The organism is Thiorhodococcus minor, assembly GCF_010820565.1.
GTDB lineage: Bacteria > Pseudomonadota > Gammaproteobacteria > Chromatiales > Chromatiaceae > Thiorhodococcus > Thiorhodococcus minor.
In genome coordinates, this window is sequence record NZ_JAAIJQ010000018.1 from 1 (window position 1) to 56,093 (window position 56,093).

The window sequence follows — 56,093 nt, forward strand, 5'->3', positions numbered from 1 at the left end:
CGATACTGGGCTCGCGGCGCACGATTACCCAGGCGGGAGTCACACCCGCTAGAACACGCGGCCTTGCCAGGCCGCACCATCCCCTATTCCGATGGGTGCCTTTCGTCATCCGTCGGATCCTGAGGGGCGAAAGCGGCAACCTCCTTGGCCTCGACCTCCGGGCCGAGCATGATCGCCAGGGGCTGGGTTTGAGGACTCGTGCTCAGGGCGATTTTTAGCGCCATGGTGAGCGGCACCGACAGGAACATGCCGACGGAGCCGAGCACATACCCCCAAAAGATCAAGGATATAAAGACGACCAGCGTGGAGAGTCCGAGCCCGCGCCCCATGACCCGAGGCTCGATCACATTCCCGATCAGGATATTCACGACCAGGTAGCCAAGGGCCGCGAGCAGCGCAGACTCAGGTCCAAGCTGCACCAGGGCAAGCAATACCGCTGGAATCGCGGCGATGATGGAACCGATCGTGGGCACGAAGTTGAGCAAGAAGGCGAGCATGGCCCACATGGCCGCGAAGTCGACACCGAGGAAGGTCAGCCAGATCCAGACCAGCACACCCGTCGCCAGGCTGGTGTTCGCCTTGATGAACATGTAGCGGTTGATAGTCTTCACGACTTCCTGCAAGTGGACGAGCGTCGCCTGCGGCGCCCGCAGGGCGACGCGCAGCTTGCTGGGCAGGCTATGCGCCTCGAGCAAGATGAAGATGACCGTCAAGAGGATCAGAAAGGCATTGGCCAGCACGCCGCTCAGTCCTTTGATCAGGTCGCTCGCAAGCCCGAGAATCCCGGACGGGTCGATGAAGGAGTTCAGCACGCTACGGGAGACGTGCAGGCCGACCTCGTCGAGCCGGGTCACAAGCTCGCCCGACATCACATTCAGTCGTTGCTGATACTCCGGGAGGCTCGCATTGAAGTCATTCAGGGCGCCCGTGAAGAGTCCGATGATGGCGCCGCCGACGCCCACCAGAAGCGCGACCACCACGAGCATCGCGGCCCAGCCGGGCAGGCCGCGGTGTCGCAAATATTGAAGCGGCGGCTCGACCAGCACCGCGATGAAAACCGCCAGAAGAAAGGGGGTCACCAGGTTGGTCGCAGCCTTCAGGCCCGCGACGACGACGACGAAGGCGCCGGCGACCAGCAGAAAGCGTGCGGCTGGCGTGAATCCGAGTTGTTGATCCATTCGTTCGTTCAGAAAAGGCAGAAAAGGGTAGAGTAGAGAGCAGGTATCCGACTGCCTTAGATTCGACCTAGCTGTTTCCGCCCCTTTCGTTTGGCGGTGCCTCAACAGCCGACCCGTAGCCATAGGATACCAGCCTTCCCTCATCAAACCGTGCGCACGATTCTCCCGTACACGGCTTTCCGATGTGCTTCACGCCGAGGCATGCGCCGACTCATGGGCACCGCTCCGGTGACCAGCACCGGATTCGAGGCAGCGCACAACAGGCAAATCAAGCGGTTGCGCGATCACACTTATCGTGACCTTCACAGCCATGATGGAAGGGGCGTCTGTCATCGCCCAGCCGGTCACATCCTGCCGGCAATATTCTCCCGGATGGACAAGCGCGGAGATCGTGCGCCTATTCCGCGTCCGCCGCGAGAACGGCGCTTAACCGCAATGCCGTTCAACGGAACAGCACGATGCTCTCCTCGAAGGGTCTGGTCGGCTGAGGAGGATGTCGGTGGTGCGCACGCTTCTTGGGCAATCTGCTCATCTCTTGTTTGATGACGCGGGGATTGATCCGGTGCAGCTATTCAGGACGCTTTGCCAAACAACCGGCCAAACCTCTAAGTTCGTGACATGTCTGAGTCACCGCCTGCAACCGACTGCCTTGAAAGCAAAAGACGCCGAGCTGGTGTGGCTGCGCGCGGAGAATGCGGCGTTGCGCGCCAAAATGGCCGGGCAGACAGCGCAGATTGCCCAGCACCTTGAGCATATCCAGGAACTTGAAGCGCGCCTAGCCAAGGATAGACACAACTCCAGCAGGCCGGCGTCCTCGGATCCTCCATTCGACGGACCGCCACCGCCTTCGCCGCGCGAGCGCAGTGGCAAGCCGCCAAGCGGACAGAAAGGCCACTCGGGCGCTGCCCGCGCCCTCCTCGATGATGCCGAACAGACCATGGTCGTGCCCTTGAGCGGGCCATGCAGCTGCGGGCCTGATCGCGCGGAATCAACGCGGAGGCTTGAGCCGAGCGGCGCCAGTGCGTCGATCTCGTGGTGTGCCGCCAGGTCAGCGAATAGCGCACCGTGACGGGCCGATGCGCCTGCGGTCAGATCCATTGCAGCGCCTTGCCCGAAGACGTTGCTGAGGTTCCGTCTCGCCGATACCACTTACAGATGCCCCATCCTCCCCAGCCCAGATCTCGCCGCTCCGGGCGATCCTTTCGGCGCCCGGTCGTTTAGAATTGCGGCATCTGCAACCATCTGAGCGCGGGGGGCGGCCAGCCGCTCCCGATCTCACAAGCCTTTCCGGACCCTGAACATGACCGAGCATACCCACAACGTCGACCGCGCCGAGATCAGCAAGTTCGAGGAGCTTGCCTCGCGTTGGTGGGACCCGAACAGCGAGTTCAAGACGCTGCATGACATCAACCCGCTGCGGCTGGATTATGTCGAGCGCGGCGCCGGCGGGCTCGACGGCAAGCGCGTGCTGGACGTCGGCTGCGGCGGGGGCATCCTCTCCGAGAGCATGGCGCAGCGCGGCGCCCAGGTCATGGGCATCGACATGGGGGACATGCCGCTACGCATCGCCGAGCTGCACACCTTGGAGAGCGGCGTCGAGGTCGAGTACCGCCGCGTCCCGGTCGAGGCCCTGGCCGCCGAGCAGCCGGAGAGCTTCGACGTCGTGACCTGCATGGAGATGCTGGAGCACGTGCCCAGCCCGGCCTCGGCGATCGACGCCTGTGCCCGTCTGGTACGGCCCGGCGGCAAGGTCTTCTTCTCGACCCTGAACCGCAACCCCAAGTCCTATCTTCTCGCCGTCGTCGGGGCCGAGTACATCATGGGCATGCTGCCCCGAGGGACGCACGACTTCTCGCGCTTCATCCGCCCCTCCGAGCTGGACGCTTGGATCCGGCCGACCTGCATTCGCACCACCGACATGAGCGGCATGACCTATAACCCGCTGACCCAGGTCTACAAGCTCGACCCGCACAACCTGGACGTGAACTACCTGGTCACCTGCGTGCGCGACACCCATGGCTGAGGCCGCGCCGGTACGGGACGGCGCCGTCCTCTTCGACCTGGACGGCACCTTCGCGGACACCGCCCCCGACATGGCGGCGGCGCTCGACGAGATGCTGCGGGCACGCGACCGCGCGCCCCTGCCCTTCGCGCAGGTCCGCCCCTTTTGCTCCTACGGCGCGCGCGGCATCCTCAAGGTCGGCTTCGGACTGGAGCCCCAGGACGCCGCCTTCGAGTCCTTGCGCACGGAATACCTGGAGATCTACGCCGCCGCGCTGGTGCGCGAGACCACGCCCTTCCCCGGCATCGCCGAGCTGGTCGATGCCCTGGAGGAGCGCGGCCTGCCCTGGGGCATCGTGACCAACAAGCCGACCTATCTCACCCTGCCGCTGATGGCGCAGATCGGCTTTCGCGAGCGCGCCGCCTGCATCGTCTGCGGCGACACCGCCGCCCGGCCCAAGCCGCATCCCGATCCCATGTTCCACGCCTGCGAGCTGATCGGCATGGATCCCGCGCGCTGCTGGTACCTCGGCGATGCGGAGCGCGACATCCGCGCGGGGCTCGCGGCCGGCATGGGCACCCTGGCGGCCTGCTTCGGCTATCTGGGCGAGGATGACGACGCCGCGACCTGGGGCGCGCATGGGCTGGTGGAGCATCCGCTGGACGTCTTGGCCTGGCTGCCCCAAGCCAACGCTTGATGAACGACACCGTCGAGGCATCCGCCTGGGGCTTCCCCAACGCGGCGACACCGCCTGGCTCGGCCACCTACTACAGCATCCGCCTCGCGCCCGCGCCGCTGCGCGACGACCTCGCCGCCCTCTTCGGCTGGCGTCACCAGGTGCGCGCGGTGCTGGACGAGGTCACGGACCCGAGCGTCGCGGCGGCCAAGCTCGCCTGGTGGCGCGCCGAGATCGAGCGCGCACGTAGCGGCGAGGCGCGACATCCCCTCTCCCAGCGGCTGACATCGCTCATGGCGCGTGCCGAGCTGCCGAGCGCGCCCTTCGACGAGGTCGTCGAGACTTGCACCAACGTCTTGGAGCGGCGCTTTCCAGAGGATGAGGCGGCCTGGATCCAGAGCGCCGAGCGGGATCTCGGCGCCATCGCGGAGCTGGGCGCCCGCTGTCTCGGGCAGTCTGCTGCAGCTGACCTGGAGATCGCGCGACGCATTGGCGCCTACTGCGCCTTGGTGGAGCGTCTGAGAGACGCCGGATGGCTGCTGCGGCATGGGCGCTTGGGCATCCTGCCGGTCGACCAGATCGCTGGAGCGGGCCTCACGCCAGAAAGGCTGCGCACACCCGAAGGGCGCGCGGCCTTGCCCGAGCTGCTGGCAGAGGCCGCCAAGAAGCTCGCACCGATCACGGTCGCCATCGACAGCTCGGGATGCAGGCCGCCGGCCATGCTCCGCATCCATCGCCGCCTGCATGCGCTCCTGCTGCACGAGCTGGAAGCGAGCCGCTTCGATGTCCTGGATCAGCGCATCTCAGTGACGCCGATCCGCAAGCTCTGGCATGCGTGGCGGGAGAGCCGCGCACGCTGAGCTTTAGAGGGCAATGACGCCAGGCTGGCGAACGCCGATCATGCGCGGCTATTAGCGCCCTGCGTCGGCAGCCTTCTCCTGTCAGGGACGTAGGGTGGACAAGCGCAGCGCAGTCCACCGGCACCAGCACCAGCACCGGCGCGGGTTTCGGTGGACTGCGCTCTCGCTTGTCCACCCTACGCGGACTTGAAGCGAGCCGCTTCGATGTCCTGGATCAGCGCATCTCAGTGACGCCGATCCGCAAGCTCTGGCATGCGTGGCGGAAGAGCCGCGCGCGCTGAGCTCTAAAGCGCAATGACGACTGGGCTAGCGCCGGTTTATAGTGCGCGGTTTTTCGCGCCCTGCGCCGGCAGCCCTCTCCTGTCATGGACGTCGGGCGGACAAGCAGGGCGCAGTCCACCAGCACCGGCGCGGGTTTCGGTGGGCTGCGCTCTCGCTTGTCCACCCTGCGCGTGCATCTCCAAGGACACAGGGCGTCTGGCGCGCCGGCAACCCCAAATACCGAATCAGAGGCAGACTCACTAATGGAGAAGACGCAAGCCGACGACAAGCCCCTGAGCGAGCGCATCGTCCTCGTCACAGGCGCGCTCGAGGGCATCGGCCGCGCGGTCTCGCTCGCCAGCGCCGCTGCTGGGGCGACCGTCGTCCTGACTTCCTTCAAGCAGAAGGATCTCGAGCCGGTCTACGACGAGATCGTCTCTCGCGGCGGCCCGGAGCCGGCCATCCTCCCGCTGAATCTCCACAAGGCGACCGAGGCCGATTACATCGCCGCCGCCAACGTCATCGGCGAGAGCTTCGCCCGGCTCGACGGCCTGGTGCATTGCGCCGCCTTCGCGCCCTACCTGAGCCGGATCGACGACTATGACGTCAAGGAGTGGGAGAAGGTCGTCCACGTCAACCTCAATGCCCCCTTCATGCTCACCCAGGCGTGCCTGCCCTTGCTGCGGGCCGCCCCGGACGCCTCCGTGATCTTCACCTCCGACCGCGTCGGGCGCACCGGCAAGGCCTACTGGGGCGCTTTCGCCGCAGCCAAGTTCGGGATCGAGGGGCTGATGCAGGTCCTCGCGGAAGAAACCAGCGAGAACGGCGCACTGCGGGTCAACAGCATCGACCCGGGTGTGGTGCGCACGACCATGCGCGTCACCCTCTATCCAGGTGAAGATCCGAACGTCAATCCGCTGCCCGAGACCATCACGCCCGCCTATATCGCCCTGCTGGGGGCGCAGACGCGCGGGCTGACGGGTCACGCCTTCAGCGTGGATCCGGAAACCGGCGGTCTTGCCGAATATCCGGGAGCGGCTGGCTCGCATTAGCGTCGGTCGTAGGAACGGCGCGCGCGCACGGACTCCTCACGCTCCAGCTCCTCCAGCGCGGCCTCGACGCTCGCGAGGCTCTCCTGGACCTCCGGCAAGAGCACGTCCTCCAGGGCTCGGGCGCGCCGGGCGGTGCGGGCGTATTCGACGCGCAGCCGCTCCAGATTCGCGCTCATGGCGGCGAGCCGCGCGGCCTTCTCCATAAGCCCCCGATAGGCGACGCGGCAGGCGTCGCCTTCCGGGCTCGCGGCGATGCTCGGACTCACCCAGCCTGGCTCCTCTCCGGTCAGACGGACCTCTTGCAGCGCCACGCCGATGACCTTGCGCTCGCTCAGCTCCAACGCCGCCCGGGAGTCGTCCAGCGCCGGGTAGAGCGCCAGATCCTGAAGGCCGTGACGGGCCACCGCCGCCTCCAGGGCCTTTCCCGCCGCCGCATAGTCGGCATCGAAATCCGCCTTTCCCCGCTCGTAGCGGGCGATCTCCGCAACGATCTCGGCGGCGAGGATGAGCCGCTTTTCGTCGAGAAAGCGATAGCCCTCCTGCAGACCGGCCCGCTCCTCTTTCAGCTCCAGCAGGGCGCTCTGGGTCGGGATGATGGTATCGACCGTCATGACAGATGCTCGCGGATCTGACGGTCATCGAGCCGATGCAGCTCGCCCGGCGGCAGGAAACGCAAGACCGACCAGCCGGCGCCCATGCTCTCCTCGAGGGTGCGGACCGCGTCGGACTGATTGATGACCTCGCGCTCGAAGGCATCCCCAAAGGCGAGCAGCTTGCGATCCTTCTCCGCAAGCCCCTCCTCGCCCACCACGCTCGCGAGGACCCGGGTCTGCTGCGCCTGGCTGTAGGAGGCATAGAGCTGCGCGGCGAGCGCGGGATGATCCGGATGCGTGCGCCCCCTCCCGGTGCCGTCCTTCATCAAGCGCGACAGGCTGGGCAGCAGACGGATGGGCGGATAGAGGTCGCGACGGTGCAGCTCGCGGTCGAGGACGATCTGCCCCTCGGTGATGTAGCCGGTCAGATCCGGGATGGGGTGGGTGATGTCGTCGTTCGGCATGGTCAGGATGGGGATCTGAGTCACCGAGCCGGGCCGGCCTTGGATGCGTCCGGCGCGCTCGTAGAGGGTCGCAAGGTCCGAGTACATGTAGCCCGGATAGCCCTTGCGGCTCGGCACCTCGCCGCGGCTCGCCGAGACCTCGCGCAGCGCCTCGCAGTAGTTGGTGAGGTCGGTGAGGATCACCAGGACGTGCTTGCCCTCGGTGAAGGCCAGATACTCGGCCGCCGTCAGCGCGAAGCGCGCCGTCAGCAGGCGCTGGGCGCTGGAGTCGCTCGCCAGGTTGAGGAAGAGCACCGTCCGCGCCAGCGCCCCGCTGCGCTCCATCTCCTCGCGGAAGAACTCGGCGCTGTCGTGGGGGATCCCGATGCCCGCGAAGACGATGGCGAAGTCATCGCCCTGCTCGTCCGGCAGCCGGGCATTGCGGGCGATGTCGACGGCGATGCGGTCATGCGGCAGACCGCCGCCCGAGAAGAGCGGCAGCTTCTGACCGCGCACCAGGCTGTTCATCAGATCGATGGCGCTGAAGCCCGTCTCCAGATACTCGTCCGGGGCTGTGCGTGCGGAGGGCTTGATCGGCAGCCCGTCGACCCGGTAGGCCCGCGCGGCGGCCAAGGGCGGCCCGCCGTCGAGCGGTTTGCCGATGCCATTGAAGACGCGCCCGAGCAGGCCAGGCCCGACGTGAAAGCGCAGCGGCTCGCCGAAGAAGCGCACACGTGTGCCGCTCAGGGTCAGACCGGCCGTCTCGTCCAGCATCTCGACCGTGACCGACTCCTGCTCTAGCGCCGCAATGCGGCCAAGTCGAACCGAGCCGTCCGGTCCCTCGACCTCGACCGCCTCGTTCAGCCCAACGTCCAGACTGCGCTTGAGAAACAGCAGCGGCCCCTCGGCCCGGTAGGCGATCTCTTCGCCGATGAGTCTCGCGTACATCGTCTTGGCTCCTTCAGCTTCTCCGGGGTGATCCAGGGATGGGCGTCTTCAGGTAAGACTGGCGCATTCCGGCGTGGATTGCTCATCGCACCAAGGCCATTCGCCCGATTCTCACGCAGAGCTGCCCAGGCGCCAAGTGAGGAGCGATGAACCTAGAAAGAGCCGTCAGCCGCCAGCGGCCAGCGGCCAGCCTCCAGCTGTTGGTTTGCCTGGGTCCTCGCCTGGCGAAGCCTTCACCCATTGGGTGAGCTCGGGCGGGCACGCCGTGTCGGCCAACTGATCGATCGGAAAAAGCTGGTCGCTGGAGGCAGGAAGCTGGCAGCTCCATTTAGGATGAACGTCGGGAACGAGCCTCCGCGCTTTGCCAAAGGCACTCTCGTCCGCATATCGTTCATGGCGATTCGACGCTGGGGGTGTCGGCCTTCAGGCCGACGGCTGTTGACCTGGATGCCAACACTCCCAGGGCCACTCCATGCCGCAACGCAAGGCAAGACTGGGGGACGTGATCTACGACCATGCCCCCCCAACTGAGCAGCATCTCCAGCACCAGCCGTTGAGACGACAGGATCACATGACAGAGCAAAGCCTTGACGCGATTTGGGCGCTTCTCTTGGCGGCACGCGACCAGCGCGGCCGGCCTGGAGACCAGGGTCGGACCTTCGGGCTGAGGCTCTCGGCGGATGGCCAGCCCGAGCTCAGGACGGCCGATGACGCCCAGGCCGCATTGATCTGGCGAGGTGACGCTTTCGAGGTCGGCCCTGGGCTTCCTCCGGACGCGGTGGATTTCGTCGAGCTCTACCTCCCGGTCCTCGCCGCACAGCCGGAGCAGCCCGTGGTGGTCGGCCACCTCGGTCAGAGCATCGACGCCCAGATCGCCACTCGCTCGGGCGATTCCTGCTATGTCACAGGCCCGGAGAACCTCACCCATCTCCATCGCATGCGGGCGCTCTGCGATGCCGTGGTCGTCGGCGCCGGCACCGTGGCAGCCGACAACCCCCGGCTGACGACCCGTCTGGTCGCGGGCACCAATCCGGTGCGCGTGGTGATGGATACCGACCGACGACTCACCGGCGATCAGCGGCTCTTCAGCGATGGGGAAGCGGAGACACTCTTGGTCTGCTGCAGGGACCGCGTCTCCCAGGAGGAGCACGCGCCCAACCTCCTAGCAGCACCGCGCAACGGCGCCGGCCTGGATCTGCAAGCGGTCTTCGCGGCACTGAGGCGACGCGGGCTGCACGCGCTGTTCATCGAGGGCGGTGGCGTGACCGTCTCGCGCTGGATGAAGGCCGGGCTCCTGGACCGGCTGCAGATCGCGACGGCGCCCGTCATGATCGGCGCGGGACGTCCAGGCCTGGCCCTGCCGGCATCCGAGACCATGCGCGCCTGCCGCCGCCCGCCCTTCAAGCTCTTCAAGATGGGCGAGGACGTCCTTTGGGATTTCGATCTGCGCGGAGAGGCCCCGGACCACAAAGAGTCTGCACCGCCTCGGCAGGCGCCGGTTCGGCTCCAATAACCCGCTCAACTAGACGCAAAAGACTTGGGCTCTGCCTCCTGCCGAGCCGCGGCCGGAAAACAGGCCAGCAAAGCGACGGGGATTGTCCCCAGTGAGAGCGGTCGTCAGGGCTCGAGCGGCAGCGACAGAAGATCGCAATGCCCAACGATCAACCGGGATGCGCCCGACGCAATGTGATCGAGACGAGACTCGAGCCAAATCTCAATCGCGTCCGTCGCAGCCGGGTCCACCTCGACCACTGCCTCGGCCCAGCCGCGGACGAGGGCATCCTGCAGGTCTCCATCCTGCGTCCCGAGCCGCCAGCCGCTGTCCGCCAGCTCAGCTGAGCGACCCACATCGGCGAAGCAAGCCGCAGCCGCCGCGCCACCCTCCGGACCCAGCGCGACACCCAAGCCCTTGTCCTGCCGCTGATGGCGATTGAGCAGGTCGCGGACGCGCTCATCCCCAGGGATGCCGGGCTCCCACTGAATTCGACCGTCATAGGTCAAGGCCAGGAGCGCGGCGGAAGCTCGGGCACTGCAGCTCCGCGCCAAGGCCTGAATCCAGTCCAACGAGACCAGATCGAGCAGGGCCGAGGCGGTCACGAGATCGCTGTCCAAGCAGTGCTCATCGCGGAACAGTCCCGCGAGATCGGCCTGACTCCAGCTAACACGCACTGCGGCCCCATGGATCTGCAGCTTGATGCAATCGGACGCTGACGAGGCTGGATAGCCGCAGCCCGCCGCCCACGCCAAGAGGACCTCTGGAAGCCTGACCAGCAGCTCGGCGTCATGGTCGAGGAGGCGCCACTCCTGATCGACGCCCAGTCTTGGGGCGAGGTAGCGCAGATTCGACCCGGTTCCGGCGCCGAGATCCAGGATGCGTAGCCGTCCTTTTTGCTTGGCCCAATCCGCCAGCTTGCGCGTCAGCTCCGGGCTGCGTGCGGCGTGATCGGCGGGCTCGCGCAAGGCGAGCCAATCGGCGGAGAAGGCGCTCATTCGCTCACCCCTGGTTGAAAGGGCGCCTGTGTCTGGCTACCGTGCATCCCCCCTTGCTGCCGAACGGCAGCGGCGAATGCCTCGCAGGCATCGTCCCAGGTCGACAGCTCGGCTCGGGCGGCGCGTGCCCCAGCGGCCAGGGCATCGCGCAATGCGTCGTCCTGGATCAGACGGCGGAGCCCGGCCGTCAGGGCCTCCGCGTCGCCAGGCGGGACCAGCAGTCCGGCCGTCTCGGGCAGGGTCTCTGGAATCGCGCCGGCCGTCGTCGAGACGACGGGCAAGCCGCGCGCGAGCGCCTCGGCGAGCACCATGCCGTAGCCCTCGTGGTAAGAGGCCAGCACGAAGGCGTCCGCCGCAGCGTACTCCGCCTCCAGCGCGCACTGCTCCAGCTCACCTGTCAGACGAATCCGCTCGTCCAAGCCGAATCTCGCGATGGCAGCTTCCAAGGCCTGGGCATGGTCGGGCGCGCGCGTCCTGCTCCCGACGCAGGTCAGGCGCCAGGGGAGATCGCGGAGCCTGGACAAGGCCTCGAAGAGGAGGGCATGGCCCTTGCGCGGGGTCAGAGAAGCCACGCTCAGCAGATGCAGCCCCGGCCCGCGAGACCCAGGCGCGAGCGGCGCCGGGTCGTTCCCTGGCTCGACCACGGCCAGCTCCTCTGAGCCGACGCCATAGGCAGCCAGGGCGCGAGCCGTCGAGGCACTGGTCACGATGACCTTCCGCACCAGCCCGAGCGCTTGCCGCTCAGAGCGGCGTAGGCGCTCGGCCTCGGCGGGCGCAAGCCCAGTCTCCAAGGCCAGTGGGTGATGGATGAGTGCAATCAGATCGAGCCGGTCCGCAAGCGCCTCGGCGACCGCGGGCATGGCGCCCAGCGCGAGACCGTCGATCACGACGGTGCGCCCAGCGCGAATCTGCCGGAGCATGCGCTCGGCCTCGGCCAGGTCGGCCGCCGCGGGTCGGGGGAAGCTTGCCGCGAGCGCGTGGACCTCGACCAGCCAGCCCTTGGCGGAAAGCCCGGCAATGATGCGGCGCGCATAGGCATAACCCCCGGTCGGGGTGTCGAGATCCCCGGGAATGACGACATCGAGCCTTGGGCGGGTCACGGACGCGGATCGCCCTCGAAGCTGGCCGAGGCGACGTGGGATTCGTGCAGGGTCGCGCGCATCTGGGTCAGGCCATGGGCGCCCTGCCCTAGCTCGCCCCGACGGATGCGCTCGGCGACGCGGTCGAAGACGACGCGGGCGAGGAGCTCAGTGGTGGTGTTCCGTCCGGCGAAGTCGGGGGACTCGTCCAGGTTGCGGTAGTTGAGCTCGCCGAGCACGGCGGCAAGGGCCTGGCTGGCGAGACCGATGTCCACCACCAGTCCGTCCTCGTCCAGCTCGGGCCGGCGCACCTCCAGGTCGACCACATAGGTGGCGCCGTGGAGCCGCTGGGCCGGGCCGAAGACCTCGCCGCGAAAGCTGTGGGCGATCATGAAGTGGTCGCGGACGCTCAGGCTGTACATTGGGAAATCACCCTCGGCTGTAGTGGATGCGATGGCAGATGGTGCCCTGCGGGGCCTCGACCAGTCGAGCCATAACGGCGGGCAGCTCGGTGAAGGCGCTGGAGCCGGTGATGAGGACGTCGAGCCTGGGATCGGCCAGCAGAGGGAGCGCGGTCTGGAGCCGCCGCCGCAGCGTCCAGCGCGGCGCCTGGCTCGGCGGAAGGCCGCCCACCTGCGAGGAGCGCAGCGTCAGCCGGCGCTGATGGAAGGCCTCTCCCAAGGGCAGGGTCGCGGGCCGCGCGCCGTACCAGCTCATCTCGACGACGGTGGATTCGCGACCCGCCAAGCCGAGCGCGGTCACCAGGCCGGCGGGGCTGCCGCTGGTGTGGATCACCAGGTCCGCCTCTCCCCTCGCCTGCTCCGGCAGCGCGAACCCCAGGCCCAAGGCCTCTGCAACTCCGGCCTTGCCGGGATCGACGTCGATCAGCTCGACCTCACAGCCGGGAATCCTGCCCGCCAGCCAGGCGACGAGGCAGCCAACCGTGCCCGCGCCGATGACCGCGATGCGGTCGCCGATCCTCGGCGTCGCGTCCCAGAGACCGTTGACGGCCGTCTCCATGTTGGCGGCAAGAATGGCGCGCTCGGGCGGTACCTCATGCGGCAGGGGCACCACGGCCTCGGCGGGCACGACATATTGGGCTTGATGGGGATAGAGGCAGAAGACAGACCTGCCGAGCAGGTCCGCCGGTCCCTCTTCGACCTCCCCGACACTGCAATAGCCGTATTTCACCGGGAAGCTGAAGTCGCCCTCCTGAAAGGGCGCGCGCATGCGCTGATGCTCGCTCGCGGGGACCTCACCGCGAAAGACCAGGGCCTCGGTTCCGCGACTGATGGCGCCATAGGAGGCGCGCACCCGCACCTGGCCGGGCGCGACCTTCGGCAGGGGCTCTTCCCTCAGCTCGCCCTGGCCGGGGGCCGTCACCCAGAACGCGAGGGTCTGCGTTGGCTCATTCATTGAACAGGGCTCTAGATAGGCTGGATCAACGAGATGATGATGGCTCGACACGGATGCAACACCAAAGCCTCCATGCTGGGAGAGTCGGCCTCTAGGCCGACCGGCAGCGGGCGCGGCCCGCGTCGCTAAGGACGCAGCTCCTCGCCTTGCCGAATCTGTCCGCCTGTGTCGCCCTGGAGGGCGACACGCCCAGGTGGCCTGATCAAGCATGCCACCCCGTCACGGCCAACTGGCCGATCCCAATCAGCTTCCCGCCGAAAGCTGGCTGCCCTCTCCAGGTTGATGAGCTAGCCGACTCGTCCCAGATAACTGGAAAGCAGCGACCGTCGTCGAGCCGCCCAAGAGGGAGATCCGCAACCGTCATGCACCGCCGTTCGCAAGAGAGCCCGCCGCTAAGGACCCTGCTGGTGCGGAGCGGAATCCTCAACGCGACGACCGGTCTGGCGATCCTGGGCTTGTTGGGCCATGCGATCAATGCCCACCTCGGCCTGAGCGGCTGGGCGACGCTGCGGACACTCTGCCTCTTCGCCGCCGCCCTGACCTGGCTGTATCGGTACCTGGACCAGCACCTGCCGCACCAGCGCATCCACGCCGCCAATCAAGTCACCTTGGTCCGTCTGGGACTGACGGCCCTCATCGCCGGCTGGATCGGAGAGCCGATCGACCCTGCCCCCTGGCTGCCGATGGCGGTTGCCGGACTCGTCCTCCTGCTGGATGGCGTCGACGGCTGGCTGGCGCGCCGCGGCGGCTGGGCGAGCGCCTTCGGTGCCAAATTCGACATGGAGACCGACGCCCTCTTGGTCCTGATCCTCGCCGCCTTGCTCTGGAGCCAGGACAAGACCGGCGCCTGGGTCCTCTTCGCCGGCCTGGCGCGCTATGTCTTCGTGCTCTCGGCCCGGTTCTGGAGCTGGCTGGCTCAGCCGCTGCCGCACAGCCGCAGGCGTCAGACCTTCTGCGTCCTCATCGTCCTCACACTCCTGCTGACCCTGGCGCCGCCGATTCAGCCGCCCCTGAGCCTGGCTTCGGCTGTCTTGGCCATCGCCTTCACGGCCTATTCCTTCGGCATCGATGTCTGGTGGCTGTGGCGACGCAGGCCAGCGGCAAGCCCGGGCCGGCGCGATCGTCTGGGCGTCGAGCCTCCCAAGGCATGACGACCGGCGATGACGACTGAATCCGCACAGCCAAGCTGGCGCCTCTGGGTTGCCCTCGGCCTCTCGCTCTATGGTCTGAGCTCCCTGCTGAGCTTCTACAACGTCTGGCCGACGCCCTGGGTGACGACGCGCCATCACCTCTCCATCGAGGTCCTGGCGCTGGTGCTCGCCATGGCGGTGCTCAGCGCCCTCGGCCGTCCGCCCGCCAAGCGGACGCTGACGCTCCTCGCGGCGCTGCTACTGGTCTTGACGCTCGGCCGCTATGCGGAGGTAACGGCCCCGGCGCTCTACGGGCGGCGCATCAATCTCTACTGGGACGCACCGCACATCCCAGGCGTCGCCGCCATGCTCATCCAGGCCGCGAGCGGATGGCAGCTGCTGCTCGCGGGGGCTGGGCTCCTCGGCGGGCTGGTCGCCCTCTTCCTGGCGATCCGCTGGATGCTCGCCAGCACGGCCCATGCACTCACGCACACACTGCCGCGCCGACTGATCATGGGCGCAAGCCTGATCCTGGTGCTCCTCTTCGTCGCCGGGCGCATCGACCGAGACCTCGGCCCGCGCAAGTGGTTCTCGCTGCCGGTGACCCAGACCTATGTCGAGCAAGTCCGCTTCATCGGCGAGGCCATGAGCGCCGACGCGCAGCCGGACCTCAGCGCGCCGCCGCTGCCCGAATCCAGCTTCGATCGGATCGCGGGCGCCGACGTCCTCCTCGTCTTCATGGAGTCTTACGGCGTCACCACGCTGGACCGGCCGGAGTACGCAGAAGCATTGGAGGCCAGCCGCCGCCGTCTGGCCGAGACCGTCGCGCGGACGGGCCGCCAGGTCGTCTCGGCGCGGGTGACCTCCCCGACCTTCGGCAGCGGCTCATGGCTGGCGCACATGAGCCTGCTCTCGGGTATCGAGGTGCAGGACAGCGGCCGCTACAAGCTCCTCATCACCCGTGACCGCGAGACCCTGGTCCACCGCTTCGCCGATGCCGGCTACCGCGTGCTCGGACTCATGCCGGGGATCCGCATGGCCTGGCCGGAGGGCGCCTTCTATGGCTATGACGCGATCTATGACGCCAAGGGTCTGGACTATCGGGGGCCGGAATTCGGCTGGTGGCGCATTCCGGACCAGTATGCGCTGGCGGTTCTGGACCGAGAGGAGCTGTCCCGGCGGGAGCGCGACCCGGTGTTTGTGGTCTTTCCCACCATCACCAGTCACGCGCCCTTCCGTCCTGTCGCGCCCTATCAGCCGGACTGGCAGACCATGCTCGGCCCAGAGCCCTTCGGCCCGGATGGCGCCGCCTTGGCGCTCCGCGGCAAGCCCGAATGGCTGAAGCTCGGCGTCAGCTATGTCGAGGCGGTCGGCTATGCACTCCGGGTCATCAGCGGCTTCCTGGAGCGTCGGGCCCAGGACGATCTGGTCCTCATCATCCTCGGCGATCACCAGCCGGCATCTAGCGTCAGCGGACCTGAGGCATCCCAGGATGTCCCCGTTCATGTCGTCGCCAGCCGGCCCGGGCTGATGCAGGCGCTGGAAGCGGAAGGCTTCACACCCGGGCTCGCGCCCGAGCCGCCGAGCATCGCGCCCATGCATGCGCTGACGCCGAGACTCCTGCGGGCCTTCGGTGAGCCCCCAGCACCATCCGCACACAGTCCCGTCGTGTCCGCAGCCCCTGGCTCACCGGCGCCGCAAGCGAACGTTGCTGTGCGACAGGCAGCGGATTAGCCTGAGTCCATTGCCCTGACCGACCAAGGCGATTTGCGAGAGGCATGCGTCGTCAGGCGGACACCGCGTAGGAGCGCCGCCCTCGGCGCGATGAAGCCTGCTCCAACCGCCCCAGTCGCGGCGGGGCGCCGCTCCCACGGATCGAGCGGCTGCCCACATCCCAGGCGGAGATAAGCTCGCCGCATGGGAGCATGGTTAGCAAACGAGCCAGCAAGGCTAGGCTGCCAACACCTTCGCCCAGGCGGACCGCATGACCTGCACCACATCCCGCTCGATCAGCTCGCCGTGGGCAAGGATGATGCGCTCGGGCTCCCAGCTCAGGACACGCTCGAGACCCCGCCGAACGACGTCATTCCGGCCCCAGCCAATCTGATACTCGGGCGCCGCCTTGGGGTTGTTCCACATGCGGAACACCAGCTTCCACCACAGCTTGAGCTGCAGACCGACGGGGTGGCTGAAGTCGTCCCCGATGTTCTCCAGGAGGTCGACCAGGATCAGCGTCTTCGAGGGCCTGTGGAAGAAGGGCACCTCCCAGATCAGCCGCGGCCCCTGGATCACCACCTGCTCCAGGATGCCGCCCCAGCGGGGATCCGGCCGATTGCCCAGGATCCAGTCGAAACGGATGTCCGGCCGCTTGCGCTCCAGGCCCGGGCACAGGAAGGTCTCGGCCGACGGATAGTGCGCCTGAAAGTCCGGCACGAAGAGGTGATGGTAAGAGCCAGGCGCGAGGATGTATCTGACCTCGCCGAGGGCGTCGATCTCCCGCTTGGCCGCCGTGTCGATCCTGCCGGGATCGTGAACGATCAGCTCGCCAGTCTCGAGCCGGATGATCGTCATGCGCCCGAAGAGATCGATCCCCGAGTAGCGCACCGGATACTCCTGGATCCAGATCGCATCCTCGACGTACTCCGTTAGCTGCCCGATCGCCATGTGCACCTCCTGTCGTTTCGTCGCTGAGCCGGCCGGCCAGGCGCGATCCGACACCATTATCGCCGTCCCGCATCCTCAGCGACCGAGATGTCCTCGGAAGAGGCGACCTCCAGCCGCAAGCCCACCCGAGATCCAAGGTTCATGGGTGCCTCGAATGCGAAGAGTCGCCCCCTCAGCAAGACGCACGTCTGCCGCCCGGCAACAGCGTCGGCGAGAAAGACCCTCAGAAGCCGGTCGCGCCCGGCATCGTTCGGCGCCAGGACGGCAAAGGATTCCCCAGCTCGGTCAGTGGCGCGCGACTTCAGATTGAAACGCCAGGTCGTCGCAGACGGCGCCTCGCCGCTCCACCAATCGCCCAGGATCGCCCGGACATCGGCATTGCCGTAGAGGTTGCCGTGGTCGACGAAGCCCAAAACCTTGACCACATGCCCGATCGCCTCCCGCACAGCCTGCTCATCGCGCGCGAAACCGCCATGGCTGATCTCGAGCGCTGGAAGGTAGCCATGGATACGCTTGGCGCATCCGAATAGCGGAAGCACGGTGCCCAAAGCGATGACGACGACAACCGCGATCAGGGAAACGGAATCGACCCGGCCGCGCAGCCTTCCGAGCAGGCGCTTGGCGGACATTCTAGGAAGGGAAAACTGCATCTGCAGCCAAGGCCGAGGGTCGTGAGCGCCGGCGCCTGTTGGTGGACTTCGCCCTGGCTCGTCCACCCTAGGAGCCATCCACCCCTTTTTCCGCCAGCCTCGTCTCCGTGACCCTCAGCTCATGGTCGAGCTCCCCAAATGCCTCCCAGCTTCCCTCCGGAATCTCATCTCCCATGCGCATGAGGCGGCGGAAGATGGGTGCCTCTTCGAGCGCCTCGGGCGGCACGCCTGCTTCGAGCAGCTTCTCCGCGCTCTCGATGAAGCTGCCGATGAGTCGCATCATGACCGCTTGGCGCTCGGGCGTCGCATAGCGGTCGTTCTCGGAGAAGGCGGACTGGCGCAGGAAGCCGTGGTTGATGAGCTGGGCGCAAAGCAGAATGAGGCGCTGGCGGGCGGGCATGGCGTCGCGGCCGATGATCCTGGCCATGCGCTCGAGATGGGCCTCTTCTTCCAGCAGGGTCAGGAAGCGCCGACGTAGCTCCTGCCAGCGCGTGCAGCCGGCGGAGTGCCACCAGCGCGTTAGCTTGGTAGCGACCAGGCTGTAGGACCGCAAGGGATGGATGGCGGGATAGAAGCGCGCCTGGGCACGTTTGGCGTCGAGTCCCCAGAGGCAGCCGACATAGCGCTTGGTGTGGGTGGTGACAGGCTCGGAGAAGTCGCCCGACGGCGGGCTGACGGCGCCGAGGATGGTGACCGAGCCGAGGTCGCCGCCAAGGGTACGCACCCGGGCCGCGCGCTCGTAGAAATCGGCGAGACGGCTGCTGAGATAGGCCGGATAGCCGGCCTCGCCGGGCAGCTCGCCCAAGCGGCCTGACACCTCGCGGAGGGCCTCGGCCCAGCGGCTGGTGGAGTCGGCCATGAGGGTGACGTTGAGCCCCTGGTCGCGAAAATACTCGGCCACGGTGACGCCGGTGTAGATGCTGGCCTCGCGCGCCGAGACGGGCATGTTGGAGGTGTTGGCGATGACCAGGGTGCGCTCCATCAGCGGACGCCCGGTGCGCGGGTCCTCCAGCCCGCTCAGCTCGGCGAGGAGGCCGGCCATCTCGTTGCCGCGCTCGCCGCAGCCGACATAGACGATGACGTCCGCGCTGCACCACTTTGCGATGGTCTCCAGCAGCACGGTTTTTCCGGTCCCGAAGCCGCCGGGAATGGCACCCGTACCGCCGCGCGCGACGGGAAAGAGGCAGTCGATGAGACGCTGGCCGGTGAGCATGGGCTCGTCCGCGGCCAGGCGTTTGGCGACCGGGCGCGGGACCCGGACCGGCCAGTCGTGCGTCATGGCGACCTGGCGCAGGACGCCGTCCTCGCCGCGCAGCCGGCACAGCGGCTCGTCGTCCCGATACTCGCCCTCGCCCAGGATCTCGATGACCTCGCCCGGCGGGTGGTCGGGCGGGATGAGGCAGCGCTGGGCGAGCGAGGTGCTGTTGGAGACGGCGCCGATGGGTGTGCCTGGGCCGAGTGTCGCGCCGACCTCGACGCTCGGATTGAAACGAAAACGCCGATGTGGCGGCTCCCACATGCCGGGCTTGACGTAAGGGTCCTGGGGATCGCCGATCGGCCGCAGGAGTCCGTCGAAGATCTGGGAAATGATGCCTGGCCCGAGCCGGATCGACAGCTGCCGCCCGGAGCCGACGACCTCGACGCCCGGCCGCAGCCCGCTGGTGTCCTCGTAGAGCTGGACGGTGATCTCGTCGCGGGCAATGCGGATAACCTCGCCGAGCAGGCGCCGCTCGCCGACCGTCACCGACTCGCGCAGTTGGAAGGGGCCGTCGGGGCGCGCCCGCAGGACCGGGCCGCTGATCCAGGTGGTCGTGGCGCGACTCACGGGGTTCGCTCCTCGCGCTCGCGGGCGGGTGTGGCTAGCAGGGCGAGCAGACGTGCCTCGAGCCGGCCGCGGTCTCGCATCAAGCCCTCCAGACTCATGTCCAGCAAGGCGCCTTGGCTCTCGATGATCAGGCCGCAGACCAAGGCGCCGTCCGAGAGAAAGGTCGGCGACTGCCCGAGGTCCCGTCGGATCCGGGCCCCGATCTCGGCGCGCTCGGTCGCCGGCCAGGTCGGGGGGTGGCGCAGGGTCCAGCGGCCGGCGGGTAGCGACAGGCGCGCCTGCTCGATGGCGCTGCCGATCCAGATCCGTCGCGTCCTGGGATCCTGCCAGCGCGCCTCGAGCGCGGATTCGAGCCTCGGCCATGCCAGCGCCAGCAGGCGGCTATTGGCCCGCTCCGCACTGGCACGCATGCGGGTGTCGCGCTCGGCCCGCACCGCCTGGATGCGCGCCCGCGCATCGGCACGCTCCGCCAGCACGCGCTCGTGCAGTCTGCGACGCTGGCGCCGATAGGCCTCGGCGAGCTGGCGCGCGGCCTCGTCCTGCGCCTCGGCCAGAATCTCCGCGCACTCCTTGCGCTCGTATTCCTCGATCAAGCCGATCAAGACAGCGGCGCGATCTTCCAGACTCATTCGCCCAGCCCCAACTGGCGACGCAGGGCGGCGGCCGGGTCCGGGACTGAGCAGCGGCCGCGCACATCCGGGACGATGAGCACCAGCGGCCAGTCCGCAAGCTGAGCTGCCTGGAGTCGTCCCTGCGGCAGCAGGGCCGCAAGCTCGGCACTGATGAGAATCAGCTGCACCTGGTCCCACAGGCGATCGAGCAAGGCCGCCACCTCTTCGGGCCCCGGCTGAAAGACCTCGACCCCGGCCAGCCTGAAGCCGGCCGCGCTGACCTCATCGCCGAGAAAGGCGCACCAAGTCATGTCCAGGGTCCGCGTCAGAGCTTGTTCAGGATGAGGACCGAGACGATGAGGCCATAGATGGCGATGCCTTCCGCGAGCCCGACCAGGATGATGACACGGCCGAAGAGCTCGGGCTTCTCCGCCAAGGCGCCGACCGCCGCGGCCCCGACGCTGGCGACCGCGTAGGCGGCCCCGAGCGAGGCGAGACCTGTCGAGAGGGCGGCGGCCAGGTAAGCCCAGCTCAGGACCTGGGGATCCAGCATCGCCCCAGCCCCCGCGTGCGACTCGGCGGCGAAGACGCCCGGCTGCCAGACCAGGAGACTGGTGAGCCCGGCGAGGAGGGCGACACCCAGGACCATCAAGGCGACGAGGAGGATTTGTCGGCTCATAGGATTTGTCGCCTCATTTTGCGTCTCCGTTCTCGTTTCGGTACCGACGGCGGCCCAGTCGCGGGGCTCCTGGGGCATCGGCTTGAGTCCACTGACGGCTCTGACGGATTGCGCTGGGAGACTGTGAAAGTATTCCAAGCGCACCGCGAGCATTGCATCGGCCCTGAGGTTGGGCCGACGCAGAAGCAAGGCGTTCGCCCGCCCCCGACGATAAGCCTCGTACCTCAGCCCAATCGAGGCAAAATGCCTTCACCGTCTCCGGGCTTGTCCGCCCCCTCCTCGATGATAGGCCACCGTCAACAGCTCGGTGCTCGTGCGATCGCTCATACGGCGCCTTGAGTCACGAGCGGCGGCGCCGGCAGCGGCTGGAAGACGCGCCCGCTGCCGCGTAGGAAGCGGTTGAAGAACTCGAAGAGGACGAGCCGCGTCGTTTGAATGGAGACCACCAGCCCCTCCAGCGCGATCACCACCAGATTGCCGAGCACCATGATGACCAGCCAGGCCCAGGCCGGGGCCGAGTCCGCCATGGAGGAAATGGCGACGGACAGGCTGGCATGGGCCAGGGCGAAGGCACCGACCCGGGCAAAGGAGATGGTATTGACCAGGATCTGCAGGGCCGACTCGGTCAGGTGACCCATGGCGGCGATCCCTCCGAGCAGGCGACGATGGGCCAGGAAGGCGCCGCCGAGGTACCAGAGCGCGCCGAGCAGGGGCAGCCAGCCGAGCCCGTCCGTCGCCAGCTGGAGGACGAGCCCGACGTAGAGCACCAGGAAGCCCAAGTCCTGCATCAGCCAAAGGCGGAGATCGCCGCGCCAGCGCGCGCCCACGCCGGCGAGCATCTGCCCCAGGCTCAAAAGCGCGACGGCGGTGACGAGCGGCACGAGCAGGATGGTGCCCGGATCCTCCAGGGGACTCATCCAGAGCGCCGGCAGCAGGTCCTCGCGCGCGAAGAGGCTGCCGTACAGCACCCCGAAGACCATGGCCGAGGCCCCGCCAAGCACCAGCAGGCGCGCCAGCGGAAAGCGCTCGCGCAGCAGCAGGCCCGCCGCCAGGATCACCGCGCCCTGCCCGACGTCTCCGAACATGTAGCCGAAGAGCAGGGGGACCAGCAAGACCAGCAAGGGCGTCGGGTCGACCTCGTCCGAGCCCGGGACGCCGAAGGCCTTTGCGAAGAGCTCGAAGGGCCGCATCCACGGAGGATTGACAAGGACTTGCGGCGGCTGCTTGCCGGGCGGAGGCGGCGTCAGCCTCAGAATGGCCCGGGTGCACCCGCGATCCAGGGCAGCGCTCAGATCGCGGCCCTTGAGGTCCAGGGTCCAGCCGGTGATCCACAGCAGGTGCTTGCCGGCCGGCTCGAGACCGCCGACATGCATGGCGAACCAGCTCAGGCTCGCGGCCTCGCCGAGCGCATGGCCCAGGTCGTACTCGTCGAACAGGGTGTCGAGCTCGGCGTAGAGATGCACGATACGGGTGGAGAGAAAGGCGCGGCGCGCGCGGATGCGCGCCAGCGAGTCCAAGGCGTCGCCCGTCAGCCAGGCCGGGCGCTCGATCAAACGACCCTTGACCGCCTTGACCTGCCGGGCGACCTCGCCGAGACGCGCCCTCGGTCCCAGCACCATGATGCAGCGCTGCTGCTGCCAGGGGAGCTGGCGCACCAGTGTCCAAGCGGGAAATTCGACCTCGGCGTCCATCGGGAGGATGGCGCAGAAGTCGCCGAGAACTGGGCCGCAGCGCGACAAGGCCGCGAAATCCAGCGCGCCCGTCTTGAGGAGTCCGATGACCTGCTCGAGCCACTTGAGGCGTATCAGCTCTTCCTCGCAGGATTGGAGCACGCCGATCAGCGGATCCGCCTCGCGCCGCCAAGACTCGATGCGCGCGAGCGACCGCTCGGCGACGGCCGAGGGCGCCTCGCTCACCACCCCGCGCCGCCAGGTGCCGCGCTCCCAGTAGCGCTTGTAACTGGGATAGAGTGCGTCGAATCTCGCGAGCTTGTCAGCGATGTGCTTGAGCGGGAAGTCGGCCTCGCTCGGCGCGCGCAGCTCCAGCTCCAGGGCGCCCGTGCGCGCCAGCTCGGTCAGCGTCCGCACGGATTCCTCGCGCGGGCAAAGGACCTCGAGCCAACGTGTCGAGACCGGGCGAAACATGGCTCCTCCTAGGGCTCCGCAAAGAGGGCGCGACGCAGCAGCTCGCCACGCAGGCGCTCCAGATCCAAGAAGACCAGGCCCAAGTAGGCGAAGAGGCCGGCCGGCTCTAGCAAGTCTTTGTGAACAGACCGGCGGAGCTGCTCGCGCAGCCGCTGACGCAGGCCCCAGGCATCGTCCGGGCGGGCGCTCTGGAACACCTGGCGGTGTGCCTTGACGCTGTCGATCACCAGCTCGAGCCGCATCCGCGAGCCGGACGCCATCATGGGCCAGCGTCCGCGCCAGGCGTGCAGCCAGGCGTCGCCGACGCCCTCCGCCCGAGCGGACGACAGCAGCATGGAGACACCCGTGCGCTCGGCCAAGTCCGCGTCCGGCTGTCCCGCCTCATCCAGGCAGGCCGCGAGCCGCGCGTCCTCCTTGGCCCAGTCCGGCAGCGCCCCACCGCGCGCCAAGTGCTGGAAGAGCGGCAGCAAGGGTAGCCAGGCGACCCAGTCGATGGCGTCGCGCCAGCGCTTGGGTGCCCAGGCAGACACCTCGCGAACCTGCTCGGAAAGCAGCCGACGCACGCCGATCTCGATGTCGCTCGACTGACTTTGGGCAGAGAAGCCCTTGACCCAGGCGCGCAGCGCGCCTGACCTGGCATCTTCCAAGAAGCTCGCGAGCGTGCGACAGGCAGCCAATCGCTGCCAGTCGGCATCCAAGGGGAGCAGCCCGAGCCGCGCCTGGATCCGCGCCTGAGCGAAGCCCAGCTCGACAGCCGTCGTCATCGCCCGCCCTCCTCGTCGGACCGACGGCGACCGCCAGCACCGCTCGAGGCGCCGATCATCTCGTCCGCCAGCATCTCGACGGCCCCGTCAAGCCGCGCGATGGCCGCTTCCTCCGGCTCGCGCGCCTCGTCGGCGGTCCCCTCTGCCTTGAGCTGGTCCAGGGCTCGGACGACACTGGCATCGGACAGACGGTGCGAGAGCAGCAAGCGGGCCTCCGTGCGACGCTCCAAGTCGCGGATGCGCTCCGCACCCGCCGCGAGCATAGCGGCGGCGCGCCAGCGGCATTCCTCGACGGCGAGACGCGCTTGCGCCTCCGCCTCCAGCACCTGGTTGAAGGCGGCGTCCGTTCGATCCAGGTCCTCGCCGGACGGCTTTCCACGCATGACACCACCCCTGTCGCGACCTCACACCTATATTAGGGTCCGGTGAAGCAGCGGCAACTGACCTGGCGCAAGACCGTTTCGCAATGCGGCGCGCATTTTCTCTTGACCTATCGTAATGTAGCTGACAGCAACCGCGTGACACGAAGGTATCCGTGCGATGGATGACACCCTGAAGCGACTGCTGGACGCCGAGATGCGCGCCGAGCGGCTGGCCAAGCAAGCCGAGGAGGAGCAGGACCGCGTCCTCAAGAAGGCCGTCGCCGACGCCAAGGCCGAGAACGAGCGCTTCACCGCCCGCATCCCAGACTTGCACCGCGCCTTCATCGGCAAGGCCGAGGAGCGCGCCGAGCAGAACATCGCGGAGCTGCGCCGCCGCTACGACGAGCGGCACGTCCAGCTTCGCGACCAGGCGGAGCAGCGCGAGGACGAGGCGCTGGAGGCCGCCTTCCAGGTCCTGATCGCGCTCGAGCATTGAGCGCGGCCGCCATGCCCAAGGTCAGGCCCAGCGCCGGAACGGAGCATCGCGCATGACCCAGGTCGCCGACCAGGCCTATCTGAGCACCTTGGTCTCGGCGATGTCGACCCGACTCTTCGGCGCCGCGCTGATGAGCGGACTCTCGCAGCGCTCGCTGCAATCCCTCTCCGACACCTTCGGCCTCGGCCCCATCCTCGACGAGCAGCCCTCCACGACGGCAAAGAGCCGCGCCATCGAGCAGAGTTTCATCCATATGCTGCTCACAGAGCTGCGCGTCCTGATCCGCCCGATGAATGCCAACGAGCGCGGGCTGGTGCTGGGCTGGGGGCGCAAATACGGGCTCTACAACCTCAAGACGCTGATCCGCGGCAAGCTCTACGAGCTGGACCCGAAAGAGATCCGCGCGAACCTCTTCGAGCTGCCGAGCGACATCCACCTCTCGGACCAGGATCTGCTGCGCGCCGAGAACGTGCTGGAGCTGCTGCGCCAGCTCGAGGCCGGCCCGCATCGTCAGATCGCCCGCCAGGCCCGCGAGGTCTACGAGCAGCAGCGCGACCCCTTCGCACTGGAGGCGGCGGTCGATCAGCGCTACTACATCGGCCTGGCGCGGCGCATCATGGCCTTCAGCAACGACCACCTCGCATCCCTGAGGCGCCTGCTCGGCGCCGAGCTGGACCGCGTTGCGCTGCTGTGGCTGCTGCGCTTCCGCTTCTGCTACCAGCTCTCGCCCTCGGAGACCTATTACTGGCTAGTGCCTTCCATGCGCCTGCTGACGCGCGAGCGCCTGCTGCAGCTCGCCAACCTGGAGACCTTCGACCAGGTGCTCAAGGCGCTGCCGTCCCCCCTCGACGCCGTCGTGGCCGAAAGCAAGACCATCGCCGAGGTCCAGCAGCGCATCGGCCGCTACACTTCGGATGAGACGCGATGGGTCCTCGCACGCAGCCAATCCGGGGTCGCGCGCGCGCTCGCCTACCTGATGTTGCGCGAGACCGACCTCATGCTGCTGTTCGCCGCCGTTCAGGGGCAGCTGCTGCAGTTCCCGGAGAAGACCGTCCAGGTCGCGCTCGAGCTGATCGAGCCGAGCTGCGCCTGGAGCGCACACCAAGCCGCCTGAGCGAATCCAAGCCATGATCCTGAAGAGACGAATGGAACCGCAAAGCGCACCAAGCGCGCTAAGGATCTCAATGCGTTGCAGAGCGGGCTTTTCCGCCCAGCGGGTGCAAGGAATGCATCGACCAAGCTTCTGTTTTCCGGGCGTCCTTTGGGCCTTGCGGCTCGAATTGCCGCATCTAGGATGTCGAATGAAGTCTCGACCTGACCACTGAGCTGGAAATCCCCCGATGTTGAGACCGATGCCAATGAAGCACGTCCGTCTGCTGACGCTGACCGAGGCGTTGCCGCAGGCGTCCCTGGCATTGGCGGAGACCGAAAGCTTCCATCCGGACGACCGCCCGCCAACCGAGGCCCAGCTCTCCGCGCTGCCTGGCCATGTCTACCGCGAGCGCTACAGCCAGGCGCACTCCCGCCTGGACAAGATCACGCGCCTGATCCCCATCGCGCCTGCCACGGGCATTGGCCAGATCCGCGTCGTCGGCATCGAGGAGCTCGGCGCCCTCGACGACTGGCTCGGCAAGCTCTGGGAGGAGGCCTCCGGCTACGAGGAGGATTTGCACCGTCTCGATGACGAGGACCGCCTGGTCAGGGAGCAGCAGGCCGCGCTGCAGAACTTCGCGCATCTCAACATCGACCTGGGGATGCTGCGGAGCAAGACGCGTTTCCTGGACATCTATGTCGGTATGGTCCCGCGGGAGAATCTGCGCCAGCTCGAGGGCGCGGTCGGACTGGCGGGCTATCTCCTGCACGTCTATATGCAGCTCGACGACAGCACGCACGTGGTCATCCTCGGGCCCACCGGCGCACAAGAGAGCAAGCTCGGCCCAGTGCTGAGCGCGGCCGGATTCCAGAGCCTGCCGATCCCCGAGGAGCTGGACCGCGAGCCCGCCGAGCTGCAGCGCAACCTCGACGCCAAGCGTCGCAGCATCGCCGAGCAGCGCCAGTCCCTCCAACAGAGCCTGACGGCCTGGGCGGCGCCCCATACTGACCGCCTGATCGAGGCCCGTCACACACTGATGCTGGCGGAGCCGCTGGTCGCGCTCGATCCCTCGCTGCGTAGCGCGGGCCATCTGGCGCACCTCGCGGGCTGGGTGCCCGCACGCGCCGTCAATGCACTGCGGCAGCGGCTGAGCGACTCCCTGAACGGCGCCTTCGAGCTGAGCGTGCGTGACCCGCTTCCCGAAGAACGCCTTTTGGTGCCGACCGTACCGGTCAAGAGCCGGCTGCTGGCACCCTTCGCCATGCTGGTCAATCAGTACGGCATTCCCGCCTACGGCGAGGTCGATCCGACACCGCTCTTCGCCCTGACCTTCCTGCTGATGTTCGGCAGCATGTTCGGCGACGTCGGCCAAGGCGCCGTCATCGCCGGCGCGGCCTGGTGGCTGCGCGGCAAGCTCGGCCGTTTCTGGCCGTTTGGGCTGATGGCGGGGCTGTCGTCGATCGGCTTCGGCTTCCTTTACGGCAGCATCTTCGGCTACGAGCACGTGCTGCCCGCGCTCTGGATGAGCCCGCTCAGCGACCCGTTGCTCATGCTGAGCATCGCACTCGTCTGGGGCGTGGTCTTCCTGACCGTCGCCTGTCTGCTGGCCATCTACAATCGGCTGGCGGTGCGCAATTGGCCGGACGCCGTCTTTGGCCACCACGGCGTGGTCAATCTCATCTTCTACCTCTCGCTGATCGCCGGCAGCCTGCAGCTCGGGCGGGGCCAGGGCTTCGGTACGCTGCCCGCGGTGCTCATCGTCCTCTCGCTCAGCGCCTTGGCGGTGCACAGCTGGAGGCACCTCGAGGCGCCCGTCGGCGAGAAGATCCTGGTCGTCTTCATCGAAACCCTGGAGACCATCATCGGCTATGTCTCCAATACCCTCTCCTTCCTCCGGGTGGCGGCCTTCAGCCTCAATCACGTCGCGCTGTCGATCGCCGTCTTCACCCTGGCGGGGATGATGGGTACCTTCGGGCACGTCCTGACCGTCATCCTCGGCAACGTCTTCGTCCTGGTGCTGGAGGGCGGCATCGTCATGATCCAGGTGATGCGTCTGCAGTACTACGAGGGCTTTTCGCGCTACTTTTCCGGCGACGGCCACGCCTTCGCGCCCATCCGCTTCAGACGGGGATTGTCATGATCGACCCAGCCCTATCCGCCGAATGGACAAGATCCGGGTGGACGAGCGCAGCGCAGTCCACCAGCACTGGCGTGGGATTCGGTGGACTGCGCTCTCGAGACTGCGAAAATATTCCGAGCACCCTATGAAGACGCTGCTCTGCCCTAGGTTGGGCCGACGTAGGAGGCCCAACAATCAGCGCCTTAGGCCCGCCCCTGCGTTGGGCTTCGTACCTCAGCCCAACCTAGGGGGAGTTTCTTCACAGTCTCTCTCGCTTGTCCACCCTACGACCGCTCGTCGCGCGTCCAGAGTCAACCGAACAGCAACACCACTAGGAGCACACCATGTACTGGCTCGTTGCAACCATGTCCGTCGCCATCCTCGGCCTCGTCGCCGCGGGGATCGCCCTCGAGCTGCGCCCTGCCCTCTCCACGCGCATCCGGCCCTGGTACAAGCCGGCCATGGGCTCGCAGCTGCTGATCTTCCTGGGTGCTCAGGTCGCGCTGCTGGTCCTCGGCATCCATGACGCCATGGCCGAGACGGCCGAGGGCGCGGAAACCGCAACCGGCGCGGCCGAGATCACCGTCGGCATGGGCCTGGCCATCATCGGTGTCGGCATCCCGACCGGGCTCTCGACCATAGGTGCCGGCATCGCCGTCGGACCCATCGGCGCCGCCTCGCTCGCGGCCATCACCGAGAAGCCGGAGAACCTGGGGCGCACCCTGATCTACCTGGGCCTGGCCGAGGGCATCGCCATCTATGGCCTGGTCATCTCCATCCTGCTGCTGAACAAGCTCTGACGCGGGAGCAGGCCAGCGCGCCGCAAGCGAGGGACCATGACCGTCGACACCCCACAAGACCAGCCGCACCCAACCCGGATGCTCTTTCTCGGCGACGACCGGCTCGCAGACGGCTTTCGGCTCATCGGCTTCGAGACCCATCCAAGCCCGAGCATGCAGGAGGCCGAGCAGGTCTTTCGCGACCTCCTGCGGCAGCACGAGAAGGCGTTCGTCATCGTCGACGACGCGCTGATGCAAGAAGGCATCCCGAGCCTGCGGCGGGTGATGGACGAGGGCGGACGCATTGTGGTCATCGCAGTGCCCACCCTAAGCGCGCAGCCCAAGCTGACGAGCGACGTGGCGCAGCGGCTGTCCACCCTGTTCGGGGCGGGGGCGATCGAGCCAGGCCAGACCGAGGAGGGATAGAGGGCGATGAATCAGGTAGAAGAGCTGGAGCGGGCCATCCTCGCGCGCGCCGAGCAGCTGGCCAGCGAGTACCGGGAACGGGCCAACCGCAGCCGCGACACCATCCTGCGCGATGCCGCCGAAAAGCTGCGCCTGCGCGAGGCGCGCGAAGAGAGCATCGCCAAGTCGCTCGGCGAGCGCACCTTCCGCCAGCGCGTCCAGGCCAGCGAGCTGAAGATGCAGACGCAGCTCGACCGCGTGCGCTGGAACCTGGTCCAAGGCGTGGAGCGTCGGCTCGCCGATCGCATGCGCGCCTTCATGGAAGACGAGGAGACCTATGGCGCCTGGCTGGAAAAGCTCATCATCGGCGCCGCCGAGCTGATCGAGGCGGACCACCTGGTGGTCAACGCGAGCACCCACGATCAGCACCAGCTCTACACGCGCTGGGACCTCATCACCAAGGAGACACCCGAAGGCAAGCGGGTCAGGCTCGCCGGAAAGGACGACGCCATCGACACCCTAGGCGGCGTGCTCATCATGAGCGCCGACCAGCGGATTCGCATCGACCACACCTTCGAGGGCCGCCTCGATCGGCTGCGCCCCAAGATCCAGCAGATGATCCTGGAGCGGCTGCTGCCCGGCGGCTTCGACACTGGCAACCTCTTCAATGGATGAGACCATCTGCTCCGCCAAGACCCAGCCCTCGGGTGAGATCATGACCGATACCAACAAGAGCGGCGTCATCCGCGACATAAACGGCCCCATCGTCACCATCGACCTGCCCGGCATCCGCAGCGGCGAGCAGGTCAAGATCGGCGAGCTCGGGCTCTTCGGCGAGGTCATCTCACTGCGCGGGCAGCAGGCCGTGGTCCAGACCTATGAGTCGACCGAGGGGGTGCGTCCCGGCGAGCCCGCAGTCGGCGTCGGCTGGCCGCTGTCCGTCGAGCTCGGCCCCGGCCTCATGGGCGGTATCTTCGACGGCGTGCAGCGCCCCCTGGCCAAGATCGCGCTGGAGTCGGGCGACTACATCCGTCGCGGCATCAGCGTCCCCGCCCTCGATCGTGGCAAGCAATGGGAATTCGAGCGCAGCGAGACCTTGGAGCCAGGGGCCAAGGTCGGCCCGGGCACCGTGCTGGGCACCGTCCAGGAGACCCAGACCATCCAGCACCGCATCCTCATCCCGCCAGGCGTCGAGGGCGAGCTGGAGGAGATCGCCCCGCCCGGCGACTACGACATCGAATCCACCATCGCGCGGGTCCGCGACGCCAAGGGGACCGTCCATCGGCTCAGCATGTACCACCGCTGGCCGGTGCGGAAGCCGCGTCCCTATCTACAGCGCGACGACGGCGTCTCCCCGCTCATCACGGGACAGCGCGTGATCGACACCTTCTTCCCCCAGCTCAAGGGCGGCAAGGGGGCGGTGCCTGGCCCTTTCGGTGCCGGCAAGACCGTGGTCCAGCAGCAGGTTGCGCGCTGGTCCAATGCGGACATCGTCATCTACGTCGGCTGCGGCGAGCGCGGCAACGAGCTGGTCGACGTGCTCGAGACCTTTCCCGAGCTGGACGACCCCTACTCCGGCCGCAAGCTCATGGAGCGAACCCTGCTGGTCGCCAACACCTCCAACATGCCCGTGGTGGCGCGTGAGGCCTCCGTCTACGTCGGCATCACCATGGCCGAGTACTACCGCGACATGGGCTATGACGTCGTCATGCTCGCCGACTCCACCAGCCGCTGGGCCGAGGCCCTGCGCGAGGTCTCCGGGCGACTCGGCCAGATGCCGGTCGAGGAAGGCTATCCCGCCTATCTCGCCTCGCGCCTAGCCGCCGTCTACGAGCGCGCCGGCCGCATCGAGACCTTCGACGCGGGCCCCGGCTCCGTCACCCTCATCGGCGCCGTCTCGCCACCGGGCGGCGACTTCTCCGAGCCCGTGACCAGCCACACCAAGGACATCATCGAAACCTTCTGGGCACTCTCCAAAGAGCTAGCCGACGCCCGCCACTATCCGTCGATCGATTGGGTCACCAGCTTCTCCGGTCACGTCCAGACCGCCGCACAGTGGTGGCACAAAGAGGTCGATGCAAAGTGGGAGAAGCGCCGCGCGGCCGCCCTCGCCCTCCTCGCCCGCGACGCCGAGCTCCTGCGCATCGTCAACCTGGTCGGCCCCGAGGCGCTCTCCAGTGCCCAGCGCTGGGAGCTCGAAGGCGCATCGCTCATCAAGGAAGGCGTGCTCCAGCAGAGCGCCCTCGACGACATCGACACCTTCTGCTCACCCGCCAAGCAGTTCGCCCTGCTCGACCTCGCGATCAGCATCTTCAATCAAGGACAGACGCTCATCGAGCTCGGCGTGCCAGTGACGGAGCTACAAGACCTGCCCTTGCTCGCCAAGATGCGGCGGATCAAGTCGATGTACTCCAGCGAAGAGCTAGACCAGATCGAGGCATTCCGAAAGGAGGTGGATCAGGCGATGGAGGCAATTCGGATCGAGTATGCCAAACAAGGAGAAGTCTCTTCGTAATAGAGAGAGCGTCGGCCGATATGCATCCATTGACCTATCAGCACCGAGAACCTCCACTCATTCCATGAATCAAAGAATCCATCCCATCATGGAGCCTCAAGCGCTTACAAAGCACCCCTATCATGAAGTAAAAAAACAGAATGCCGCCTTGCTCGGTGTTCTCTTGATCCTGACGTTGATCTTGATCGGATGCGACAAAGACATACACAACCACCCTCATTTAACCACGGGCAAGCAGTTCTTCCAGTACCATTGCTCCGAGTGTCACGGCCCTTCAGGAGAGGGAATATTCATATTGGGCGTACCCGCAAACAGAGACACCAAGCTATCCGTTTCACAGGTCGTTCACAGGATTCAACGGCAGGATGCGGGCAAGATGCCCGACTTCGTGAATATGCCCGAAGATGAGGCGATCAGAATCGCGGTCTACTTGAAAGAAATCAATAAGCCTGAGTAGCCCAGACCAGCAAGGTGGACGAGCGAGACCCGGATCAAGCGAACAAGGCGCAAGCCATTGACCTCACGAAAACCCGCATGTTGACGGCATTCATCCACTTCATACTGGGGCTGCTCGCGATCGGAGCCATCACCTACACGCATGCGCACCTCCTAAACGAAACCAACGCGTCATTTATTTCCGCAGGGCTTATCGCCGGGGTCATCTGCGCGTGCCTGGCCACCTTTCTGACGCAATGGGCGACCCCCATCGTTATTCTTCTGCTTGGCGCCAGCTCGCACCGCGAATATCTGCAGAGCAAGAAACACGCACTCACACCCCAAGAGCAACATGAATAATCTAGCGAAAAACGGGATTTCGACCCGCATCTCTACTCGCAGTGAAGATTAGCCAGCATGTTGAACGCCATAAATAAATGATGCCGCATATCCGACTGGCGAGAGGCATTGATCACAATGATATACGCGATATCTATCTGCGCGCCTTCCCCGAAGGCGAATGTAAGCTGATTGCAAGGCTCGCCCTCAGTTTGCTGAGCGAAGAAAGCAATCCAGAAACCATCGGCTTGGTCGCCGAGGCCGATGGCCGCGTTGTCGGTCACGTGGCATTCAGCCCCGTCACCACGGACGGCCCGAGTCATTGGCTGGGATACATCTTGGCGCCACTTGCCGTGAAGCCTGAATATCAAAAGGGCGGCATCGGCTCCGCACTCATACGCAGTGGCATAGAGCAGCTATCGATACGAGGCGTGGATGCTTTTTTCGTCTATGGCGACCCGGAGTACTACGGAAGATTCGGATTCACAGCCGAGGCGGCCGGCAGATTCTTGCCGCCCTACGAGCTGCAGTATCCTTTTGGCTGGCAAGCAATGGTGATGCACGAAACGGTATCGAATGGCCAGACCGTCAAGCTATCCTGCGTGGCATCTTTGCGCGAGCCGGCGCTCTGGTAGCCCATGCCAGCTGTCGATCTGCGGAGCGGAATCGCAAGTCTCGATCAGTGTGTCGGCCAGTCGTCCACTCTAGAGTGGACGAGCGCAGCGCAGTCCACCAATGCCAGGTGAGACTCGGCCCAACTGACGACCGCGGCCTGATGAAGAGAGCAGAGTCGTCGTGCTAAGGTAATCCGAACATGACAGTAAAACACACGAATGCAAAAGGAAGGGTCTATTTTCTGCACGAAGGCAGCACCAAGACGGGTAAGAAGCGGTATTTTTTCTCAATGGTCAGCGAAGGCAGCTTGTGCGCCGAAATTCCCAAGGGGTACGAGATCTATGAGCACCCGAATGCTCAGGTTTTCTTGCGGAAGGTCCCCAAGAAGATCATCCGCGATGAAGAGCGTGACAGAGTAGAAGAAGGACTCAGAATCCATTCCAGCGTGAAGGCATCCAAGATCGACGTCAGAAAGAACGTCATTCGCATCTACACCCCGAGCCAAGACATCGGGGCACTCGAGGGCATGCTAGGCGAGTTCTCGCCGCTGCCCAGCATGACCAAGGAGGCGATGAATCAGATCTTGAGTTATTCCGCTGAGATGCAGTTCTTATTGATTGACGAAGAAAAGAGGACCTTCATGGCTCAGAGATTTTGCTACCTCGGCTCGATCGACGACTGGATCATGATCGGCGCCCCTGACTCGCTCGATGCCCTGATCAAGAAGTACTTGCCGCATCTGGGCGAAGAGAGCTTCTTCGTCCCTCGACTAAGACGGGATCCCGGCTGGGGAGCCAAGGTTTCATGAATCGAGCGTCACTGAGCGACTGAGAGAGAGCCGTGCGGAAATCAAAGCGCGTGCCTGCGCAAATGCAGGAGAAGTTCGAAAGCATCGCCAAGGCGACGGACACCTTTTGCGACCTCCATCTCAACGATGAATACAAGGAGATGATTCGCGCCGCTCTCGCGGCGCTCTCCCGGAAACGGCCGTCGCCGTTGCAGCGAGGGAGGGAGTCGACTTGGGCAGCGGCCGTCGTTCACGCCGTCGGCACAACCAACTTCCTGTTCGATCGATCACAGGATCCGCATTGCCAGGCACCCGTGATCTATGAGCACTTCGGTGTCGCGCCCTCGACCGGGTCGAACAAATCCAAAGACGTTCGGGACCTGTTGAAGATGCATCACTTCTCCCCGGACTGGACGTTGCGCAGCCGTGCCGCCGATCATCCGATCATGTGGACGTTGGAGGTGAACGGACTGCTCGTCGATGTGCGCACCATGCCTTACGAGGTTCAGGAGATCGCGTATCGGAAGGGATTGATTCCCTACATCCCGGACGACGAGGAATGAACGCCGTAGATCTGGCACAGGATTCGGTGGACTTCGCTCGCGCTCGTCCACCCCACCCATCTGACCACTGACAACTTAGCCCCATGAGCATCAAAGAATATCGCACCACAGTCGAAGCCCGGGGCGGTCTGTTGGTGGTGAAGCAGACCCCCGGCGTCGCCTTCGGCGATCGCGTTCGCATCGAAGATCATGCGGGGAAGATCCGCAACGGTCAGGTGATCCGGGCGTCGGACGACGAGGTGCTGATCCTGGTGTTCGAGGGAACGGACGATCTGGATCTGGAGAGCACCTGGGTGCGCTTCTTGGACGAGCCGGTCGAGATCGCGCTGTCGCCGGAGCTGCTGGGGCGCGAATTCAATGGCCTCGGCGAGCCGCGCGACGGTCGGCCGCCAGTGCTCTCGGGACTGCATCGTCCGGTCGGCGGCGCGGCGATCAATCCGGCGGCGCGGACCTATCCGCGCGAGTTCATCCAAACCGGCATCTCGACCATCGACGGGCTCAACAGCCTGGTGCGCGGCCAGAAGCTGCCGATCTTTTCCGGCTCCGGCCTGCCGCACAATCGGCTCGCCGCGCAGATCGTGCGCCAAGCGAAGCTGGTCGACGAAAGCTCGAGCTTCTCCGTGGTCTTCGCGGCCATGGGCGTCTCCTACGCCGATGCCAAGTTCTTCCGCGACGAATTCGCCAATTCGGGCGTGCTGCGCAATGTGGTGATGTTCATCAACCTGGCGGACGACCCGCCGGTCGAGCGGCTCACCCTGCCCCGCACGGCACTGACAGCGGCCGAGTACCTGGCCTATGACCTGGATCGGCACGTGCTGGTCGTCATCACGGACATGACCAACTACGCCGAGGCACTGCGCGAGGTCGCCACGGCCAAGGGCGACGTGCCGGCCCGCAAAGGCTATCCTGGCTATCTCTATTCCGACCTTGCCGAGATCTACGAGCGCTGCGGCCGCATCCATGAGCGCCACGGCTCCATCACCATGATGCCCGTGGTCTCCATGCCCTCGGACGACATCACCCATCCGATCCCCGACCTGACCGGCTATATCACCGAGGGCCAGATCGTGCTCTCGCGCGAGCTGCACAATCAAGGCATCTATCCGCCGGTCTTCATCTCGCCGAGTCTTTCCCGCCTGATGAAGGACGGCATCGGCAAGGACGACACCCGCGAGGACCATCCACGGGTGGCCGCCCAGCTCTACGCGCTTTACGCCCGGGCTCAAGAGACGCGCAACCTGGCCTCCATCATCGGCGCCGACGAGCTCTCCGAGCGCGACCGCCGCTATCTTCACTTCGCCGACGACTTTGACCGGCATTTCGTCGGACAGGGCGAGGCCGAGGACCGCTCGATCGAGGCCACGCTCAACCTGGCCTGGGAGCTGATGAGCAGCTTCCCGAGGGAGGCGCTGACGCGCATGAAGGAGACCGATCTGGCGAAGTATTATCAGGGGAGCGACTGAGCCCCATGACCGACAACAAGATCCAGCCGACGACGCCCATCAGCTGCGACACCTGCGCGGCGGCTTGCTGCCGACTGGAGGTCGTCTGTCTGTCCGAGGGCGACATTCCCGACCAATACACGACCGAGAACACCTGGGGGAACACCCTGATGGCCAGACTGGAGGACGGCTGGTGCGCCGCCCTGAATCGCGACACCATGCGCTGCCGCATCTACGCGAGTCGGCCGCTCGGCTGTCGCGAGCTGGAGCTTGGCGGCGAGGATTGCCTGGCCGAGCGGGCGAGATGCCGCATCTGAACTCCGACATTGAGCATGCGCACCGCCGTGGCAGCGCCGCCCCGGCGCGACGGCTCGATCGCGGCGGGCGGCGCTCCTACGGGTCGCACGCGCACTTTGCCCGCGGGGTTCCAACCATTGGGAGCTAGCCCATGGCACAACAGCTGATCAAGGCCCCGCCGACCAAGAACACACTGCTGCGTCTGAAGAAGCAGGTGAAATTTCTCGAAGAAGGGCACGACCTGCTCGAGCGCAAGCGCGAGCTGCTGACCAGGCTGGTCTACGAGCGCATCGGGGAATATCGCGAGCTGCGGAGCCAGTCGGCCGCGGCCCTGGCAGACGCCTATCACTGCCTGAGCATCACGCACCTGCGCATGGGCAGTCGGGGCATCCGCCAGGCAGCCTTGGGAGCAGAGTCCGCGCTCAAGGTCGATATCCTGCCGCGCCGCGCCCTGGGCGTGGAGTATCCGGCCGTCACCAGCGAGCGCATCCCGCTGAAGCCCGTCGGCTTGCTCGGGACAGACGCCAGCTTCGATACCACCCGCGACAACCTGGCGCGCGCCTCCGTGCTGCTGGCGCGCCTGTCGGAGGTCGAGATCGCACTGCATCGCCTCATGGAGGAGCAGCGCAAGGCGCAGAAGCGGGTGAACGCGCTCAAATACAACATTATTCCGCTCTACCAGCGGACGATTCGTTTCATTCAGTCGTCACTGGAAGAGGAAGAGCGCAACACCCTCTTCCAGGTGAAGCTCCTGCGTGAAAAGGCCCAAGCCTGAGCCGCCAAGCCCAAACCAGTCGGATCGTCCAAGTCGGATCTCAGCCCAACGCCGCGAAACGGTCGAGCATGCCGAAGAGCTGCTCATGCATGCGTGAGACATCGGCATGCGTCTGCGCGAGGATGCGCTCGGCGGTCTGGATGCTGGTCGAGGGGACGATCTCGTCGGCGCACATCTCCACGATGTCCCTCACACTCTGCTGGGTCGACTCGAGGTGACACTGGAGCGCAAGCACGCGATTGTCGTAGAGAAAGATCTGGCTCTCGCAGACGGCGCTGCGCGCCAGATGCACGGCACCCGCGGGCAGCTCGAAGGTATCGCCGTGCCAATGGAAGACCTCCAGGCGCTCCGGCAGACAGCCGGTGACGCTCGAATCGCGCCCCGCTTGCGTCAGCGTGATGGGTAGCCAGCCGATCTCCTTCTGGGGATTGCGAGAGACACGCGCCCCCAGCGCCTCGGCAATGAGCTGCGAGCCGAGGCAGACACCGACCGCCTTCCTACCCGCGGCAATGGTCTCGCGGATGAAGGCCTTTTCCGGCTCCAGCCAGGGATAGTCCGCTCGGTCGTGGACACCCATGGGTCCGCCCATGACGACCAGCCAGTCGAAGTCCGACTGCGGCGGCACGTCCGTGGTCTCATAGAGTGGGGTCTTGGCGATGGAGTGCCCCCTCAGCTCGGCCCATTCGCCAATGGCCGCCGGCCCTTCGAATGGGACGTGCTGCAAGACATGGATACGCATCTTCTGCTCTAGTCCTCCCCTGCTCGGAGCTTGGCCGCGACACCGAGGCGTCGCCTGTCGCTTAACAGCCCGGATCCTCGGAGAGGATCTCGAGGCGATTTCGGATCAGCGCCCCGGCCCGATAGAGGCCAGCCAGGGTCTTGCTGTCCGTGATGTTGCCGTCGTTGCACCAGTCCAGCGCCTGGACCAGGGGCATCCAATGCACCTCGATGACCTCGCCGTGCTCATGCTCGACGGGGACGCTGGTGAGACCGCGGGCAAACCAGAGGTGGATGACTTCGGTGAAGATGCCGGGCGAGCTGTGCATGACCCCCAGCTCCGTCCAGTCTTCAGCTTGCAGGCCGGCCTCCTCGAGCAGCTCGCGCTGCGCCGTGGCGAATGGCGTCTCGCCCGGATCGATGCGACCCGCGGGCAGCTCCCACAGCCAGCCGCCGCTGGCGTGGCGATATTGCCGGAGCAGGCAGACCCGGTCTTGATCGTCCAGTGCGACCGCGGCCGCCCCCCCGGGATGCCGGACCATCTCGAGATCGACCTGGCTGCCGTCCGGCAGCTCCACCGTCTCGACGGCGACGTCGATCACCTTGCCCTGAAAGGCTGGCTCGCGCTTCAGGATCTTGCCTTCGCTCATGACTCTCTCCTCGCTCGGGGCCACGCCCATGCTGACAGCCGGCGGACCACGACCATCGCCATGCAATCCGCGCAGCGATATTGGAGTCGGTCGGATTGGAAGCCGCCAAAAAGTGGCCTTAAACTAGCGTCGCGTGGCCGTTTCTACAAGCAAGCACCCGCTGGAAGGAGCCGAGGTTTGATCGAGCACCCCATCGTCATCGCCCTGACCTTCGCCGTCTATTTCGGCTGTGTCCTCTTGATCGGCTGGTACGCCTACCAGCGCACCAAGGATCTGTCGGACTTCATCCTCGGCGGACGCCGCCTGCAAAGCGGGGTGGCCGCCTTGAGCGCGAGCGCCTCGGACATGAGCGGCTGGCTGCTGCTAGGACTCCCCGGCTTCGCCTATGCGGCGGGCCTGGAGTCCATCTGGCTCGCGGGCGGCTTGCTGCTCGGCACCTGGCTCAACTGGCGGGTCGTCGCCCGACGCCTGCGCAGCTTCAGCGAAGCCTATGACAACGCCCTGACGCTGCCGGAGTATTTCGCCAATCGGTTCGAGGACAAGACCGGCCTGCTGCGCGGTCTCGCGGCCATCACCATCCTTCTATTCTTCCTGATCTACACCGCCTCGGGACTCGTCGCGGGCGGCAAGCTGTTCGAATCCGTCTTCGGCTTCCCCTATGTCTGGGCAGTGGGGCTCGCCGTGCTGTCCATCATCATCTACACGGCGGTCGGCGGCTTTCTCGCGGTCTCTTGGAGCGACGTGCTGCAAGGCCTCCTGATGGCGCTCGCCCTCATCGCCGTGCCCTGGATCGCACTCCAGCACCTCGGGGGTATGGATGCCGCGGTGGAGCGCATTCGCGACGTCGATCCCCTCCTGCTGAGCGCCTGGACGAAGACCGACGGCACGGCGCTGGGGCTGATCGGCATCGTCTCGCTCGCCGCCTGGGGACTCGGCTATTTCGGTCAGCCGCACATCCTGGCGCGTTTCCAGGCGATCGAGTCGCCGCACAAGATCGGCACGGCAAGGCGCATCGCGGTCACTTGGGTCGCCCTGACCTTGGTCGGAGCGATCCTGACCGGCATGGCCGGCATCCTCTTGGTCGATCCGCCGCTGGCGGAGGACGCCCGGGAGACCGTCTTTATCGTGCTGGTCGATCTCCTCTTCCATCCGGTGATTGCCGGCATCCTTCTCGCGGCGATTCTCGCGGCCATCATGAGCACGGCCGACTCGCAGCTCTTGGTGTGCTCGTCCGCCTTTACCGAGGATGTCTACAAGACCGCCTTCCGGCGCTCGGCGAGCCAGCGCGAGCTGGTGGCCGTCGGTCGCGTCGCCGTGATCCTGGTCTCCTCGATCGCCTTCGCCATCGCGCTCGATCCCGACACCCTGGTCCTGGACCTGGTGGCCTACGCCTGGGCCGGATTCGGCGCGGCCTTCGGGCCTGCGGTCATCCTCTCGCTCTATTGGCCACGCATGACGGGTCTCGGCGCCTTGGCCGGCATTGTCGCCGGCGGCTTGACGGTCGTCGTCTGGAAGCAGCTGACGGGGGGGCTGTTCGACCTCTATGAGATCCTTCCAGGCATCATCGCCTCCGCCCTGGCAATCTATGCCGTGAGCGCCATGACTCAGGGCAAGCAGGCGGATCGGCTCGCCGAGCGCTTCGAGGCCGTTCGTCGACTGGACGCGGATGCCAGTCGCGCCCGCTAGTCCGACCGGGCACGGTGACGCGAAAAGCTGTGCCGGCGCCTCCTCGGGCACGGTCATCAGTCTGTAACCAGATCTCAATAAACTAGCGGCTCGATGTTCCGGGACGCGCTCGGTGCGCGCCCCAGGCTGGACCGAGATGCAGACCACTACCTCGCCGAACGACGGCGTTTTCCTTCCGAGACCCTGGCTATGGCTACCATTCTTGTTGTCGATGATGAACCGGATATCCGCGAGGTCATGCGCTTCGCACTGGAGAGCTCCGAGTTTCGGGTGATGGAGGCCGGCCACGCCGACGACGCGCGCAAGTTTCTCTCCCAAGAGAGCCCGGACCTCATCCTGCTCGACTGGATGCTGCCGGGGCGCTCTGGCCTCGAGCTGGCCCAGCAGCTCAAGCAAAATCCCAAGACCAAGGCCCTGCCCATCATCATGGTGAGCGCACGCGGTGAGGAAGAGGACCGGGTGCGCGGCCTGGACACGGGCGCGGACGACTACATCGCCAAGCCGTTCTCGCCGCGCGAGATGGTCGCCCGCGTCAAGGCCGTGCTGCGCCGCAGCCAGCCCGAGGAGCAGGAGCAGGAGATCGAGATCGGCGGCCTGCAGATCGACAACGTCAGTCACAGGGTCACCGCGGAAGGGACGTCCATCGACGTCGCGCCGACCGAATATCGGCTCCTGCACTTCTTCATGACCCACGCCGATCGCGCCTTCAGCCGATCGCAGCTGCTCGATCAAGTCTGGGGCGACCAGGTCTACGTCGAGGAGCGTACCGTCGACGTCCATGTCCGCCGGCTGCGCAAGGCGCTCGAGCCCACCGGGCACGACCGCCTGCTGCAGACCGTGCGCGGCGTCGGCTACCGTTTCTCCGACAAGACCTGAGTCCTTGAGCACCAAGGCCGACAGCCAGCGGGAGGGGATCGCTCGGCCACTTGCCTTCGAGCTGAGCTTCATCCTCTTGCCCGCGGCCGCTGGCGTCCCGCTCGCGCTCCTCGGGCTCCATCCCCTGTGGATCTGCATCCTGGCCATCGCCCCGGCGCTCGCACGCAACTTCCATTACCTCTTCAAGCTGTCGCAGCTCATCCGGCGCCAGCACCGGCTTGCGCCCCCCTTTCCGCGTGGCCTCTGGGGCGAGATCTACCGCAGCGTCGCCCGCTACCAGCAGCGCAGCCGCAAAAGCCGCAAGCGTCAGATCCGCTTCACACGACGCTTCCGCGAGGCGGCCAACGCGGTTCCGGACGCCCTGGTCATTCTCGACAAGCATCACCGCATCGAGTGGGCCAACCCGGCCGCCGTCAAGCTGATGAACCTGTGCTGGCCCGACGACGACGGTCGTCTCTTCACGGACATCCTGGCCAATCCTGGGCTGGACGCCTTGATCGACGCCGGCGACTACACGCGTCCCATGGAGGTCGCGCCCGAGCACAACCGCGCCATGATGCTCTCGCTGCGCAGCACCCCCTTCGGCGAGCGCAAGCGCCAACGTCTCGTGGTCGGCCGCGACATCACCAAGCTCTACCACCTCAACATGATTCGACGGGATTTCGTGGCCAACGCCTCGCATGAGCTGCGAACCCCGCTCACGGTCATCTCAGGCTTCCTGGAGTCCTTGGAGGACGCACCCAGCACACCTGTCACCCACAGGCGTCCGCTCACCTTGATGCGCAATCAGACAGATCGGATGTGCTCCATCATCGAAGACCTGCTGACCCTCTCTAGGCTCGAGATGAACGATCGGCCCGAGGAGCAGGAGTCGGTCGACATCCCGGACGAGATTCACCTGATCGTCCAAGAGGCACAGGCGCTCAGCGGCGGCCGTCACGCGATCAGTGCCGCCGTCGACGAGGATCTCCTGCTGCTCGGCAGCCAGCCCGAGCTGAGGAGCGCCTTCTCCAACCTCGTCTTCAATGCCGTCAAGCACACGCCGGCAGGCGCTCGCATCGACATCCGCTGGCACAACGACGACACAGGCCCGCGATTCACCGTCGAGGACGACGGCCCGGGCATCCCGCCCGAGCACCTGCCGCGACTCACCGAGCGCTTCTATCGCGTCGACCGCGCCAGGTCGCGCGAATCCGGAGGCACCGGCCTAGGCCTCGCCATCGTCAAGCATGTGCTCAATCGCCACGAGGCCAGGCTCAGCATCTCCAGCGAGCTTGGCCGAGGCGCCATCTTTTCGTGCACCTTCCTGGAGCACAGGGCACTGGTCAGACGCGAGATCGATATCTCGGCAACCGGCTGAGACGGCGGCCGAAACGGCTCATGGCGTCAGCGCTCCCTCTGGCCAGGGGGGCGTCGATATCGATTGGCCCGGTCTCCGGCTGAGAGGGTGGACCGGAGCAGGGACTGTGGATCGGTCGAGTCTCTCCAGGCTCTCGCCAGGCCGAGCGCAGGTCAGGACTTCGGATAGCGGTAGATCCGCCGCTCACCCCCGGCAGTCCTGTGGGTGATGGTGAAATCATGGCTGCCGAGATCGGCCTTCAGGGTGATGCTGCCCCCTGCTTGGGACCAGGTCATCTCCAATTCATGCGCCTGAGTCTCGGCGATCTGGAGTGAGCCGTTGAAGGCGGCTGCCGTATTGCGAAGCCGCATCATCTCCAGCTGGTCGAGCACCACAGGGCTGCGCAGCCCCGCCTCGATCATTTCGCTGGTCAGCGCGGTGCGATTGATCTCTTTGTGGCCGGCCGTTCCACCCTTGTCGGCGGCGGCATAATCGTTCTTTCCGGCGAACAGATCCAGATACCAGACCTGCGGAATCCCCGGCATGAAGAGCTGAATGGCGCGCGCGAGACGGAGCTTCTGCGCGTCCTCGCCCAAGGCGCTGAAATAGGTCGCATTGACCTGGTAGTAGGCGATCTTCTTGCCGTCCGCGCCGAAGAGATTCTTCACCCTGCCACCGCGCGCGAGCACGCGGTCGATGATAGCGTCGATCTCCGACCTTCCGAGCAGCCCCGGGCGATAACCTTCTTTCGTCTCGAAGCCGTCGAGATCGAGCACCGGAATGCCGTCGTGGCAGCCCAGCATATTGACCGTCTCGATGCCCTGTGCCTGGATCTCATGGATCCACCTGAGAAGAAAGGTGTTGCGCCCCTCGTCCAGCGCATCCAGCAGCAGGCCGGGCAGAAAGAAGTCGTAAATCGGATAGCCGGCACCCGCGACGGCGGAATGGAGCTGTCTGCCGTACTGCGCATGGATCTCGGGCAACAGGGTCAGCTGGCTCGCCTCGGCGATACCCTTAAGGCGATCGAGATAGTCCCAAGTCCCGGGCTCGTTGAAGAAGTTGCTCAAACCCGGCTGCTTGTGCAAATAGGCGAAGGCATCCAGACGAATCAACTTGGCGCCAAAATCGGCCAATCGCTGCAAGGTCTCCGCATAGAATTCCCAGACCAGCTCGGACTCGGCATTGAGGTCCATCTGGCCGAGATAGCGCCGTTTGGACTCGACGATGTCGGCCACATGGCCCAGGTAATCCTGATAGGGGCCTAGGTCGACGTCGCGAAAGTCCTCACCAGCGGCGATCTTGGCATTGATCTGCTCCAGGATGCTTTGCAGCCCTTCGGCCGGGATGATACGCAGATGCTTGAGATCATCGACCTCCAGCTCGCGGTAATTGATCTCCTGATAGAAGGTGTTCCAGTAGGGCCGCTCGGAGCCATCGGGGAAACGGACAAAGAGAATGGGGAGCCCCGGCTTGCGCATGAAGAGCCGGTCGAGATGGGCCTGATGAGGCATCGCGTAGCCCTCGTCCCCCAGCTCTCCCTCGCCTTCCCAGAAGGCGTTCCAGTCGATAAAGAAGTCGCGGTAGCGCGATTGATCCCCCTTTTCCAGCATGTCCAAGAATTGCGGGGAGCGCACCGAGAGGTGATTCAGCACCAGATCGAACTTGAGGACGATATTCAGCTGTTTGAGCGCTTGGAGATCCTCTTCGGAAACCAGGTCTCCGTTGATGTCGTACTTGCTGATGGAGAAGCCGCGGTCCAGATCGCTCTGGAAGAAGGTAGGCAGGATATAGAAGAGGGAGAAGACGTCTTTCAGCTCGGGGCGCCGCAGCAGTGCGACGGTATCACTCAGCCGAGTCCCTATGCTGTCTGGATAGGCATTGAGCATCACCCCATTGGGCAACGAAGGATTCAACATCAAATCACCTTGTTCGTATCCGTGGGCGATGACCTGACGGCATTCATACGCGTCGCGGCGGGCGCCGATCATCGTCTCGCGCGGCCTTCTTTCGGTAGACTTCGCTCTCGCTCGTCCACCCTACAGATCCAACTGACGCCCAAGACCGCGCGGCGAATCCCAGCACGGTCATCCCACAGAGATGAGATCCAAGCGCCCTTCATGCCAACAACCGGCTGAAGGATCAAACGAGAACCGATCTTTCGGGTCGGACTAAGGATAGCCAAGGACTCGGACAAGGGGTAGGAGACCTCACTGACCGAATCAGTGGGGTCGCACGATCCTCAGCCGGCAGCTGAGATTATGATCGGGCGGGCGAGGCTCCCGTGCAACTGGCCTCGGTAGAGAAGAGAGAGGTGGAGAGGGGAAGGGGTGGCCGACATCACCAGGAAGCGACGTCGGCGGAAAGCCTGATCTCAGCGAGCGGCGGCGAAGGGTGCTTCGTCCACTTCTTCCGAATCCGCGTCGGTATCGTCGGAGATCGTCGCGCTCACGCCTTCCTGAAAGGCATTGTTCACGCGGTCGCGCAGCTCCTTCCCGGGCTTGAAGTGCGGCACATACTTGCCCGCCAGAGCAACGGAGTCGCCAGTCTTGGGATTGCGCCCGATGCGCGGTGGGCGATAGTGCAGGGAAAAGCTTCCGAATCCACGAATCTCGATTCGCTCACCGGACGCGAGCGCTGTGCTCATACGCTCGAGGATCTTTCTGACCGCCTCTTCGACGTCCTTGTAAGCAAGGTGATCTTGCTCCGCAGCCAGAATGTCGATCAGCTCCGATTTCGTCATAGTCATCGACTCCTGGGAAAAACCATCAGGACCCGGCTCGCGCCGGGTCCTGCGTCCTCTAAAGGCTCCTGGGGCGATCAGTTCCCGCGCTGAGCCTCTTCCATCTGCTCCTTGAGGATGTCGCCAAGCGTAGCGGTGGCACTGGCAGCGTCACGCGCATAGCCCTTGATGGCCGACTGCTCTTCTTCGACGTCCTTCGCCTTCATGGAGAGCGACAGCGTGCGGTTCTTGCGGTCGACGCCCATGAACTTGGCCTCGATCGCCTCGCCGGCCTTGAGGACGGCGCGCGCGTCTTCGACGCGATCGCGAGAAATCTCGGAGGCACGCAGATAGCCTTCGACACCATCGCCGAGGGTCACGGTCGCACCCTTGGCATCGACATCGGCGATGACGCCTGTGACGATGCTGCCTTTCTCATGCAGCGCCACGAAGCTGGAGAAGGGATCCTTGTCGAGCTGCTTGACACCCAGGGAGATACGCTCGCGCTCGGGATCGACCGAGAGAACCACGGTCTCGAGCTCGTCGCCCTTCTTGTAGCGACGCAGCGCCTGCTCGCCGGACTCGTCCCAGGAGATATCGGAGAGGTGCACCAGACCGTCGATGCCGCCGTCCAGACCGATGAAGATGCCGAAGTCGGTGATCGACTTGATCTTGCCCGAAACGTGGTCGCCCTTCTTGTGGGTGGTGGCGAACTCATCCCAAGGATTCATGGCGCACTGCTTGATGCCGAGCGAGATGCGGCGACGCTCCTCGTCGATATCCAGCACCATGACCTCGACCTCGTCGCCGAGCGAGACCACCTTGGTGGGATGGATGTTCTTGTTGGTCCAATCCATCTCGGAGACGTGAACCAGACCCTCGACACCCTCTTCGATCTCGACGAAGCAGCCGTAATCCGCAATGTTGGTGACCTTGCCGAAGACACGGGTGCTTTCCGGATAACGGCGGGAGATATTGATCCACGGATCCTCTCCCATCTGCTTCAGGCCGAGCGAGACGCGCTGACGCTCGCGGTCGAACTTGAGGACCTTGACGCTGATCTCGTCACCGATCTCCACGACCTCAGACGGATGCTTGACGCGGCGCCAAGCCATGTCGGTGATGTGCAGCAGGCCGTCGATGCCGCCCAGATCCAGGAAGGCGCCATAATCGGTGAGGTTCTTGACCACACCCTTGACCTCCATGCCCTCTTCCAGGTTCTTGAGCAGCTGCTCGCGCTCGGCGCTGTACTCTTCCTCGACCACGGCGCGGCGTGAGACGACGACGTTGTTGCGGCGACGGTCGAGCTTGATGACCTTGAACTCTTGCTCTTTGCCTTCGAGGTAGGTGGTGTCGCGCACCGGACGCACGTCGACGAGCGAGCCAGGCAAGAAGGCGCGGACGGTACCCAGATCGACGGTGAAGCCACCCTTGACCTTACCGTTGATCATGCCCTTGACGGTCTCACCGTTCTCGAAGGCCTTCTCCAGATAGTCCCAAGCGGCGAAGCGCTTCGCCTTCTCGCGGGACAGACGGGTCACGCCGAAGCCGTCCTCGACGGCGTCCAGGGCCACATCCACCTCATCGCCGACGGCCACTTCCAGCTCGCCCTCGGGGCTGATGAACTGTGAGCGCGGGATAATGCCCTCGGACTTGAGCCCGGCATTGATCACGACATTGTCGGAGGTGATGTCGATGACGGTACCGACAACGATGGTTCCCGGCTGGAGCTGGGTGGTGTTGAGACTTTGTTCAAAAAGTTCGGCAAAACTTTCGGTCATGAGATCAAGTTATCCTGAGAGCGGCGCGCTGACCCGCCCCATCCGGAGCGAGGGGTTTTAGTTAAACGAAAAGGTCGGAGCTTTCCGCACCGACCCCTTATTTTTGGGCATACCAGGCCCGCCGTTGCGCTGGTCAGACGGCGAGACAGTTGAAGCCCGTGAACTTTAGGTGACCAGCCCAGGGAAGACGCGCCTTACCTCTTCCAAGACCCGATCGAGCACTTCGGCGATGGACATCTGACTGGAGTCCACCAGGACGGCATCCTCGGCAGCGCGCAGGGGCGCCACCGCTCGGGACAGATCACGCGCGTCCCGCTCACGAATGTCCGCTACAAGTCGGGGGAGGTTAGCATCCAACCCCTTTCCTTTCAACTGTTTATACCGGCGATTGGCGCGAATTTCGGGACTTGCGTCAAGAAAGACCTTCAATGGGGCCTGAGGGAAAACCACAGTCCCCATGTCACGGCCGTCCGCCACCAAGCCGGGGGGACGAGCCATGCGCCGCTGCCACTCGAGCAGGGCCTCTCGCACGCTCGGATGCGCCGCCACCCGAGAGGCCGCAGCGCCGGCCTCCTCGGTGCGAATCGCGTCGCTCACATCCTCGCCGTCCAACAGCACCTTTCCATCGCTGAACTGCAATGGTAGTACGCCGGCCAGAGATGCCAAGGGCTGGGGGTCGTCCAGCACGTATCCAAGTCGCTGGGCGGCCAGTCCGAGCACACGGTAGATGGCGCCACTGTCGAGCACCTGCCAGCCGAGCCGCTCGGCGAGCAGGCAGGTGAGCGTGCCCTTGCCGGTTCCAGACGGGCCGTCGATGGTGATGACAGGGCTCATGCCGCCTCCCCTTCGAGGTGCAGCCCGGCTTGACGGGCCAGACTCGCGAAGCCCGGGAAGGAGGTGTCGACATTGGCGCAATCCTGGACCTCGACCGGACCGCGCGCGCGCAGCCCCGCGATGGCGAAGGACATGGCGATCCGGTGATCGCTGTGCGCGTGGATGGCATCCGCCCCCTCGGTCGAGCCCAGCTCGCCGCCGCGGATGCGAATCCCATCCGGCCTCGGCTCGGCCTCGATCCCCAACTGCTCCAGGCCGTCGGCCATCACCTGGATGCGATCACTCTCCTTGACGCGCAGCTCTTCGGCGCCCGTCAGCAGGGTCTCGCCGTCGGCGCAGGCGGCGGCGATGAAGAGCGCGGGGAACTCGTCGATTGCCAAGGGGACCTGATCGACCGGAATGCGAATCCCGCGCAGGCGCGCGCTGCGCACGCGGATGTCTGCGACGGGCTCGCCGCCCGCCATCCGCTTGTCGAGCAGCTCGATGCTCGCGCCCATGTCGCGCAGGATGTTGATGACCCCGACCCGGGTCGGATTGATGCCGACGCTTTCGAGCAAGACATCGGAGTCGCGCGCAATGCTGGCCCCGACCATGAAAAAGGCGGCGGAGGAGATGTCGGCCGGTATCTCGAGCGCGCAGGCCTTGAGACTTCCCCCGCCCTCGAGACAGACGCGCGGCCCAGATCGGCTGACGTCATAGCCGAAGGCCGTCAGCATGCGCTCGGTGTGATCGCGCGTGGGCGCAGGCTCGTTAACACAGGTCCGGCCCTCGGCATAGAGCCCGGCCAGCATCAAGCAGGACTTGACCTGAGCGCTGGCCACCGGCAGCCGGTAGTCGATCCCCGCGAGGCGCGAAACGGGCTGGAGCCGCAGCGGGGCGGTTCCCTCCCCGCTCGTCAGGATCTCGGCACCCATCTCGGTGAGCGGCGCCGTCACGCGGCGCATGGGCCGCCGGCTCAGGGACTCGTCCCCAACGAGCGTTGCAGGGAAACGCTGCCCGGCCAGCAGGCCCGCCAACAACCGCATGGCGGTCCCGGAGTTGCCCATGTCCAGCGGACGCTCAGGCTGCCGTAGCCCCTGCATGCCGACCCCGCGGACGGTCAGCTCGCCGCCCTCCGGCCCGTCGATCTCGACGCCCATCTCGCGAAAGGCCGCCAGGGTCGCGAGCGAATCGGCACCCTCCAGGAAGCCGCGGATCCGCGTCGTCCCCTCGGCGATGGCGGAGAGCATGATGGAGCGATGCGAGATGGATTTGTCGCCGGGCACCCGCAGCCGGCCCTTCAGAGAGCCGCCAGGCGAGACGAGGTATTTGAGGTTGGTTGCAGCGTCCAATGAGTCTCCAGTGCTCTCCAAGCCAAGCCGAAAGGAAGGCCGGCATTCTAGTCGTGCCTAGTCGAGGGGTAAACCACTGATGCAGCAGCCGACGAGGTGTCTGGGCAGATGCCAGCGGGCCACCTCTGGCGGGAGACCCGGTTAGAATGCGCGGCATCATTGCCAGCCTAGACAACGACCCAAAGGAGCCCGCCGTGTCAGAACGCACTGTCGACGTCGCCATCATCGGATCCGGAACCGCCGGCCTCAACGCCATGGCGCAAGCCCGCAAAGCCGGCAAGTCCTTCGTTCTCATCAACGGCGGCGAGCCCGGAACGACCTGCGCGCGCGTCGGCTGCATGCCCTCCAAGGCCATGATCCAGGTCGCGGAGGACTATCACCGCCGCACCCACCTGGGCAAATACGGCGTCGACGGCCATGAGGCCATGACCCTGGACATCCCGGAGGCGCTCGAGCACGTGCAGGATCTGCGCGACATTTTCGTCGACCGGGTCCTCGGCAGCAGCACCGACGACATGCCGGGAGACCTCTTCATCCAGGACTACGCACGCCTGCTGGAGCCGACACTGATCGAGGTCGCCGGCCAGCGCATCCGCGCCGACGCAGTGGTGATCGCCACCGGCTCGCGCCCCTTGATCCCCAAGCCCTGGAGGGCCTTCGGCAACCGGCTCCTCACCACCGACGACGTCTTCGAGCTGGAGGATCTGCCTGAGAGCATGGCTGTGATCGGTCTGGGCACCATCGGTCTGGAGCTGGGCCAGAGCCTCTCCAGATTGGGCGTTCGCATCACCGGATTCGACCAGATGGACGAGATCGCCGGAACCCAGGACCCGGAGGTCGGGCAGTCCGCCATCGACATCATCGGCAAGGAGTTTCCCATCCACCTCGGCCAGGCTGCCGAGATCACGCAGGAAGGCGAGAAGCTGCGCGTCTCGGCCGGCGAGCACAGCGTCCTGGTCGACAAGGTGCTGTGCAGCATCGGGCGGGTCCCCAATGTCGAGGGGCTGGGTCTCGAGACCCTGGGTGTGCCGCTCGGAAAGCAGGGCATCCCCGCCTTCGATTCGAGCAGCATGCAGGTCGGCGATCTGCCCGTCTTCCTAGCCGGGGACGTAACCGGTGAGCGCCCCCTCCTCCACGAGGCCGGCGACGAGGGGAAGATTGCCGGCTACAATGCCGCCCGCGGCGAGTCCGCCCGCTTTCGCCGCAAGACGCCGCTCTTCATCAACTTCTGCGACCCCAACATCTGCGCCGTCGGGCAGCGCTGGAGCGAGCTGGATCAGGATCGCATCGCCGTCGGCCAGATCAAGCTCGCCCCGGTCGGACGGGCGCTCATCATGGGGAAGAACAAGGGCGTCATCCGCATCTACGCCGACAAGGTCAGCGGCACGCTGCTCGGCGGCGAGATGATCACCCCCAAGGGCGAGAACCTCGCGCACCTGCTGTGCTGGTGCATCGAGCAAGGGCTCACCGTCGGCCAGCTCTTGCGCATGCCCTTCTACCACCCGGTGATCGAAGAGGCCCTGCAGGCGGCCCTCTATGACGCCTATGGAAAAATCGAGGCCAAGAATGAAGGCGGCCTAACCGAGCTGCGGCGACTCTAGCCCGAGACCCTGCGCCGTGACAGCGGCGCCCAGATCGCGGCGAGGCGCCGCTGCCAACGGCAACAACGACCGTCCGCCAAGACACTGACAACTGAACGAAATTAGACCACCTCAATGCCCATCACCGAAAAGCAGAAACGCTGGCTCAAGAAGCAAGTCCATCACCTCAAGCCAGTCGTCACCGTCGGCCAGCACGGAATCACGGATCCCGTGCTGAATGAGATCGACATCGCCCTCGCCCATCACGAGCTGATCAAGGTCCGCGTCAACGCGGGCGACCGGGAGGAGCGCGAAACCAGCGTCGGCCTGATTCGCGACCGCATGCGCGCCGACCTCATCGCCCGCATCGGCAATGTCGCGGCCTTCTATCGCCACAATCCGAAGAAGCACCAGCCGCTGGAAGTGCCGGATCTCTGAAACGAGCCCGCGTCCCAGACCCCGGTTTCAATGCCCAGCCGGGGACGCCCGCGGAGGAGCGCAGGCCAAATGAGCCGGCCGTCAGATCGCACCCGGAAAGCAGACAAGAACGTGAAACTCCTGGAGCATCTTGGCCTATCCGAAAGCCAGTTGCTTGGCGCCCCCCAGCTAGGCTCATCGATTGGCCAAGCTCGGCATTCGACCTGACGAGCAAAGACCCAAGTCGCACACAGGCTCCACCCAGAAGAACAGCGTTTGCGCCTGGGCACCGGACTTCAAGCGGCGATTCTTCTTGTGCGAGAGGCAGGCTACTGCCACTGATAGGAGAGCTGAAACCACCAGGTGCGCTCCTCCAGCAGCGAGTAATCATCGGTATAGGTGTAGGTGGCCGCGGGCGACTTGATGGTTTGTGCCAAGAGGTTGTTGACCCCCGCGCGCAGCGTCAGCCCCGAAGCGCCGACATTGAGCCAGTTCAGCGTCAGCGCCAGATCGTTGTAGCCGGGGAGTTGATCGCTGCGTGGGTCGTCCGCGGAGCGATGACGGTCGCTGACATAGCGCCAGCGCCCCGTCAAAAGGACGTCGGAGCGCGGGCGGTAGAGCAGACTGAGGTTGCCCAGCCAATCGGCCGCGCCGGCGAGTGCCCCCCCAATGTCATTGTCCAGGGTATCGCTGTAGCTGAGGTTGGCCACGAGTTTCCAGGCTGGCCCCAGACGCTGCTCCCATTCCGTCTCGATCCCTTGAAGGCGCGCCCGACCGCGGTTGCGATAGCTGTTGCTCTCGATGACGATCAGATTATCGACCTGGGAATGGTAGAGCGTGGCGCGCACGACACCAGTGCCGCGTCGAAAGATGTAGCTGAGCTCGCTGGTACTGACGGTCTCGGGCTCGACTGCGATCTCGCCAAGCGCCGAGGTGCCAGCGTTGCCATAGACTTGAAAGAGTGTCGGCGGGAAGAAGGCTTCGGCATATTGCGCCTTGATGAGATGCTCTTCGCTCAGGGTCCAGACCGCCGCCAGCCGAGGGGAGAGGTTGTCCCCAACGTCGCTGTAGCTGTCGTAGCGCAGGCCGACAGTCACCTCGAGCGGCGCGAGGGGACGGAATTGATCCTGGACCGCGAGGCTGCGGATCGTGCGCTCCGCGCCTTCGTCGATGAAGTTCTGGTCTCCGCTGTAACGACGCGGGGCCGATAGCGGCTCCTGGGTATCCAGATCACCATTGAAGGCCCACCAAGCATCCTTGACCTGGACCCTGGCCGCCGTTGCATCGAGCTGCCAACGATGCCCGCTCCACCCGCCCCAGTCGAGGGTGAGCTCGACCTCCTCGCGGTTGAGCCTGATGTCGTTCTCCAGGAAGACGCCATCGGGATAGACGTTCTGCGAGTCCAAGGGATAAGGCAGGCCGGCAGGGAGCACCTCCTCCGCCCAGTTGCCGACGTACTGCGACCAGGTCAGCTTCAGCTCGGCGCCGAGCGTCTCCGTCGGATCGAACACCTGGCGCAATTGCACCAGGGTCTGCTCGGAGAAGGCGGCGTCCGCGCTCTCGTTCCACGCGGGCAGCACGTTCAGCGCACCGAAAAAGGTGCCCCTCTGGTCGCGACTGTACTGCGCCAGCAACGACGTCTTCTTGTAGTCCAGCGAGAGCACCGCGAGTCGATCGTTCTCGGCATTGTTGAGCTTGCGGGGTGCCAGTGACTGCTGGCCCAGGCCGATCAGGTAGAGCCGGTCGGCTCCCGCCATCACGTCAGTGCCCTGCGTGTCCCAGCCGGCGGCATTGAGGCTGAGATGCCAGTCCTGGCTTGGGTCCTGCGTCGAGAAGACCAAGCCCGCCCCATAGGTTGCGCCGCTTCCGGCGTAAAGGGAGACGCGGTTCTCGTTCTTCCGGGTGATGATGTTGATCACGCCGGCGAAGGCGAACTCGCCATGCACCGCGGAGCCAGGGCCTCGAATCACCTCGATGCGCTCGACCTGCTCGACCGGGGTATAGAGAATGTTGGAGTAGCCGCCAAAGGCATTGTTCATCGCTACCGAATTGAGGAGCAGCTTGACGTTACCGTTGGCATGCTGAAAGCCGCGAATCGAGACCAGCAAGCCGCCGTTGTTGTTGCGATCGATCTGCACCCCAGGAACCAGCGCCAAGGCCTCCCAGACGGTATGTGCACCCAGAGCGGCAAGCTCGTCGCCATCCAGAACGCTCAGGATACCGGGGACGAAATCGGCGTTCATGCGCGTCTTCGTCGCCAGCGTCGACACGTCATCGATGACGGAAAGAAGATCTGCCTTGGCGGATTGGTCGTCGCCGACATCCTCCGGTTGGGTCCGTATCGCGGTGCGCTGCGGCTCGCCGGCCAGGCCCTGCAGGCTGATTGCGGCGAAGAGGACGAGTGCGGACGGGCGAAAAAGGGGCGGCATCGCGATCAAACGGCCAGTGTTGGAGAGTCGAATGGAGAGGCGAGCCGCATCTCCAAGAAATCGGACGCTGGCTCTCTCCGCGAGGCGATCCGACCACAAATGGCGACAGGACGAAGCAACGCGTGCCCGGGAGACCGGCCTTCAGCCCGTCGACTCGGAAGAGAGCCTTCGAGCCGCAACCTGTGTGCAGACCACCGCGATGCCTTCGACGCTCGAATGGTAACGAGGCGTACGACCAGGTGTCCATGATGTTGCGGCAGACGCCGATGGAAGGTCTCCGCGAGTCCCGCCGGTGGTGGGATGCAGCTGCAGAAACATTGACGATAGGGCCGCTGAGAACGCCCCCCCGCGAGTGTCCGGAGACCACTCAGCGATCCAGCAGCCCAAGCTGGCCGCAAAGGTCGAATCCGATCGCTTTGTCGTGACATCGAAGGATGACGATGCGGTCTGGCGTGTGCGGATCCGGCTGCATCTCGGCACCGGCGGCCTCGATGAGCCGTTGCTGCTCCGTGCCCAGATCAGCGTCACCGAAGATGGAGATGACAAGGCCGCCTGGAACGGGGGGCGGAGCCTCGAAAGGCTGACGATCCACGAGCGCCGCCCATGACCTCATGAAGTCAGGTCCATAGAAGTCGAAGAATCCGTTCGAGCCGCGCAGATGGGCCTCGATCGGCCGTCCACCGATCAGCTCGACATTGCAGATTCCCGTGTAGCCGGCGAGCTGCTCCGCGACCCAGCGGGTCAGCCAAGCGTCGAGCTCGGGCAGATGGACGCCGACCTCCCAATAGATCGAGCGCGACGCATGCTTCTCGGCAGCGCCCCTCGTATGGGCAAGCCATCGCAACCGCCCATCCTGGACGAGACAGTCCGTGCTGGTGTGGCTGCCCTCCAGGCGCTCGCACCAAAAGCTGCCAGGCTCATCCGGCACCTCGTCAGCCCGCACGGCGCGCGCATTGAGCGACATCCCGGCAAGGTTGACGATCGGCTTGACGAAGACCTCATCCTCGGCCGCAAGACCGAATTCCACGGGATTGACACCGCAGGGCGCCGCCAAGAGCCCGGCCGAAAGCGCGAGATCCAGTTTGTTGTAGAGATGCCGATACGCGGGATTGAGTCGCCACGCGGCCGCGTCGCTCACGGCAACCTCCGCCCTGGGCTCCGGCCGGAAGAGATGCTTGCGCTCAGGGAGGACTCCGATGTATGGCATGGCTTGCCCCGCTCAGGCTGAATCCAATCGTTTGAGCCGCAAAGGCATGAGCGCCCGAGGCTCAGCCCACGCCGCCGTCGATGCGCTCGACCTGACAGAGGCCGGACTTGAAGGGCGGGAAACCGCTGATGGGATCGAGATGGCGGTCGTCCGTCAGCTCGTTGATGTTGGCGCTGTTCCAACCGTGGGAGCAGTGAACAACGCCCGGTTTGACCTTGTCGGTGACACGGGCGACGAAACGGACCGCACCACGCGGCGAGCGGACCGCGACGGTCTCACCATCGCGGATGTCGCGCGAATCCGCATCCAGGGGATGGATCTCGACCAGGGGGCTCGGCACCGCACGGCGCATGCGTGCGATGTATTGGTGCTGGGAGTGCGTGTCGAACTTGGTCCGCGCCCCACTGGTGAGCACCAAGGGGTAGTCGACCGCGATCTCAGGCGTCGCGACCGGACTCTCGGCGGGCTCGCGATAGATGGGAAGTCCGTCGTGCCCGGCCTCGCGCAGCTCGCTGGAGTCGAGCTCGACCTTGCCGCTGGCGGTCGGGAAGCCGCGCAGCCGGTAGAGGCGGTCCGCGTCCAGGAAGCCATGCTCGACCAGCTCTTCGATCGCGTCCGCGTAGACAGTCACCCCGTCTGGATTGGAGTAGACCTCCTCGCGAATCTCTTCCGGAATACCCTCGGCCGCCTCGGCCCAGGACGCCTCCAGGTCGCCTTCCCAAAACTGCGCTCCCATCCCGAGACGCTGCGCGATCTGCAGGAAGATGGTGCCGTCCGGGCGTGCCTCTCCCTTGGGGGCGACGACGGCGCGCCGGTAGCGCAGCTCGCCCTGATAGGCACACCCCGGATAGGCGATGAGCGCTGGACGCTCGAGATTGGTCGCGGCCGGCAGGACGATGTCGGCCTGCAAGGTCGCCGGGTTGTGAAAGAAGTCCGTCACGGCGAAGAAGTCGAGCGAGGCAAGCGCCTGCTCCATACGCTTGGAGTTGGGCCACATCGCCGTGTTGATGCCCATGGCGAGCAGGGCGCGCACCTGCTGCGGCTGGCCGTCGAGGATGCAGTCCGGCAGCAGCATGCTCTGTCCCGCCGGCCAGTAGCGGGTCCAGACCGGATAGACCTCGTCCCCGATGCGCGGCGGGAGATCGCTGCGGCAGTAGTCGAACAGCTCGATGGGCTTGGGCAGCACCTTGTCGTTGAAGAAGCGATTGCCGCCCTCGCGGTCCAGGTTGCCGGTGACGGCGGAGAGCAGGATGAGCGCGCGATGATTCTGGAAGCCGTTGCTGTGCTGGACGGTCGCGGTGGGCGAGAGGGTGATCTGCGCCGGCGGCGTGGTCGCGAAGAGCTCGACGGCCTTCCGCAAGTCTTGCTCGTCGATTCCGCAGATGCGCGCGACCCGCTCGGGCGTGAAGTCGCGCACATAGTCCTTGAAGGCCTCGACGCCATTCCCCCACTCGTCCAGAAAGGCCTGATCCTGCCAGCCGTTCGCGAAGATGAGGTGGTGAAAGCCCAACGCCAGGGCGCCGTCGGTTCCAGGCCGAATCTGCAGGTGGATGTCGGCGTGATCCACCATGGGGGTGCGCCGCGGGTCCACGACGATCATGCGGCGTCCCGGCTTCAGATTGACGAGCGGATGACTGTCGAAGGGCGGGATGGAGCCGCGCGGGTTGGTCGACCAGATCAGATGGCAGCGCGTCTTGGGCGACACGACCGTGGAGGTGGTCTTGACCTTGTAGCCGAAGGTGACCTTCTCCGCGACCATGGTGGCGGAGAAACAGCAGCCGCTCTCCGTGAGATAGTTGGGTGAGCCGAAGGCATGGGCGAGCCGCTGCAACTGCGGGCGCGCCTCCTTGGTGTAGCCCGCGAAGAAGGCGACGCTGGGCGCGCCATGCTCGGCTTTGACGCCCGCCAGCCGACCGGCAATTGTGTCCAGGGCCTCGCCCCAAGAGATGCGCTCGAATTCTCCGCTGCCCTTGGGGCCAACACGCTTCAACGGATAGAGCAGGCGCTCGGGATGATTGCGCCGATCGATCTGGGCATAGC

54 protein-coding genes (1 of these 54 running past the window's edge) are annotated in these 56,093 nt (G+C 65.7%); 28 read left to right on the forward strand and 26 right to left on the reverse strand.

The window, feature by feature from the left end:
• Positions 1–83 precede the first annotated feature (83 nt).
• Complete coding sequence (locus G3446_RS07985) at positions 84–1,178, reverse strand: AI-2E family transporter (protein WP_164452304.1); 1,095 nt, start codon at positions 1,176–1,178, stop codon at positions 84–86.
• A 502-nt stretch (positions 1,179–1,680) separates the two neighbouring features.
• On the opposite strand from G3446_RS07985, the gene G3446_RS28940 reads away from it, so the two are divergent.
• The 5 genes from G3446_RS28940 to G3446_RS08010 all read left to right on the forward strand — a co-directional run bounded on the left by G3446_RS28940 (position 1,681) and on the right by G3446_RS08010 (position 6,029).
• Entirely contained in the window at positions 1,681–2,247 is a 567-nt protein-coding gene (locus G3446_RS28940; RefSeq protein ID WP_164452305.1) for a DUF6444 domain-containing protein, read from the forward strand.
• A 231-nt stretch (positions 2,248–2,478) separates the two neighbouring features.
• Entirely contained in the window at positions 2,479–3,201 is a 723-nt protein-coding gene (ubiG, locus tag G3446_RS07995; protein WP_164452306.1) for a bifunctional 2-polyprenyl-6-hydroxyphenol methylase/3-demethylubiquinol 3-O-methyltransferase UbiG, read from the forward strand.
• Complete coding sequence (locus G3446_RS08000; RefSeq protein ID WP_164452307.1) at positions 3,194–3,877, forward strand: HAD family hydrolase; 684 nt, start codon at positions 3,194–3,196, stop codon at positions 3,875–3,877. The genes ubiG and G3446_RS08000 overlap by 8 nt, the downstream gene beginning before the upstream one ends.
• Positions 3,877–4,716 carry a squalene/phytoene synthase family protein gene (locus tag G3446_RS08005; protein ID WP_164452308.1) on the forward strand — a complete coding sequence of 280 codons (840 nt, stop codon included), beginning with the start codon at positions 3,877–3,879 and terminating at the stop codon, positions 4,714–4,716. Before G3446_RS08000 ends, G3446_RS08005 begins: the two co-directional genes overlap by 1 nt.
• A gap of 524 nt (positions 4,717–5,240) precedes the next feature.
• A complete protein-coding gene (locus G3446_RS08010; protein WP_164452309.1) occupies positions 5,241–6,029 on the forward strand; it encodes an SDR family NAD(P)-dependent oxidoreductase in 789 nt (262 codons plus the stop codon).
• On the opposite strand, the gene G3446_RS08015 is transcribed toward G3446_RS08010, so the two are convergent.
• Positions 6,026–6,640 (reverse strand): V-type ATP synthase subunit D, encoded by a 615-nt coding sequence (locus G3446_RS08015; RefSeq protein WP_164452310.1) that lies wholly within the window; start codon positions 6,638–6,640, stop codon positions 6,026–6,028. The genes G3446_RS08010 and G3446_RS08015 overlap by 4 nt on opposite strands.
• The gene (locus G3446_RS08020; protein ID WP_164452311.1) at positions 6,637–8,013 is read right to left on the reverse strand and encodes a V-type ATP synthase subunit B; all 1,377 of its coding nucleotides are present in this window, start codon (positions 8,011–8,013) and stop codon (positions 6,637–6,639) included. The genes G3446_RS08015 and G3446_RS08020 overlap by 4 nt, the downstream gene beginning before the upstream one ends.
• A 571-nt stretch (positions 8,014–8,584) precedes the next feature.
• On the opposite strand from G3446_RS08020, the gene G3446_RS08025 reads away from it, so the two are divergent.
• Positions 8,585–9,526, forward strand: coding sequence for a RibD family protein (locus G3446_RS08025; RefSeq protein WP_164452312.1), 942 nt, complete (start codon positions 8,585–8,587; stop codon positions 9,524–9,526).
• 104 nt (positions 9,527–9,630) lie between these two features.
• Here G3446_RS08025 and G3446_RS08030 read toward each other — a convergent pair whose 3' ends face one another.
• The 4 genes from G3446_RS08030 to G3446_RS08045 are packed head-to-tail and all read right to left on the reverse strand — an operon-like array spanning position 9,631 to position 12,998.
• Entirely contained in the window at positions 9,631–10,503 is an 873-nt protein-coding gene (locus G3446_RS08030; protein ID WP_164452313.1) for a class I SAM-dependent methyltransferase, read from the reverse strand.
• A complete protein-coding gene (locus G3446_RS08035) occupies positions 10,500–11,603 on the reverse strand; it encodes a glycosyltransferase (protein ID WP_164452314.1) in 1,104 nt (367 codons plus the stop codon). The genes G3446_RS08030 and G3446_RS08035 overlap by 4 nt, the downstream gene beginning before the upstream one ends.
• Positions 11,600–12,004 carry a 6-pyruvoyl trahydropterin synthase family protein gene (locus G3446_RS08040; protein ID WP_164452315.1) on the reverse strand — a complete coding sequence of 135 codons (405 nt, stop codon included), beginning with the start codon at positions 12,002–12,004 and terminating at the stop codon, positions 11,600–11,602. Before G3446_RS08040 ends, G3446_RS08035 begins: the two co-directional genes overlap by 4 nt.
• Positions 12,005–12,011: 7 nt before the next feature.
• Positions 12,012–12,998, reverse strand: a complete 987-nt coding sequence (locus G3446_RS08045; protein ID WP_164452316.1) for a zinc-dependent alcohol dehydrogenase — start codon at positions 12,996–12,998, stop codon at positions 12,012–12,014.
• Between the two features lie 362 nt (positions 12,999–13,360).
• Between G3446_RS08045 and G3446_RS08050 the strand changes: the two genes are divergently transcribed.
• Together G3446_RS08050 and G3446_RS08055 are read left to right on the forward strand one after the other, a co-directional pair.
• On the forward strand, positions 13,361–14,149 hold the full coding sequence (locus tag G3446_RS08050) for a CDP-alcohol phosphatidyltransferase family protein (RefSeq protein WP_164452317.1): 789 nt from the start codon (positions 13,361–13,363) through the stop codon (positions 14,147–14,149).
• A gap of 9 nt (positions 14,150–14,158) precedes the next feature.
• Entirely contained in the window at positions 14,159–15,862 is a 1,704-nt protein-coding gene (locus tag G3446_RS08055; RefSeq protein WP_164452318.1) for an alkaline phosphatase family protein, read from the forward strand.
• Positions 15,863–16,078: 216 nt separating this feature from the next.
• On the opposite strand, the gene G3446_RS08060 is transcribed toward G3446_RS08055, so the two are convergent.
• The 9 genes from G3446_RS08060 to G3446_RS08100 form a co-directional block, all read right to left on the reverse strand.
• Entirely contained in the window at positions 16,079–16,792 is a 714-nt protein-coding gene (locus G3446_RS08060) for a DUF4336 domain-containing protein (RefSeq protein WP_164452319.1), read from the reverse strand.
• A 56-nt stretch (positions 16,793–16,848) separates the two neighbouring features.
• On the reverse strand, positions 16,849–17,421 hold the full coding sequence (locus G3446_RS08065; RefSeq protein WP_164452320.1) for a hypothetical protein: 573 nt from the start codon (positions 17,419–17,421) through the stop codon (positions 16,849–16,851).
• An 88-nt stretch (positions 17,422–17,509) separates the two neighbouring features.
• A complete protein-coding gene (locus G3446_RS08070) occupies positions 17,510–19,267 on the reverse strand; it encodes a V-type ATP synthase subunit A (protein WP_164452321.1) in 1,758 nt (585 codons plus the stop codon).
• Positions 19,264–19,896, reverse strand: a complete 633-nt coding sequence (locus G3446_RS08075) for a hypothetical protein (RefSeq protein WP_164452322.1) — start codon at positions 19,894–19,896, stop codon at positions 19,264–19,266. The genes G3446_RS08070 and G3446_RS08075 overlap by 4 nt, the downstream gene beginning before the upstream one ends.
• Positions 19,893–20,189: a V-type ATP synthase subunit F gene (locus G3446_RS08080; RefSeq protein ID WP_164452323.1), complete on the reverse strand. Its 297-nt coding sequence runs from the start codon at positions 20,187–20,189 to the stop codon at positions 19,893–19,895. Before G3446_RS08080 ends, G3446_RS08075 begins: the two co-directional genes overlap by 4 nt.
• 14 nt (positions 20,190–20,203) lie before the next feature.
• Positions 20,204–20,557, reverse strand: coding sequence for an ATP synthase subunit C (locus G3446_RS08085; RefSeq protein WP_164452324.1), 354 nt, complete (start codon positions 20,555–20,557; stop codon positions 20,204–20,206).
• 323 nt (positions 20,558–20,880) lie between these two features.
• On the reverse strand, positions 20,881–22,701 hold the full coding sequence (locus tag G3446_RS08090) for a V-type ATPase 116kDa subunit family protein (RefSeq protein WP_164452325.1): 1,821 nt from the start codon (positions 22,699–22,701) through the stop codon (positions 20,881–20,883).
• Between the two features lie 8 nt (positions 22,702–22,709).
• On the reverse strand, positions 22,710–23,465 hold the full coding sequence (locus tag G3446_RS08095; protein ID WP_164452326.1) for a hypothetical protein: 756 nt from the start codon (positions 23,463–23,465) through the stop codon (positions 22,710–22,712).
• Entirely contained in the window at positions 23,462–23,848 is a 387-nt protein-coding gene (locus G3446_RS08100) for a hypothetical protein (RefSeq protein WP_164452327.1), read from the reverse strand. The genes G3446_RS08095 and G3446_RS08100 overlap by 4 nt, the downstream gene beginning before the upstream one ends.
• A gap of 157 nt (positions 23,849–24,005) precedes the next feature.
• Between G3446_RS08100 and G3446_RS08105 the strand changes: the two genes are divergently transcribed.
• From G3446_RS08105 to G3446_RS08175, 15 genes are all read left to right on the forward strand, one after another.
• Positions 24,006–24,323 carry an ATPase gene (locus G3446_RS08105; RefSeq protein ID WP_164452328.1) on the forward strand — a complete coding sequence of 106 codons (318 nt, stop codon included), beginning with the start codon at positions 24,006–24,008 and terminating at the stop codon, positions 24,321–24,323.
• Between the two features lie 52 nt (positions 24,324–24,375).
• Positions 24,376–25,437, forward strand: a complete 1,062-nt coding sequence (locus tag G3446_RS08110) for a V0D/AC39 family V-type ATPase subunit (protein ID WP_164452329.1) — start codon at positions 24,376–24,378, stop codon at positions 25,435–25,437.
• Positions 25,438–25,681: 244 nt separating this feature from the next.
• Positions 25,682–27,556 (forward strand): V-type ATP synthase subunit I, encoded by a 1,875-nt coding sequence (locus tag G3446_RS08115; RefSeq protein WP_245232376.1) that lies wholly within the window; start codon positions 25,682–25,684, stop codon positions 27,554–27,556.
• A 323-nt stretch (positions 27,557–27,879) separates the two neighbouring features.
• Positions 27,880–28,335: an ATP synthase subunit C gene (locus G3446_RS08120; protein ID WP_164452331.1), complete on the forward strand. Its 456-nt coding sequence runs from the start codon at positions 27,880–27,882 to the stop codon at positions 28,333–28,335.
• A gap of 36 nt (positions 28,336–28,371) precedes the next feature.
• Positions 28,372–28,740, forward strand: a complete 369-nt coding sequence (locus G3446_RS08125; RefSeq protein ID WP_164452332.1) for a V-type ATP synthase subunit F — start codon at positions 28,372–28,374, stop codon at positions 28,738–28,740.
• A 6-nt stretch (positions 28,741–28,746) separates the two neighbouring features.
• A complete protein-coding gene (locus G3446_RS08130; protein WP_164452333.1) occupies positions 28,747–29,394 on the forward strand; it encodes a V-type ATP synthase subunit E in 648 nt (215 codons plus the stop codon).
• A gap of 40 nt (positions 29,395–29,434) precedes the next feature.
• Positions 29,435–31,234, forward strand: coding sequence for a V-type ATP synthase subunit A (locus G3446_RS08135; protein ID WP_164452372.1), 1,800 nt, complete (start codon positions 29,435–29,437; stop codon positions 31,232–31,234).
• Positions 31,235–31,298: 64 nt separating this feature from the next.
• Positions 31,299–31,691, forward strand: coding sequence for a c-type cytochrome (locus tag G3446_RS08140; RefSeq protein WP_164452334.1), 393 nt, complete (start codon positions 31,299–31,301; stop codon positions 31,689–31,691).
• A 14-nt stretch (positions 31,692–31,705) separates the two neighbouring features.
• A complete protein-coding gene (locus tag G3446_RS08145) occupies positions 31,706–32,029 on the forward strand; it encodes a hypothetical protein (RefSeq protein WP_164452335.1) in 324 nt (107 codons plus the stop codon).
• A 77-nt stretch (positions 32,030–32,106) separates the two neighbouring features.
• On the forward strand, positions 32,107–32,643 hold the full coding sequence (locus tag G3446_RS08150; protein ID WP_209262313.1) for a GNAT family N-acetyltransferase: 537 nt from the start codon (positions 32,107–32,109) through the stop codon (positions 32,641–32,643).
• 179 nt (positions 32,644–32,822) lie between these two features.
• Positions 32,823–33,431: a hypothetical protein gene (locus G3446_RS08155; RefSeq protein WP_164452336.1), complete on the forward strand. Its 609-nt coding sequence runs from the start codon at positions 32,823–32,825 to the stop codon at positions 33,429–33,431.
• A gap of 32 nt (positions 33,432–33,463) precedes the next feature.
• Positions 33,464–33,973: a DUF6398 domain-containing protein gene (locus G3446_RS08160; protein ID WP_209262314.1), complete on the forward strand. Its 510-nt coding sequence runs from the start codon at positions 33,464–33,466 to the stop codon at positions 33,971–33,973.
• Between the two features lie 83 nt (positions 33,974–34,056).
• Positions 34,057–35,436 (forward strand): V-type ATP synthase subunit B, encoded by a 1,380-nt coding sequence (locus tag G3446_RS08165; RefSeq protein WP_164452337.1) that lies wholly within the window; start codon positions 34,057–34,059, stop codon positions 35,434–35,436.
• A 5-nt stretch (positions 35,437–35,441) separates the two neighbouring features.
• Positions 35,442–35,732 (forward strand): YkgJ family cysteine cluster protein, encoded by a 291-nt coding sequence (locus G3446_RS08170; RefSeq protein ID WP_164452338.1) that lies wholly within the window; start codon positions 35,442–35,444, stop codon positions 35,730–35,732.
• 131 nt (positions 35,733–35,863) lie between these two features.
• Entirely contained in the window at positions 35,864–36,487 is a 624-nt protein-coding gene (locus G3446_RS08175; RefSeq protein WP_164452339.1) for a V-type ATP synthase subunit D, read from the forward strand.
• Between the two features lie 40 nt (positions 36,488–36,527).
• On the opposite strand, the gene G3446_RS08180 is transcribed toward G3446_RS08175, so the two are convergent.
• Together G3446_RS08180 and G3446_RS08185 are read right to left on the reverse strand one after the other, a co-directional pair.
• Entirely contained in the window at positions 36,528–37,226 is a 699-nt protein-coding gene (locus G3446_RS08180; RefSeq protein ID WP_164452340.1) for a type 1 glutamine amidotransferase, read from the reverse strand.
• Between the two features lie 61 nt (positions 37,227–37,287).
• Positions 37,288–37,854 carry an NUDIX hydrolase gene (locus G3446_RS08185; RefSeq protein ID WP_164452341.1) on the reverse strand — a complete coding sequence of 189 codons (567 nt, stop codon included), beginning with the start codon at positions 37,852–37,854 and terminating at the stop codon, positions 37,288–37,290.
• A gap of 177 nt (positions 37,855–38,031) precedes the next feature.
• Between G3446_RS08185 and putP the strand changes: the two genes are divergently transcribed.
• The 3 genes from putP to phoR all read left to right on the forward strand — a co-directional run bounded on the left by putP (position 38,032) and on the right by phoR (position 41,776).
• On the forward strand, positions 38,032–39,540 hold the full coding sequence (gene putP, locus G3446_RS08190; RefSeq protein WP_245232377.1) for a sodium/proline symporter PutP: 1,509 nt from the start codon (positions 38,032–38,034) through the stop codon (positions 39,538–39,540).
• A gap of 189 nt (positions 39,541–39,729) precedes the next feature.
• A complete protein-coding gene (gene phoB, locus G3446_RS08195; RefSeq protein WP_164452343.1) occupies positions 39,730–40,416 on the forward strand; it encodes a phosphate regulon transcriptional regulator PhoB in 687 nt (228 codons plus the stop codon).
• Positions 40,417–40,420: 4 nt separating this feature from the next.
• Complete coding sequence (gene phoR, locus G3446_RS08200; RefSeq protein ID WP_245232378.1) at positions 40,421–41,776, forward strand: phosphate regulon sensor histidine kinase PhoR; 1,356 nt, start codon at positions 40,421–40,423, stop codon at positions 41,774–41,776.
• Between the two features lie 152 nt (positions 41,777–41,928).
• Here the strand turns inward: phoR and G3446_RS08205 are convergent, their stop codons facing one another.
• The 5 genes from G3446_RS08205 to aroA all read right to left on the reverse strand — a co-directional run bounded on the left by G3446_RS08205 (position 41,929) and on the right by aroA (position 48,420).
• Positions 41,929–43,671 carry an alpha-amylase family protein gene (locus G3446_RS08205; protein WP_164452345.1) on the reverse strand — a complete coding sequence of 581 codons (1,743 nt, stop codon included), beginning with the start codon at positions 43,669–43,671 and terminating at the stop codon, positions 41,929–41,931.
• A gap of 455 nt (positions 43,672–44,126) precedes the next feature.
• Entirely contained in the window at positions 44,127–44,495 is a 369-nt protein-coding gene (gene ihfB, locus G3446_RS08210) for an integration host factor subunit beta (protein WP_164452346.1), read from the reverse strand.
• 77 nt (positions 44,496–44,572) lie between these two features.
• Complete coding sequence (gene rpsA, locus G3446_RS08215; protein WP_164452347.1) at positions 44,573–46,255, reverse strand: 30S ribosomal protein S1; 1,683 nt, start codon at positions 46,253–46,255, stop codon at positions 44,573–44,575.
• Positions 46,256–46,420: 165 nt separating this feature from the next.
• On the reverse strand, positions 46,421–47,089 hold the full coding sequence (cmk, locus tag G3446_RS08220) for a (d)CMP kinase (protein ID WP_164452348.1): 669 nt from the start codon (positions 47,087–47,089) through the stop codon (positions 46,421–46,423).
• Positions 47,086–48,420, reverse strand: a complete 1,335-nt coding sequence (aroA, locus tag G3446_RS08225; protein WP_164452349.1) for a 3-phosphoshikimate 1-carboxyvinyltransferase — start codon at positions 48,418–48,420, stop codon at positions 47,086–47,088. Before aroA ends, cmk begins: the two co-directional genes overlap by 4 nt.
• Before the next feature lie 194 nt (positions 48,421–48,614).
• Here aroA and G3446_RS08230 point away from each other — a divergent pair, with 194 nt between their 5' ends.
• Positions 48,615–50,021 carry a dihydrolipoyl dehydrogenase gene (locus G3446_RS08230; protein ID WP_164452350.1) on the forward strand — a complete coding sequence of 469 codons (1,407 nt, stop codon included), beginning with the start codon at positions 48,615–48,617 and terminating at the stop codon, positions 50,019–50,021.
• Positions 50,022–50,135: 114 nt separating this feature from the next.
• Entirely contained in the window at positions 50,136–50,438 is a 303-nt protein-coding gene (locus G3446_RS08235; RefSeq protein ID WP_164452351.1) for a YhbY family RNA-binding protein, read from the forward strand.
• A gap of 308 nt (positions 50,439–50,746) precedes the next feature.
• Here G3446_RS08235 and G3446_RS08240 read toward each other — a convergent pair whose 3' ends face one another.
• The 3 genes from G3446_RS08240 to G3446_RS08250 form a co-directional block, all read right to left on the reverse strand.
• The gene (locus G3446_RS08240) at positions 50,747–52,846 is read right to left on the reverse strand and encodes a TonB-dependent receptor plug domain-containing protein (RefSeq protein ID WP_164452352.1); all 2,100 of its coding nucleotides are present in this window, start codon (positions 52,844–52,846) and stop codon (positions 50,747–50,749) included.
• Positions 52,847–53,213: 367 nt separating this feature from the next.
• Positions 53,214–54,053 carry an ATP-grasp domain-containing protein gene (locus tag G3446_RS08245; protein WP_164452353.1) on the reverse strand — a complete coding sequence of 280 codons (840 nt, stop codon included), beginning with the start codon at positions 54,051–54,053 and terminating at the stop codon, positions 53,214–53,216.
• Between the two features lie 61 nt (positions 54,054–54,114).
• A protein-coding gene (locus G3446_RS08250) for a molybdopterin-containing oxidoreductase family protein (RefSeq protein WP_164452354.1) crosses the window boundary here: on the reverse strand, positions 54,115–56,093 show its 3' portion. The gene runs 112 nt beyond the window's last position; only the last 1,979 of its 2,091 coding nucleotides appear in the window; the start codon falls outside the window, past its right edge — the gene reads right to left on this strand; its stop codon occupies positions 54,115–54,117.

What these genes read in the sequence shown, in the direction of transcription:
- ihfB (WP_164452346.1), bottom strand. Translation starts at nt 44,495, where the DNA reads ATGACGAAATCGGAGCTGATCGACATTCTGGCTGCGGAGCAAGATCAC.
- G3446_RS08080 (WP_164452323.1), bottom strand. Translation starts at nt 20,189, where the DNA reads ATGACTTGGTGCGCCTTTCTCGGCGATGAGGTCAGCGCGGCCGGCTTC.
- G3446_RS08205 (WP_164452345.1), bottom strand. Translation starts at nt 43,671, where the DNA reads ATGTTGAATCCTTCGTTGCCCAATGGGGTGATGCTCAATGCCTATCCA.
- G3446_RS08135 (WP_164452372.1), top strand. Translation starts at nt 29,435, where the DNA reads ATGACCGATACCAACAAGAGCGGCGTCATCCGCGACATAAACGGCCCC.
- G3446_RS08155 (WP_164452336.1), top strand. Translation starts at nt 32,823, where the DNA reads ATGACAGTAAAACACACGAATGCAAAAGGAAGGGTCTATTTTCTGCAC.
- G3446_RS08015 (WP_164452310.1), bottom strand. Translation starts at nt 6,640, where the DNA reads ATGACGGTCGATACCATCATCCCGACCCAGAGCGCCCTGCTGGAGCTG.
- G3446_RS08025 (WP_164452312.1), top strand. Translation starts at nt 8,585, where the DNA reads ATGACAGAGCAAAGCCTTGACGCGATTTGGGCGCTTCTCTTGGCGGCA.
- G3446_RS08010 (WP_164452309.1), top strand. Translation starts at nt 5,241, where the DNA reads ATGGAGAAGACGCAAGCCGACGACAAGCCCCTGAGCGAGCGCATCGTC.
- phoB (WP_164452343.1), top strand. Translation starts at nt 39,730, where the DNA reads ATGGCTACCATTCTTGTTGTCGATGATGAACCGGATATCCGCGAGGTC.
- G3446_RS08235 (WP_164452351.1), top strand. Translation starts at nt 50,136, where the DNA reads ATGCCCATCACCGAAAAGCAGAAACGCTGGCTCAAGAAGCAAGTCCAT.
- G3446_RS08050 (WP_164452317.1), top strand. Translation starts at nt 13,361, where the DNA reads ATGCACCGCCGTTCGCAAGAGAGCCCGCCGCTAAGGACCCTGCTGGTG.
- G3446_RS08090 (WP_164452325.1), bottom strand. Translation starts at nt 22,701, where the DNA reads ATGTTTCGCCCGGTCTCGACACGTTGGCTCGAGGTCCTTTGCCCGCGC.
- G3446_RS08175 (WP_164452339.1), top strand. Translation starts at nt 35,864, where the DNA reads ATGGCACAACAGCTGATCAAGGCCCCGCCGACCAAGAACACACTGCTG.
- G3446_RS08240 (WP_164452352.1), bottom strand. Translation starts at nt 52,846, where the DNA reads ATGCCGCCCCTTTTTCGCCCGTCCGCACTCGTCCTCTTCGCCGCAATC.
- G3446_RS08040 (WP_164452315.1), bottom strand. Translation starts at nt 12,004, where the DNA reads ATGTACAGCCTGAGCGTCCGCGACCACTTCATGATCGCCCACAGCTTT.
- cmk (WP_164452348.1), bottom strand. Translation starts at nt 47,089, where the DNA reads ATGAGCCCTGTCATCACCATCGACGGCCCGTCTGGAACCGGCAAGGGC.
- G3446_RS08075 (WP_164452322.1), bottom strand. Translation starts at nt 19,896, where the DNA reads ATGAGTCTGGAAGATCGCGCCGCTGTCTTGATCGGCTTGATCGAGGAA.
- rpsA (WP_164452347.1), bottom strand. Translation starts at nt 46,255, where the DNA reads ATGACCGAAAGTTTTGCCGAACTTTTTGAACAAAGTCTCAACACCACC.
- G3446_RS08000 (WP_164452307.1), top strand. Translation starts at nt 3,194, where the DNA reads ATGGCTGAGGCCGCGCCGGTACGGGACGGCGCCGTCCTCTTCGACCTG.
- G3446_RS08020 (WP_164452311.1), bottom strand. Translation starts at nt 8,013, where the DNA reads ATGTACGCGAGACTCATCGGCGAAGAGATCGCCTACCGGGCCGAGGGG.
- G3446_RS08245 (WP_164452353.1), bottom strand. Translation starts at nt 54,053, where the DNA reads ATGCCATACATCGGAGTCCTCCCTGAGCGCAAGCATCTCTTCCGGCCG.
- G3446_RS08095 (WP_164452326.1), bottom strand. Translation starts at nt 23,465, where the DNA reads ATGACGACGGCTGTCGAGCTGGGCTTCGCTCAGGCGCGGATCCAGGCG.
- G3446_RS08005 (WP_164452308.1), top strand. Translation starts at nt 3,877, where the DNA reads ATGAACGACACCGTCGAGGCATCCGCCTGGGGCTTCCCCAACGCGGCG.
- G3446_RS08140 (WP_164452334.1), top strand. Translation starts at nt 31,299, where the DNA reads ATGAATCAAAGAATCCATCCCATCATGGAGCCTCAAGCGCTTACAAAG.
- G3446_RS08130 (WP_164452333.1), top strand. Translation starts at nt 28,747, where the DNA reads ATGAATCAGGTAGAAGAGCTGGAGCGGGCCATCCTCGCGCGCGCCGAG.
- G3446_RS08105 (WP_164452328.1), top strand. Translation starts at nt 24,006, where the DNA reads ATGGATGACACCCTGAAGCGACTGCTGGACGCCGAGATGCGCGCCGAG.
- G3446_RS08030 (WP_164452313.1), bottom strand. Translation starts at nt 10,503, where the DNA reads ATGAGCGCCTTCTCCGCCGATTGGCTCGCCTTGCGCGAGCCCGCCGAT.
- G3446_RS08115 (WP_245232376.1), top strand. Translation starts at nt 25,682, where the DNA reads ATGAAGCACGTCCGTCTGCTGACGCTGACCGAGGCGTTGCCGCAGGCG.
- G3446_RS08120 (WP_164452331.1), top strand. Translation starts at nt 27,880, where the DNA reads ATGTACTGGCTCGTTGCAACCATGTCCGTCGCCATCCTCGGCCTCGTC.
- G3446_RS08100 (WP_164452327.1), bottom strand. Translation starts at nt 23,848, where the DNA reads ATGCGTGGAAAGCCGTCCGGCGAGGACCTGGATCGAACGGACGCCGCC.
- G3446_RS08150 (WP_209262313.1), top strand. Translation starts at nt 32,107, where the DNA reads ATGATGCCGCATATCCGACTGGCGAGAGGCATTGATCACAATGATATA.
- G3446_RS08180 (WP_164452340.1), bottom strand. Translation starts at nt 37,226, where the DNA reads ATGCGTATCCATGTCTTGCAGCACGTCCCATTCGAAGGGCCGGCGGCC.
- G3446_RS07985 (WP_164452304.1), bottom strand. Translation starts at nt 1,178, where the DNA reads ATGGATCAACAACTCGGATTCACGCCAGCCGCACGCTTTCTGCTGGTC.
- G3446_RS08125 (WP_164452332.1), top strand. Translation starts at nt 28,372, where the DNA reads ATGACCGTCGACACCCCACAAGACCAGCCGCACCCAACCCGGATGCTC.
- G3446_RS08185 (WP_164452341.1), bottom strand. Translation starts at nt 37,854, where the DNA reads ATGAGCGAAGGCAAGATCCTGAAGCGCGAGCCAGCCTTTCAGGGCAAG.
- G3446_RS08065 (WP_164452320.1), bottom strand. Translation starts at nt 17,421, where the DNA reads ATGTCCGCCAAGCGCCTGCTCGGAAGGCTGCGCGGCCGGGTCGATTCC.
- G3446_RS08110 (WP_164452329.1), top strand. Translation starts at nt 24,376, where the DNA reads ATGACCCAGGTCGCCGACCAGGCCTATCTGAGCACCTTGGTCTCGGCG.
- G3446_RS08170 (WP_164452338.1), top strand. Translation starts at nt 35,442, where the DNA reads ATGACCGACAACAAGATCCAGCCGACGACGCCCATCAGCTGCGACACC.
- G3446_RS08085 (WP_164452324.1), bottom strand. Translation starts at nt 20,557, where the DNA reads ATGAGCCGACAAATCCTCCTCGTCGCCTTGATGGTCCTGGGTGTCGCC.
- G3446_RS08055 (WP_164452318.1), top strand. Translation starts at nt 14,159, where the DNA reads ATGACGACTGAATCCGCACAGCCAAGCTGGCGCCTCTGGGTTGCCCTC.
- G3446_RS08045 (WP_164452316.1), bottom strand. Translation starts at nt 12,998, where the DNA reads ATGAATGAGCCAACGCAGACCCTCGCGTTCTGGGTGACGGCCCCCGGC.
- ubiG (WP_164452306.1), top strand. Translation starts at nt 2,479, where the DNA reads ATGACCGAGCATACCCACAACGTCGACCGCGCCGAGATCAGCAAGTTC.
- G3446_RS08060 (WP_164452319.1), bottom strand. Translation starts at nt 16,792, where the DNA reads ATGGCGATCGGGCAGCTAACGGAGTACGTCGAGGATGCGATCTGGATC.
- G3446_RS08165 (WP_164452337.1), top strand. Translation starts at nt 34,057, where the DNA reads ATGAGCATCAAAGAATATCGCACCACAGTCGAAGCCCGGGGCGGTCTG.